This is a genomic window from Catellatospora sp. NPDC049133 (genome assembly GCF_040648455.1).
Classification (GTDB): domain Bacteria; phylum Actinomycetota; class Actinomycetes; order Mycobacteriales; family Micromonosporaceae; genus Catellatospora; species Catellatospora aurea.
The window spans coordinates 1-57,671 of record NZ_JBEZDT010000044.1 but is presented as its reverse complement, the minus strand read 5'-3'; the positions used below and the strand labels follow the sequence as shown (position 1 = coordinate 57,671).

48 protein-coding genes (1 of these 48 running past the window's edge) are annotated in these 57,671 nt (G+C 72.4%); 25 read left to right on the top strand and 23 right to left on the bottom strand.

Annotated features, from left to right (window positions below; all coding sequences use genetic code 11):
* The 3 genes from AB0B35_RS36000 to AB0B35_RS35990 all read right to left on the bottom strand — a co-directional run.
* A protein-coding gene (locus AB0B35_RS36000) for a glycoside hydrolase family 9 protein (RefSeq protein WP_361054613.1) crosses the window boundary here: on the bottom strand, positions 1-343 show its start. Its footprint begins 2,189 nt before the window's first position; 343 of the gene's 2,532 nt are visible here — the first part of the coding sequence; its start codon is at positions 341-343; its stop codon lies beyond the left edge, outside the window.
* Between the two features lie 310 nt (positions 344-653).
* Complete coding sequence (locus tag AB0B35_RS35995) at positions 654-1,058, bottom strand: secondary thiamine-phosphate synthase enzyme YjbQ (RefSeq protein WP_360537881.1); 405 nt, start codon at positions 1,056-1,058, stop codon at positions 654-656.
* Between the two features lie 203 nt (positions 1,059-1,261).
* Positions 1,262-1,798: a hypothetical protein gene (locus AB0B35_RS35990; protein ID WP_361054540.1), complete on the bottom strand. Its 537-nt coding sequence runs from the start codon at positions 1,796-1,798 to the stop codon at positions 1,262-1,264.
* A 202-nt stretch (positions 1,799-2,000) separates the two neighbouring features.
* Here AB0B35_RS35990 and aceE point away from each other — a divergent pair, with 202 nt between their 5' ends.
* Positions 2,001-4,736, top strand: coding sequence for a pyruvate dehydrogenase (acetyl-transferring), homodimeric type (gene aceE, locus AB0B35_RS35985; RefSeq protein ID WP_361054536.1), 2,736 nt, complete (start codon positions 2,001-2,003; stop codon positions 4,734-4,736).
* A gap of 165 nt (positions 4,737-4,901) precedes the next feature.
* Here aceE and AB0B35_RS35980 read toward each other — a convergent pair whose 3' ends face one another.
* The gene (locus tag AB0B35_RS35980) at positions 4,902-5,555 is read right to left on the bottom strand and encodes a ThuA domain-containing protein (protein ID WP_361054533.1); all 654 of its coding nucleotides are present in this window, start codon (positions 5,553-5,555) and stop codon (positions 4,902-4,904) included.
* Positions 5,548-6,852, bottom strand: a complete 1,305-nt coding sequence (locus tag AB0B35_RS35975; RefSeq protein ID WP_361054530.1) for an MFS transporter — start codon at positions 6,850-6,852, stop codon at positions 5,548-5,550. The genes AB0B35_RS35980 and AB0B35_RS35975 overlap by 8 nt, the downstream gene beginning before the upstream one ends.
* Before the next feature lie 84 nt (positions 6,853-6,936).
* On the opposite strand from AB0B35_RS35975, the gene AB0B35_RS35970 reads away from it, so the two are divergent.
* Positions 6,937-7,467: a MarR family transcriptional regulator gene (locus AB0B35_RS35970; protein ID WP_361054527.1), complete on the top strand. Its 531-nt coding sequence runs from the start codon at positions 6,937-6,939 to the stop codon at positions 7,465-7,467.
* Positions 7,468-7,476: 9 nt separating this feature from the next.
* Positions 7,477-9,273 (top strand): ABC transporter ATP-binding protein, encoded by a 1,797-nt coding sequence (locus AB0B35_RS35965; RefSeq protein ID WP_361054524.1) that lies wholly within the window; start codon positions 7,477-7,479, stop codon positions 9,271-9,273.
* A gap of 14 nt (positions 9,274-9,287) precedes the next feature.
* Here the strand turns inward: AB0B35_RS35965 and AB0B35_RS35960 are convergent, their stop codons facing one another.
* Positions 9,288-10,961, bottom strand: a complete 1,674-nt coding sequence (locus AB0B35_RS35960; protein WP_361054521.1) for a stealth family protein — start codon at positions 10,959-10,961, stop codon at positions 9,288-9,290.
* A 98-nt stretch (positions 10,962-11,059) separates the two neighbouring features.
* Between AB0B35_RS35960 and AB0B35_RS35955 the strand changes: the two genes are divergently transcribed.
* The gene (locus AB0B35_RS35955; protein WP_361054518.1) at positions 11,060-12,736 is read left to right on the top strand and encodes a glycosyltransferase family 39 protein; all 1,677 of its coding nucleotides are present in this window, start codon (positions 11,060-11,062) and stop codon (positions 12,734-12,736) included.
* A gap of 116 nt (positions 12,737-12,852) precedes the next feature.
* Positions 12,853-14,280 (top strand): glutamate--tRNA ligase, encoded by a 1,428-nt coding sequence (gene gltX / locus AB0B35_RS35950; RefSeq protein WP_361054515.1) that lies wholly within the window; start codon positions 12,853-12,855, stop codon positions 14,278-14,280.
* Between the two features lie 56 nt (positions 14,281-14,336).
* On the opposite strand, the gene AB0B35_RS35945 is transcribed toward gltX, so the two are convergent.
* On the bottom strand, positions 14,337-14,942 hold the full coding sequence (locus AB0B35_RS35945) for a copper resistance CopC family protein (RefSeq protein WP_361054513.1): 606 nt from the start codon (positions 14,940-14,942) through the stop codon (positions 14,337-14,339).
* A 230-nt stretch (positions 14,943-15,172) separates the two neighbouring features.
* Here AB0B35_RS35945 and AB0B35_RS35940 point away from each other — a divergent pair, with 230 nt between their 5' ends.
* From AB0B35_RS35940 to AB0B35_RS35905, 8 genes are all read left to right on the top strand, one after another.
* On the top strand, positions 15,173-15,835 hold the full coding sequence (locus tag AB0B35_RS35940) for a hypothetical protein (protein WP_361054510.1): 663 nt from the start codon (positions 15,173-15,175) through the stop codon (positions 15,833-15,835).
* A gap of 52 nt (positions 15,836-15,887) precedes the next feature.
* Entirely contained in the window at positions 15,888-16,700 is an 813-nt protein-coding gene (locus AB0B35_RS35935) for a hypothetical protein (protein WP_361054507.1), read from the top strand.
* A gap of 41 nt (positions 16,701-16,741) precedes the next feature.
* Positions 16,742-17,941, top strand: a complete 1,200-nt coding sequence (locus AB0B35_RS35930; protein ID WP_361054504.1) for a helix-turn-helix domain-containing protein — start codon at positions 16,742-16,744, stop codon at positions 17,939-17,941.
* Between the two features lie 118 nt (positions 17,942-18,059).
* A complete protein-coding gene (locus tag AB0B35_RS35925) occupies positions 18,060-19,025 on the top strand; it encodes an ACP S-malonyltransferase (RefSeq protein ID WP_361054501.1) in 966 nt (321 codons plus the stop codon).
* Positions 19,022-19,966 (top strand): beta-ketoacyl-ACP synthase III, encoded by a 945-nt coding sequence (locus tag AB0B35_RS35920; RefSeq protein ID WP_360537851.1) that lies wholly within the window; start codon positions 19,022-19,024, stop codon positions 19,964-19,966. The genes AB0B35_RS35925 and AB0B35_RS35920 overlap by 4 nt, the downstream gene beginning before the upstream one ends.
* Positions 19,967-20,024: 58 nt before the next feature.
* Positions 20,025-20,267, top strand: coding sequence for an acyl carrier protein (locus AB0B35_RS35915; RefSeq protein ID WP_120316303.1), 243 nt, complete (start codon positions 20,025-20,027; stop codon positions 20,265-20,267).
* Positions 20,268-20,283: 16 nt separating this feature from the next.
* The gene (gene fabF / locus AB0B35_RS35910; protein WP_360537849.1) at positions 20,284-21,510 is read left to right on the top strand and encodes a beta-ketoacyl-ACP synthase II; all 1,227 of its coding nucleotides are present in this window, start codon (positions 20,284-20,286) and stop codon (positions 21,508-21,510) included.
* A gap of 178 nt (positions 21,511-21,688) precedes the next feature.
* The gene (locus AB0B35_RS35905; RefSeq protein ID WP_361054498.1) at positions 21,689-23,092 is read left to right on the top strand and encodes a carboxyl transferase domain-containing protein; all 1,404 of its coding nucleotides are present in this window, start codon (positions 21,689-21,691) and stop codon (positions 23,090-23,092) included.
* A gap of 83 nt (positions 23,093-23,175) precedes the next feature.
* Here the strand turns inward: AB0B35_RS35905 and AB0B35_RS35900 are convergent, their stop codons facing one another.
* Positions 23,176-25,284, bottom strand: coding sequence for an acyltransferase family protein (locus tag AB0B35_RS35900; protein ID WP_361054495.1), 2,109 nt, complete (start codon positions 25,282-25,284; stop codon positions 23,176-23,178).
* Between the two features lie 430 nt (positions 25,285-25,714).
* Here AB0B35_RS35900 and AB0B35_RS35895 point away from each other — a divergent pair, with 430 nt between their 5' ends.
* The 5 genes from AB0B35_RS35895 (at position 25,715) to AB0B35_RS35875 (ending at position 30,979) form a co-directional block, all read left to right on the top strand.
* Entirely contained in the window at positions 25,715-25,942 is a 228-nt protein-coding gene (locus AB0B35_RS35895) for a hypothetical protein (protein ID WP_361054492.1), read from the top strand.
* Positions 25,932-28,337 (top strand): acyltransferase family protein, encoded by a 2,406-nt coding sequence (locus AB0B35_RS35890; protein WP_361054489.1) that lies wholly within the window; start codon positions 25,932-25,934, stop codon positions 28,335-28,337. The genes AB0B35_RS35895 and AB0B35_RS35890 overlap by 11 nt, the downstream gene beginning before the upstream one ends.
* Positions 28,338-28,519: 182 nt before the next feature.
* Complete coding sequence (locus AB0B35_RS35885) at positions 28,520-29,050, top strand: XdhC family protein (RefSeq protein ID WP_361054486.1); 531 nt, start codon at positions 28,520-28,522, stop codon at positions 29,048-29,050.
* 331 nt (positions 29,051-29,381) lie between these two features.
* Positions 29,382-29,720 carry a YciI family protein gene (locus AB0B35_RS35880; protein ID WP_360537837.1) on the top strand — a complete coding sequence of 113 codons (339 nt, stop codon included), beginning with the start codon at positions 29,382-29,384 and terminating at the stop codon, positions 29,718-29,720.
* A complete protein-coding gene (locus tag AB0B35_RS35875; protein WP_361054483.1) occupies positions 29,717-30,979 on the top strand; it encodes a sigma-70 family RNA polymerase sigma factor in 1,263 nt (420 codons plus the stop codon). Before AB0B35_RS35880 ends, AB0B35_RS35875 begins: the two co-directional genes overlap by 4 nt.
* Positions 30,980-31,058: 79 nt before the next feature.
* On the opposite strand, the gene AB0B35_RS35870 is transcribed toward AB0B35_RS35875, so the two are convergent.
* Positions 31,059-32,756, bottom strand: a complete 1,698-nt coding sequence (locus AB0B35_RS35870) for a glycoside hydrolase family 3 protein (protein ID WP_361054480.1) — start codon at positions 32,754-32,756, stop codon at positions 31,059-31,061.
* Positions 32,757-32,845: 89 nt separating this feature from the next.
* Positions 32,846-33,340, bottom strand: coding sequence for a DUF3145 domain-containing protein (locus AB0B35_RS35865; RefSeq protein ID WP_203687791.1), 495 nt, complete (start codon positions 33,338-33,340; stop codon positions 32,846-32,848).
* Positions 33,341-33,575: 235 nt separating this feature from the next.
* Here AB0B35_RS35865 and AB0B35_RS35860 point away from each other — a divergent pair, with 235 nt between their 5' ends.
* A complete protein-coding gene (locus AB0B35_RS35860; protein ID WP_361054476.1) occupies positions 33,576-33,902 on the top strand; it encodes a hypothetical protein in 327 nt (108 codons plus the stop codon).
* Between the two features lie 207 nt (positions 33,903-34,109).
* Here AB0B35_RS35860 and AB0B35_RS35855 read toward each other — a convergent pair whose 3' ends face one another.
* Positions 34,110-34,745: a carbonic anhydrase gene (locus AB0B35_RS35855; protein WP_361054473.1), complete on the bottom strand. Its 636-nt coding sequence runs from the start codon at positions 34,743-34,745 to the stop codon at positions 34,110-34,112.
* Between the two features lie 319 nt (positions 34,746-35,064).
* Between AB0B35_RS35855 and AB0B35_RS35850 the strand changes: the two genes are divergently transcribed.
* Positions 35,065-35,769: a DedA family protein gene (locus AB0B35_RS35850; RefSeq protein ID WP_361054470.1), complete on the top strand. Its 705-nt coding sequence runs from the start codon at positions 35,065-35,067 to the stop codon at positions 35,767-35,769.
* Positions 35,770-35,886: 117 nt separating this feature from the next.
* Complete coding sequence (locus AB0B35_RS35845) at positions 35,887-38,049, top strand: AAA family ATPase (protein WP_361054467.1); 2,163 nt, start codon at positions 35,887-35,889, stop codon at positions 38,047-38,049.
* Between the two features lie 56 nt (positions 38,050-38,105).
* On the opposite strand, the gene AB0B35_RS35840 is transcribed toward AB0B35_RS35845, so the two are convergent.
* On the bottom strand, positions 38,106-40,301 hold the full coding sequence (locus AB0B35_RS35840; RefSeq protein ID WP_361054464.1) for a carbohydrate-binding module family 20 domain-containing protein: 2,196 nt from the start codon (positions 40,299-40,301) through the stop codon (positions 38,106-38,108).
* Positions 40,302-40,680: 379 nt separating this feature from the next.
* Here AB0B35_RS35840 and AB0B35_RS35835 point away from each other — a divergent pair, with 379 nt between their 5' ends.
* Positions 40,681-42,075: a squalene monooxygenase gene (locus tag AB0B35_RS35835; protein ID WP_361054462.1), complete on the top strand. Its 1,395-nt coding sequence runs from the start codon at positions 40,681-40,683 to the stop codon at positions 42,073-42,075.
* Positions 42,076-42,280: 205 nt separating this feature from the next.
* On the opposite strand, the gene AB0B35_RS35830 is transcribed toward AB0B35_RS35835, so the two are convergent.
* The 10 genes from AB0B35_RS35830 to AB0B35_RS35785 all read right to left on the bottom strand — a co-directional run bounded on the left by AB0B35_RS35830 (position 42,281) and on the right by AB0B35_RS35785 (position 51,603).
* Positions 42,281-43,063 (bottom strand): oxidoreductase, encoded by a 783-nt coding sequence (locus AB0B35_RS35830; RefSeq protein WP_361054459.1) that lies wholly within the window; start codon positions 43,061-43,063, stop codon positions 42,281-42,283.
* Positions 43,064-43,133: 70 nt separating this feature from the next.
* A complete protein-coding gene (locus tag AB0B35_RS35825) occupies positions 43,134-43,640 on the bottom strand; it encodes a DinB family protein (RefSeq protein ID WP_361054456.1) in 507 nt (168 codons plus the stop codon).
* Between the two features lie 47 nt (positions 43,641-43,687).
* Entirely contained in the window at positions 43,688-44,377 is a 690-nt protein-coding gene (locus tag AB0B35_RS35820) for an HAD hydrolase-like protein (RefSeq protein WP_361054454.1), read from the bottom strand.
* Positions 44,378-44,462: 85 nt separating this feature from the next.
* The gene (locus AB0B35_RS35815; RefSeq protein WP_361054452.1) at positions 44,463-45,701 is read right to left on the bottom strand and encodes a hypothetical protein; all 1,239 of its coding nucleotides are present in this window, start codon (positions 45,699-45,701) and stop codon (positions 44,463-44,465) included.
* A gap of 67 nt (positions 45,702-45,768) precedes the next feature.
* Positions 45,769-46,296, bottom strand: coding sequence for a SigE family RNA polymerase sigma factor (locus AB0B35_RS35810; protein ID WP_361054450.1), 528 nt, complete (start codon positions 46,294-46,296; stop codon positions 45,769-45,771).
* 142 nt (positions 46,297-46,438) lie between these two features.
* On the bottom strand, positions 46,439-47,974 hold the full coding sequence (locus AB0B35_RS35805) for a long-chain fatty acid--CoA ligase (protein ID WP_361054448.1): 1,536 nt from the start codon (positions 47,972-47,974) through the stop codon (positions 46,439-46,441).
* Positions 47,971-48,402, bottom strand: a complete 432-nt coding sequence (locus tag AB0B35_RS35800) for a MaoC family dehydratase (RefSeq protein WP_361054445.1) — start codon at positions 48,400-48,402, stop codon at positions 47,971-47,973. The genes AB0B35_RS35805 and AB0B35_RS35800 overlap by 4 nt, the downstream gene beginning before the upstream one ends.
* Complete coding sequence (locus AB0B35_RS35795) at positions 48,399-49,571, bottom strand: acyl-CoA dehydrogenase family protein (RefSeq protein WP_361054443.1); 1,173 nt, start codon at positions 49,569-49,571, stop codon at positions 48,399-48,401. Before AB0B35_RS35795 ends, AB0B35_RS35800 begins: the two co-directional genes overlap by 4 nt.
* Positions 49,572-49,600: 29 nt before the next feature.
* The gene (gene fabG / locus AB0B35_RS35790) at positions 49,601-50,362 is read right to left on the bottom strand and encodes a 3-oxoacyl-ACP reductase FabG (RefSeq protein WP_360540740.1); all 762 of its coding nucleotides are present in this window, start codon (positions 50,360-50,362) and stop codon (positions 49,601-49,603) included.
* Positions 50,363-50,454: 92 nt separating this feature from the next.
* Positions 50,455-51,603: an acyl-CoA dehydrogenase family protein gene (locus AB0B35_RS35785; RefSeq protein WP_361054441.1), complete on the bottom strand. Its 1,149-nt coding sequence runs from the start codon at positions 51,601-51,603 to the stop codon at positions 50,455-50,457.
* Positions 51,604-51,690: 87 nt separating this feature from the next.
* Here AB0B35_RS35785 and AB0B35_RS35780 point away from each other — a divergent pair, with 87 nt between their 5' ends.
* From AB0B35_RS35780 to AB0B35_RS35770, 3 genes are all read left to right on the top strand, one after another.
* Positions 51,691-52,377 carry a TetR/AcrR family transcriptional regulator C-terminal domain-containing protein gene (locus AB0B35_RS35780; protein WP_361054438.1) on the top strand — a complete coding sequence of 229 codons (687 nt, stop codon included), beginning with the start codon at positions 51,691-51,693 and terminating at the stop codon, positions 52,375-52,377.
* 301 nt (positions 52,378-52,678) lie between these two features.
* A complete protein-coding gene (locus tag AB0B35_RS35775; protein WP_361054610.1) occupies positions 52,679-54,034 on the top strand; it encodes an aldehyde dehydrogenase family protein in 1,356 nt (451 codons plus the stop codon).
* Positions 54,031-55,113 (top strand): Zn-dependent alcohol dehydrogenase, encoded by a 1,083-nt coding sequence (locus tag AB0B35_RS35770; RefSeq protein ID WP_361054435.1) that lies wholly within the window; start codon positions 54,031-54,033, stop codon positions 55,111-55,113. The genes AB0B35_RS35775 and AB0B35_RS35770 overlap by 4 nt, the downstream gene beginning before the upstream one ends.
* Before the next feature lie 147 nt (positions 55,114-55,260).
* Here AB0B35_RS35770 and AB0B35_RS35765 read toward each other — a convergent pair.
* Positions 55,261-57,671 (bottom strand): LuxR C-terminal-related transcriptional regulator (locus AB0B35_RS35765; RefSeq protein ID WP_361054432.1); only part of this gene is annotated, 2,411 nt, incomplete at its 5' end.

Sequence of the window (57,671 nt, the reverse complement as noted above, 5' to 3'; positions counted from 1 at the left end):
CGGTCATCAGCGGATTCGCGGCCAGGAACTGCGTCCACGGGTCCACCGGGAGCTGGATGAGCGCCTTGCCGACCTTGTCCGGCGTCGCGCTCGCGGTGAAGCTGTAGTTGTAGGTCTCCCCCGCGACCAGCGGGATGTTGTCCTGCCCGATGATCACGTCCCACGGGTTCACGGTGCCGCCCGGGATGTCGGCGCACAGCTGCCCACTGCTGGAGTCGAGCGTGATGTTGCCGGTCCCCCACCAGGGGGCGTGGCCGGAGGTGAAGGTGCCGTTGACGATCTGCTCGGGGGCGTCTGCCGAGGCGGCGGCGGCGGTCAGGCTCGTCGACACGAGCCCGGCCACGGCGGCCAGCGCGATCAGCACGGGTCTACGCACTGGGGGTCCTTTCGATGGAGCGATCGGTGGTGCATCGAAAGCGGGCGTGAGCAGCCGGAATGCGCCAATGATCTGGGAGCGCTCCCATCTGCGCCCATGAATTATTGCCGCCACATTTCGGGGGTGTCAATCACCCACCCGGCCCCGCGCTTCGCAACGCGCCCGGCGGCCGCCCAAGATCGCTCGACTTGCCAGGCAGGTGGGCGAATCGGCGCTCAAGATACGCACAGGTGCCGGGCAAGTCGGATGACCTTGCGCGGGCGGTGGGCCGAAAGTTTCAGCCGGCGAGGAAGGAGAGGCGAACCTGGCGGGTGGGGTTGTCGCCGTTGGTGTCGACCAGGCAGATCGACTGCCAGGTGCCCAGGGCGATGCGGCCGTTCAGGACCGGCAGGCTGGCGTACGGGGCCACGAAGGCGGGCAGCACGTGGTCGCGCCCGTGGCCGGGTGAGCCGTGCCGGTGCTGCCAGCGGTTGTCGGCGGGCAGCACGTGCTCCAGCGCCGTGAGCAAGTCGTCGTCACTGCCCGCGCCGGTCTCGATGATCGCGATCCCGGCAGTCGCATGCGGCACGAACACGTGCAGCAGCCCATCGCCCAGCTCCCGCACGAAGGCCGCGGCCTCATCGGTGATGTCGACGACGGTCGCCCGGCTCCCGGTCCGCACCGTCAGCACTTCACTACGCACCCGCCCACCCTAATCGCCCCCGGCCCCGACTCGTCCCGGCCGGCCCGGCCCGGCCCGGCCGCGAGCGAAAGGAAGATCGGCGTTTCCGGTCAGGAAGTGAGGTCGGACCGCACTTCCTGACCGGAAACACCGATCTTGACGCCGCCACGCCGCGACAGCGCGGGGCCGCGGCCGGGAGGCAGCGGGGGCGGGGAGGCAGCGGGTCAGTCGCCGCCGCCACCGCCGTCGCCGCCACCGTCGCCGCCCGAGTCACCCGAGTCGCCGGAGTCGTCGCTGTCGTAGTCGTCATCGTCGTGGTCGTGGTCGCCGTGCGAGTGGCCGCCCCGCCGGCGGCGGCGCTTACGCGGGGCGAACAGCAGGATCAGGCCGAAGACGATCACCAGCGGGGCGGCGAAGCCGGCGACGCGCTCCAGGCCCGTGGGCGGGATGAAGGCGTAACCGTCCATGCCGGTGATCGCGACCGCCGGGACCGCCGACTTGTTCGCGTCGAGTGCGGCGGCGACGTCCCGGCCGACCACCCGGCCGCTGTCCCGCAGCGGCCCGTTGACCCAGCTGAGCTCGCAGTTGCCGTAGATGCCCGCGTACGGCGGGGCCAGCAGGTCCTGCTGGCAGACCAAAGCATCACCGTTGTTCCCTGCCGTCACCTTTTCCCCGCCCAGATCGGCCAGGAGGGGGAAGGTCGTGTTGACGGCGAGCAGGAATCCGTATGCGATGAGAAGGAGACCGAGGAGTCGTCGCATGGGCGGCAATCTAATCGGCGCACGCCACTGGAGCGCTCCCCCGGTCGTGAAGCCGACCGAAATGTTACTGGTCAGTATGCGTGTCGCGTGTCGCATCGCGTGCCGGTACGCGTGACGAATCCCCCACCGGAGGGGCAGGATGGGTCGAACAGACAAACTCTGTGTCTAGACCGATCATCACTACAACTACGAGGGAACGCCTGTGGCCACCGAACGCAAGCGCCCGGTGATCAGCGACGGCCTGCCGAGCCAGCTCCCGGACATCGATCCCGAGGAGACGGCCGAGTGGGTCGAGTCGCTCGACGGAGTGATCGACGAACGAGGCGCCAAGCGCGCCCGGTACGTCATGTTGCGCCTGCTGGAGCGGGCTCGTGAGCGGCAGGTCGGCGTCCCCCCGCTGACCACGACCGACTACATCAACACGATCCCCAGCGAGCGGGAGCCGTGGTTCCCCGGCGACGAGCACATCGAGCGCCGGCTGCGCGCGTACATCCGGTGGAACGCGGCCATGACCGTGCACCGGGCGCAGCGCCCCGGTGTCGGCGTCGGCGGGCACATCTCCACCTACGCGTCGTCCGCGTCGCTCTACGAGGTCGGCTTCAACCACTTCTTCCGGGGCAAGAACCACCCGGGTGGCGGCGACCACATCTTCTACCAGGGCCACGCCTCCCCCGGCATGTACGCGCGCGCGTACCTGGAGGGCCGCCTGAGCGAGCACCAGCTCGACGGGTTCCGCCAGGAGCTGTCGCACCCGGGCGGCGGCCTGCCGTCGTACCCGCACCCGCGCCTGATGCCGGACTTCTGGGAGTTCCCGACGGTGTCCATGGGCCTGGGCGGCCTGAACGCGATCTACCAGGCGCGGTTCAACCGCTACCTGCACCACCGCGGCATCAAGGACACCTCGGACCAGCGAGTATGGTCCTTCCTCGGCGACGGCGAGATGGACGAGCCGGAGACCCTGGGCGCGATCGGCCTGGCCGCGCGCGAGGAGCTGGACAACCTCACCTTCGTCATCAACTGCAACCTGCAGCGCCTCGACGGCCCGGTCCGCGGCAACGGCAAGGTCATGCAGGAGCTGGAGGCGTTCTTCCGGGGCGCCGGCTGGAACGTCATCAAGGTCGTCTGGGGCCGGGAGTGGGACCCGCTGCTCGCCCAGGACACCGACGGCGCGCTGGTCAACCTGATGAACGTGACGCCCGACGGTGACTACCAGACCTACAAGGCGGAGTCCGGGGCGTACGTGCGCGAGCACTTCTTCGGCCGCGACGCGCGGACCCGCAAGATGGTCGAGCACATGTCCGACGACGAGATCTGGGGTCTCAAGCGCGGCGGCCACGACTACCGCAAGCTCTACGCCGCCTACAAGGCCGCGACCGAGCACACCGGTCAGCCGACGGTCATCCTCGCCAAGACCATCAAGGGCTGGACGCTGGGCTCGCACTTCGAGGGCCGCAACGCCACGCACCAGATGAAGAAGCTGACGCTGGACGACCTGAAGAGCTTCCGCGACCGCCTCTTCCTCGACATCCCGGACTCGGCCCTGGAGGCCAACCCGTACGAGCCGCCGTACTTCCACCCGGGTGCCAAGAGCGACGAGATCGGCTACCTGATGGAGCGGCGTGCGGCGCTGGGCGGCTCGCTGCCCTCGCGCAACACCAAGCACACGCCGCTGCAGCTGCCCGAGACCAAGGTCTACGCGGACCTGAAGAAGGGCTCCGGCAAGCAGAAGATCGCCACCACGATGGCCTTCGTCCGGCTGTTCAAGGACCTGATGAAGGACAAGGTGATCGGCCACCGCTGGGTGCCGATCATCCCCGACGAGGCGCGCACCTTCGGCATGGACTCGCTGTTCCCGACGGCGAAGATCTACTCGCCGCACGGCCAGCAGTACACCTCGGTGGACCGGGAGCTGTTCCTGTCCTACAAGGAGTCCACCGCCGGGCAGATCCTGCACGAGGGCATCAACGAGGCCGGCTCGATCGCCTCGTTCACGGCCGCGGGCAGCGCGTACGCCACGCACGGCGAGCCGATGATCCCGGTCTACATCTTCTACTCGATGTTCGGGTGGCAGCGCACGGCCGACGGCCTGTGGGCGGCGGCGGACCAGATGACGCGCGGCTTCCTGCTCGGCGCGACCGCGGGCCGCACCACGCTCAACGGCGAGGGCCTGCAGCACGAGGACGGCCACTCGCACCTCATCGCGGCGACCAACCCGGCCGCGGTGGCGTACGACCCGGCGTTCGGCTTCGAGATCTCCTACATCGTCGAGGACGGTCTCAAGCGGATGTACGGCGAGTCGCCGGAGGACGTCTTCTACTACATGACCGTCTACAACGAGCCGTACGTGCACCCGGCGGAGCCCGCCGACGTGGATGTGGCGGGCCTGCTCAAGGGCCTGTACCGGTACGCTCCCGCGACGGTCGAGGGGCCGAAGGCGCAGATCATGGCCTCGGGTGTCGGCATGCAGTGGGCGCTGCGCGCCCAGCAGTTGCTGGCCGAGGACTGGGGCGTGGCCGCCGACGTGTGGTCGGCGACCAGCTGGACCGAGCTGCGCCGCGACGCGGTGGAGACGGAGCGGCACAACCTCCTGCACCCGGACCAGCCCGCCAAGGTGCCGTACGTGACCCGCGCGCTGCAGAACGCGCCCGGCCCGAAGGTGGCCGTGTCCGACTGGATGCGGGCCGTCCCCGACCTGATCTCGCGCTGGGTCCCGGGCGACTACACCTCGCTCGGCACCGACGGCTTCGGCATGTCGGACACCCGCTCGGCCCTGCGCCGCCACTTCAACGTCGACGCCGAGTCGGTCGTCGTGGCGGTCCTGGCCCAGCTCGCCCGCGCCGGTGAGGTCCCCGCGACCGCCCCGGCCGAGGCCGCCCGCAAGTACGCCATCGACGACGTCCTGGCGGCCCCCGCCGGCGAAACCGGCGGCGACAGCTGAGAGAAAGGAAGGGCACCTTCTGCAACGCTCCGCGTTGCAGAAGGTGCCCTTCCTTTCGGCCAAGGCCCCGCGACCTGGTGTCGCGGGGCCTTCGTGCTGTCTGGTCGGTCAGCCGCCGATCGGGTGGCCGTAGCGGCACATCAGCGGCAGGGCCAGGGCGGTGGTTCAGGGGCGGGCGGCCCAGAGCAGGCCGCGTTCGGTGAGGGTGCGGATCTCGGGGATGTCGAGGTCGGGCAGGTGATGGCCGATCGTGGAGACGAAGATGCGGCCCTGGCCCCACTGCCGGGTGTACACGGCGGGGTGGGTGACCGGCTCGCGCCAGGGTTCGCCGTCCTCGACGGGGAAGGTGATGGTGGCCAGGACGTCGTTGAGCGGGTCGGCCAGCATCCAGTAGCGCTCGGTGTGCAGGGCGACGGTGCTGATGCCGGTGACGATCGGGTGGTCGGCGCGCTCGGGCCGCACGGTGAGGGTGTGCGGGACGAAGTCGCCGGGGTGGCAGGTGAACCAGCCGCCGGTGAGCCACTGGTAGCGGCGTTCGGTGAACGCGGCGACGATGCCGCCGTGCCAGCCGGCGAGGCCGGTGCCGGCGCGGACGGCGTCGTCGAGATGGCGGGCCCGGTCGGGGCTGAGGTCACCGGTGGTCCAGCAGTTGACGATCAGGTCGGTACGGGCGAGCAGGGCCGTGTCGTCGTACACGGACAGATCGTCGGCGATCTCGACGGCGAAGCCCTGGTCCTTGAGGAAGGGCAGGAAGCTGTCGGTGGTGCCGACGGGGTCGTGGAAGTCGGCCCCACCGCGGACGATCAACGCGCTACGCATGGCGCACAGGGTAAACGGTTTCCTGCTGGCCGGCGAGCACGCCCCTTGGCGGGCTGTCGCAACGAGCGGCTCCCACGGGCTCGGCCGCGGCCGGGGACGGCATCGGGCCGGGCAGGCCGATCCGGCGCACCCCGGGGGCGAGCACGGTGCCGAGGCAGGCGGCGGCCACCACGACCGCCCCGGCGAACAGCGGGACCTGCGGCGACCAGGCCGCCGCGGCCAGCGGCGCGAGCGCGTAGCCGACCGGGGTGGCCGCGAGCGAGCACAGCCAGTCGTACGACGTCACCCGGGCCAGCGCCTGCGGCGGGATCTCGGCCTGCACGACCGTCTCCCATACCGGGTTGAGGAAGCCGAGGGCCGCCATGGCCAGGCCGTACGAGCCGATGACGGCCGGCGCCGGGGCGGCCACCGCCAGCAGTGCCAGCGGCAGCGCGTAGGTGGCCAGGCCCAGGTTCGCCACCAGCACCGGGCGGCGGGGGCGCACCCGGCTCGCGATCAGGGAACCGAGCAGCAACCCGACCGCACCGGCCTCCAGCACGAGCACCCACGTGGCGTCGCCGCCGAGCCGGTCGACGGCGATGGCCGGGCCCAGCGTGATCAGCACCGCGGCGACGCCGTTCCACGCGGCGTGGGCGATGAGGCTGGTCCAGTACCAGTCCCGGGAGCGGACCTCGGCCCAGCCCGCGGCCAGGTCGGCGAGCAGGGTGCGGCGCTCGACCGGCACCCGCCGCACCCGGATGACGGCCAGCAGCAGCGCGCTGGCCGCGAAGGACGCGCCGTCGAGCAGAAACGCCCAGCCCGCCCCGGCGAACAGGATCAGCGCCCCGGCCAGCGCGGGCCCGGCCAGCCGGGTGACGCCGGTGGCGACGGCCATCGCGGCGTTGGCCGCCTGCCGCTGGTCGCCGTCCACCACCCCGGCGACCAGCGGTGACGTGGTGGGTATGGCGAACGCGGAGGCGATTCCGCCGACCGCCGACGCGACGGCGAGGTGCGCCAGCTCCGGATCTCCGCCGATCAGCTCGCAGCCGACGAACACCTGCACGGCGCACCGGACAAGGTCGGCGGACAGCGCCACCAGGCGCGGGTCGTGGCGGTCGGCGAGCACGCCGCCCAGCGGCAGCAGCACCAGCCGGGGCACCATCGCGCAGGCCAGCACCAGTGCCAGGGCGCCGCTGGATCCGGTGGCGTGGTGCACGGCGATGGCGAGCGCGGCGGGGATGACGAAGTCGCCCAGCGAGGACAGGGTGCGGCCGACGAAGAGCAGCCGGAAGGCGCGTTGGCGCAGGGGGTGGGCCATGTTCGCCAAGATATTTCGGTACCGAACTTTTTGTCAACGAACAATTCGGTTCCGAAAGGTCGTGGCCGTCATAGGATCACCGGCATGGAGCCCCGCGACTCGGTGGACGCGCACGTCGCCCGCTGGCTGCCCGTGCTGCCCGACCTCGACCCCGACATCGAGGCCGCGGTGACGCGGATGAAGAAGCTGTCGCACCACCTGCGACGGGTACGCGAGCAGTCGCTCGTCGACTTCGACCTGCAGCGCCACGAGTTCGACACGCTGCACTCGCTGGCCGGGCGGGGTGGCCGCGCCGCACCGTCGGAGCTGGCCGGCGACCTGGCCATGGCCCCCGCGACGATCACCGGCCGCCTGGACGGGCTGGAGCAGCGCGGCTTCATCCGCCGCACCCCGTCGGCCGCCGACCGGCGGCGAGTCGACATCGAGCTGACCGAGTCCGGCCGCGCCGCCTGGCTCGGCGCGATGGACGTGCTCGGCCACGAGGAGTACCGGCTGCTCGGGGCGCTGAACGCGGCTGAGCGGCGTACGCTGGCCGACCTGCTGCGCCGGGTCATGCTCGCCGCCGAGCAGCCGGGAGACCGCAGCTCAGGACAGCCGTTGCACGGCGGCGGCTAGTGTCGGGGCATGCCCCCGGAAGACCCCGCCGCCATGCCCCAGGTGGGGCTGCGCACGCTCTGGCCGTACCTGCGCGCCCACCGCTCCTCGCTGCTCGTCGTCGCCGCCCTGTCCCTGGTCACCACCGCCGGCACGCTGCTGCAGCCGGTGCTGACCCGCAACGTGCTCGACGGGCTCGGCGCGCGTACGCCGATCGGCGCGAGCGTGCTCGCGCTCGTGGTCACGCTGGTCGGCGTCGCCGCGGTCGACGGCTTCCGGCACTTCCTGCTCCAGCGCACCGCGGAGGGCCTGGTCCTCACGTCGCGCCGCCGCCTGGCCGGGCACCTGCTGCGCCTGCCGATCGCCGAGTACGACCAGCGCCGCACCGGTGACCTGCTGTCCCGGGTCGGCGCGGACACCACGCTGCTGCGGGCCGTGGTCACCTCCGGCCTGTTCGACACCGTCAGCGGCGCGATCATGGTGGTCGGCGCGGCGACCGCGATGGTGCTGCTGGACCCGCTGCTGTTCGGCGTCACCCTGATCGGCCTGGTGATCGGCATGTCGGGCGGCATCTACTTCGCCCGCAAGGTGCGCGGCATGTCCCGCGACGCGCAGGCGCGCATCGGCGAGATGACCGCCGCCGTCGAACGCTCCATCACCGCCGCGCGCACCATCCGGGCCAGCCGGGCCGAGGCCCGGGAGACGGCGACCGTGGCGCACAGCGCCGAGCAGGCGTACCACGCGGGGGTGCGGATCGCCCGGTTGCAGGCGATCGTGCAGCCCGCCATGGTGACCACCATCCAGGGCTCGTTCCTGCTGGTGCTGGGCGTCGGCGGGGCGCGCGTCGCGTCCGGCGCGATCACCGTCGGCGACCTGGTCGCCTTCGTGCTGTTCGTGTTCTTCCTGGTGATGCCGCTCGGTCAGGCGCTCAACGCGTACACGCAACTGCAGGCCGGTCTCGGTGCGCTGCAGCGCATGGAGGAGGTGCTGGTCATCCCGCTCGAAGGCGCGGACGTGCCGGCGCAGTCCGGCCCGGCCCGGTCGGGCCGGGCGGAGGCCGCCGCCCCGGCGGTCGAGTTCGACCGGGTCGGCTTCGGCTACACCGACGCCGAGGGCAAGGTCGGCGAGCCGGTGCTGCGCGAGGTCAGCTTCCAGGCCCCGGTGGGTACGCGGACCGCGCTGGTCGGGCCGTCCGGGGCGGGCAAGTCGACGCTGCTGTCCCTGGTCGAGCGGTTCTACGAGGTGACCTCGGGCAGCCTGCGCGTCGACGGCGTGGACGTGCGCGAGCTGAGCCATGACACGCTGCGGTCCCGGCTCGGCTACGTCGAGCAGGAGTCGCCGGTGCTGGCCGGCACGCTGCGGGACAACCTGCGGCTGGCCACGCCGGACGCGACCGAGGAGCAGATGCGCGCCGTGCTCGCCGCGGTCAACCTCGAAGAACTGGTCGACCGGACCCCGCTCGGGCTGGACGCCCAGGTCGGCGAGGGCGGCGTGCTGCTGTCCGGCGGGGAGCGGCAGCGGCTGGCGATCGCCCGTACGCTGCTGGCCGCGCCACCGATCCTGCTGCTGGACGAGCCGACCAGCAACCTCGACGCGCGTAACGAGGCGGCGCTGCGCTCGGCGATCGACACCGTCGCGCAGGGCCGCACCCTGCTGATCGTCGCGCATCGGCTGTCCACCGTCGTGGACGCCGACCAGATCGTGGTGCTGGAGCACGGCCGCGTCGTGGCCACCGGCCGCCACGAGGAACTGCTCGACACCAGCCCGCTCTACCGCGAGCTCGCCGCCCACCAGTTCCTCGTCGACCCCGCCCCCGACCCCGCCTGAGCGCAGGGGCGGGGTCAGCCGGCCACCGGGGCGGCGACGGCGGGCTCGGCGGTGCGCTGGGTGAGGTCCATACGGCCGGACAGCTCCCAGGGCGCCTGGAACGGGAAGTACGCCTCCATGAAGTCGCGCACCATCTCGGTCTGCTCGTCCATCTCCCCGGCGGCCGAGTTGGTGTCGTTGAGGCAGAACACGTCGACGTTGCGCTGGCGGACGAGCCGGGCCAGCATGACCGGGGCGATCAGGCGGCCCAGGTCGATGTAGACGTGGCTGATCGAGCCGGGCACCGAGCGCCCGGTGCTGTGCGCCCAGTAGTGCGCCAGCGACGACGGAATGGACAGGTCGCCGCGGTCGCGGAACTGGTGCGAGGCGGTCGCGTGCGACTCCTCGCGCAGCTCGGTCTCGATCTCCTCCAGCACCGCGCGCAGCAGCGGGTACGGCACGTGGCGCATCTTCTGGTAGAGCTGGGTGCCGAAGCGTTCCTGGAGCAGCCGCCGGTTGTTCTTCGCGGCGACGTCGACGGGCGCGTCGGCGGGCGCGGGCGGGTTGACGTCGACCAGCGAGCTGGACGGGAAGAACTTGGCCACTCCGTTGGCGAAGAAGAACTGGGTGGGCAGCACGGGCCGGCCCAGGATCATGTCGTCGTTGAAGTACAGGAAGTGCTCCGACAGGCCGGCCACCTTGTGCAGCCGCGACTCGATGGCGTGCGAGTTGAAGGTCGGCAGCACCCCCACGTCGCCGAAGATCTCCTTGTGCGAGACCAGCGTGACGTGCGGCGACGTCGGGTCGAGCCAGGACGGCGTCTGGTCGTCGGTCACCAGGTAGATGTGGTTGACCCACGGCGCGAACGCGTGCAGCGAGCGCATCGAGTAGAGCAGCTCGTCGCGTGAGGTGAACCGGGAGTCGTTGGTCGCCAGCCCGGCGAACGAGTCGTCGGGGTCCTCGCCGAGGGCCAGCGCCTTGCGGCTGCGCCAGGCCGGGTCGTCGCCGTCCACCCAGGTGTAGACGACGTCGATGGGGAACTGCACGTCGTTGGGGCCGGGCTCGGCGTAGACGGCGCGGCTGCGGTAGCGGGGCTCGGCGTCGCGCGGCACGAACGCCGACAGGCGCGCGGCGGCGACGTACCGCGTCGGGTTGTCCACACTGACGACGGTGCCGACCTTGTGGTTGCGCGGCCCGACCTGGCGCGGGGCCTGCCAGCCCTGCTGCTTCACGGTCGACCAGAACTCGATCTCGCAGGCGTACGCGTCCTGGGTGAGCGGCATGTTCGCCGCGGCCCCGGCGGACCGGTAGACCTGCACCACCGCGCAGCGCTGCGGGCTGACCCGGCGGCCGGCCACGTCGAGGGTCCGGATGACGGTGTCCCCGGCGGCCCTGCCCCGCAGCAGGCGCAGCACCTGCGCGCGGTGCTCGGCCGCGACGGCGACGGCGCTGCGCCGCGGGTCGGTGTGCGGCAGGCAGAAGTAGTCGACGCCGTCGGCTTCCAGCAGCCCGATCACGGTCTGCAGATTGTCGTGCCACGCGTGGGCGGGCGACGAGCCGCCGGACGCGGTGACGGGGCCGGCGGGCCGGGTGCGGGACGGTCCACCGACGAGCAGCTTGGCGATGCGGACCCGTTGACGCAGCGGGAGCCGGTAGGCGGCGGCGCGCAGCGCGGGTCTCGGCAGGAGGCGTTTGACAATCTGCTTCACAACAACCCAACATAGGTCATAAGCCGCATAGGACTGTGTATTTGGTTAATAAGGACATTCATGTTGACTGCCGTTTTCAGCCGTCAGGGGGTCAACGCTTGACCCGCCCACAACCGCACGCTTTCGGCCCGGCCCCGTTCGGCGCCCGGCTCGCCCGCAGCCTTCCGATCACGATTCCGGCGCTGGTCACCCTGCTCGTGGTGCTGGTCGGACACGACCGGCGGGCCCTCTGGCGCGACGAGTACGCCACCTGGTGGGCCGCCTCGCTCACCACCGACCAGCTGGAACTCCTGCTGTCCAAGGTAGATGCGGTGTTCGCGCCGTTCTACCTGTTCACCCGGGCGTGGGTCGCCCTCTTCGGGGACGGCCTGACCAGCCTGCGGCTGCCCTCGGCACTGGCCATGGCCGCCGCGGCGGGCCTGATCGGCGCGCTCGGGCGGCGGCTGTTCTCCCCCGGCGCCGGCCTGGTCGCCGGGCTGCTGTTCGCCCTGCTGCCCGCGGTCTCCCGCTATGGCGAGGAGGCCCGGCCGTACGCGTTCGCGCTGGCGTTCGCCGTGGCGGGTGCGCTGGCCCTGCTGCGGGCGCTGGAGCAGCCGGAGCGGTGGCGGCGCTGGGTGCCGTACGCGCTGATCGTCGCCGCCATCGGCTGGTCGCACCTGGTGGCGCTGACGGTGCTGGCCGCGTACGCGGTGGCCGTGCTCGGCGCGGTGGGGCTGCACTCGGCCGCGCTGCGAAACTGGGTGCTCGCCACCGCCGCGGGCGGCCTGCCCGTGCTGCCGCTGCTGTGGCTGGGCAAGCGCCAGACCGGTCAGATCGGCTGGATCGGCGACCGCGGCGAGGAGTCGATCCGGGAGTTCATCACCAGCATCTTCGGCTCGCTCTGGGTCGGCCTGGCGGTGCTGGGGCTGGCGCTGCTCTCGGTGCGCCTGGCCGAGCCGCGCCGGCGGTTCCTGCTGGCCTGGGCGCTGCTGCCGCCTGCCGCCGTGCTGGCGCTCACCCCGGTGATCAACATGATGCTGTCGCGGTACCTGCTGTTCACCGTGCCCGCCTGGGTGCTGCTCGCCGCCTGCACGCTGCGCGAGGCGTCGGCCCGGGTGGCCGCGCTGACCCCGGCGGCCCGCGCGGCGGCGGCGCGGGCGGTGTCCCCGGTCCCGCCGACGACGGCGGCGCGCCGGGCCGTCGCGGGCCCGCGCAGCGCGAAGGCGATCCTCGGCGGCGAGGCGGCGGAGACCGGCGCGCGGCGCTCCACGGCCCGGCGAGCGCTGGCCGGGGACGGGCCCGCCTGGGCGGTGTCGCTGGGCGCGCTGGCGGTGCTGGCCCTGGTCGGCCTGCCGGGACAGGTCGAGGCCCGCACGCTGCCCGCCGGCAACCAGGCGGATCTGCGTACCGCCGCGGAGATCATGCGGCCGCGCCTGCTGCCGGGCGACGCCATCGCCTACGGCGGCGAGTCGCACGGCGGCCCGCGCACCTTCCGCCGCGGGATGACCTTCGAGCTGCGTGACCTCGACGGGCCCAAGGACGTCTTCGTATCCGTCCGGGGTCAGGACCGGGGCAGCTTCGAAGCCGTCGAGTGCGCCGACCCGGCCGAGTGCGCCAAGGGCGTCACCCGGATCTGGCTGGTGACCTCCGCGCCCGACCGCGACCTGTTCGCGGCCATGCCGGTGGCCCGTGCCGAGCTGCTGCGCGACGAGTTCACCACGGTGTTCGCCCAGCGCACCCAGGGTGTCGCGGTGGCCCTGCTGGTCCGCGAGCAGCCCCCGGCCTCGCAACCGTAGCGGCACGCCCGCCCGGAGGGCCCGTCCCCAGGTGGGGCGGGCCCTCCGCGTATCCGGGGACACCCCCGGCAAACCTGGTGGCGCGCCGGCCGGGGGCGCGCCGTACCCTGGAGGTCGTGACGGTACGTGTGCGCTTCGCTCCCTCCCCGACCGGTATGTTCCACGTCGGCGGCGCCCGCTCGGCGCTGCAGAACGCGGTCTTCGCCAAGCAGCAGGGCGGGGTGTTCGTCCTGCGCATCGAGGACACCGACGCCGCGCGCAACCGCCCCGAGTGGACCGAGGGCATCCTGTCCGCGCTGGAGTGGATCGGCATCGCCCGGGACACCTACGAGGGCCCGCTGTTCCAGTCCTCGTACCACGCGGAGCACACCAAGGCCGCCCAGCAGCTGTTCGACGCGGGCAAGGCCTACTACTGCGACTGCACCCGCGACGACGTGCAGGCCCGCACCGACAACAAATACTCCGGCTACGACGGCTTCTGCCGCGATCGGGGCCTGAGCGCGGGCGAGGGCCGGGCGCTGCGCTTCCGCACCCCCGACGAGGGCGTGACCAAGGTCGTCGACCTGATCCGCGGCGAGCCGACCTTCGAGAACAAGCTGATCGAGGACTTCGTCATCGCCCGCGGCGACGGCTCGCCGGTGTTCCTGCTGGCCAACGTCGTCGACGACATGACCATGGGGATCACCCACGTGATCCGCGCCGAGGAGCACCTGCCCAACACGCCCAAGCAGCAGCTGCTCTGGGAGGCGCTGGGCAAGACCCCGCCGGTGTGGGCGCACGTGCCGGTCGTGGTCAACGAGAAGCGGCAGAAGCTGTCCAAGCGCCGCGACAAGGTCGCCCTGGAGATGTACCGCGACGAGGGCTATCTCGCCGCCGCCATGCGCAACTACCTGATGCTGCTCGGCTGGGCGCCCAGCGGCGACCGGGAGATCGTGCCCTGGTCGGTGATCGAGGACGAGTTCCGCCTGGACGAGGTCAACCCGTCCCCCGCGTTCTTCGACGAGAAGAAGCTGCGCGCGTTCAACGGCGAGTACATCCGGGCGCTGTCGGTGCCGGCGTTCACCGAGGCGTGCGCGCCGTGGCTGACCGGGCCGTTCCCGACCGAGGAGGAGCGGGCCGAGCGGGGCTACGGCATCACGCCGCCGCCGTGGTCGCCGGAGGCGTACGACCCGGCCGTGTTCGCGCAGGTCGCCGAGCTGGTGCAGACCCGCATCACGGTGCTGTCCGAGGTGCCGTCCTACGTGGACTTCCTGTTCCTGGACTCACCGCTGCTGGACGAGGCGTCCTGGGCGAAGGCGTCCAAGGACGCGGGCATCCTGCCCGACGTCATCGCGGCGCTGCGCGACCTGTCGTCGTGGGACGCCGAGTCGCTGAAGAACACCCTGGTGACCGTCGGCGAGGCGCACGGGCTGAAGCTGGGCAAGGCGCAGGCCCCGGTCCGCGTCGCGGTCACCGGCCGCTCGGTGGGCCTGCCGCTGTTCGAGTCGCTGGAGGTGCTCGGCCGCGAGCGCACACTGCGCCGGCTGGAGGCCGCGGCGGCCTGATCCGCAGACGACGACGCCCCCGCCGTGCTTCGGCGGGGGCGTCCTGCGTTACCGGATCAGGCCTGTTCGCGGCGCTTCTTGACGAGGTTGATGACCCCGCCGACCAGCAGGCCGGCCACGGCCGCCCCGCCGACCCAGGGCCACCACGGGTCACCGGAGCCGGTGTCGGCGACCGGCGCGGTGCTCGCCGCGGCCGGGCTCGCCGACGGGCTGACCTGCGCCGACTCGGCGACCGGGGACGGGCTCGGGGCGGCGCTCTCGGCCACTGCCAGGCTGAACTTGTACGACCCCTTCACCAGGTGGCCGTCCTTGGACAGCACCTCGTACGCGACGGTGTAGGCCCCGCCCGCGGCGCCGGTGAACGGCACGGACACCGCCTTGCCGCTCACGGTCACGGGGCCCGCCGCCACACCGCCGTCCGGGCCGGTCACCGTGAGCTTCGTCCCATCGCTCTTGAGCGTGGCCAGGAAGGTCAGCTTCACCGCGGCGGGGGCGGCCGTCAATGTGGCGTCCTTCTTCGGCGAGGCCTCTACCAGGGCATTGTGCGCCCAGGCCGGAGTCGCGCCGAGCAGCAGCGCGCCGAGTCCCACCAGGACGGCGAGCACCGCCGCGCCACGCCGGGCCACCCGGCCCTGCCCGCTCCGCCGCCGACTGTCCCCCACGATCGCCTCCGCTTCGTTATGATCCACCGCAATCCGCAGTTGGTCGACGTTACCGGCCCTTTCGGTTCCCGACCAATCGCGCGCGTTACCCCACCAAGCCCGACAGTGCCGCGCCCGTGTCCGAAACGTGACTATCGGCGTAGCAACCTGACAGGTTTCTCGCGGGTCTAGAAGAGGTACCACCAGTCACACTGGCACCAGGTGACGCAGCGCGAAACGGGGCGGGGGCCATGCAGGGCATCAACGTGAGGGGCACCATCGTGAAGGTCGTGGCAGGACTGTTCGCCGCAGCCCTGTTGCTGCTCGGCGCGCCCGCGTTCGGCGCGCCGACGCCGTCGCCCAAGCCGAGCCCGTCGCCGACCGTGCGCACCATCACCATCTCCTCGGACATGCTGACCGCGCCCATCGTGCTGCGCTCCGACCAGCACCAGCGCCAGTTCGCGGCGATGGCGGGCGAGGTCGACTGGCTGGCCGGCGGCACGTCGCCGCTCAAGGCCCCGGCCGCCGACAAGCTCGGCCCGAAGTTCGTCGTGCTGGCCGCGGTCAACGGTGTGGACAAGCAGACCTACGACCTGTACCCGCTGGCCGCGGGCGGCCCTCGGGTCTTCCGCCCGGCCGCGCAGCCCGACAAGCGCAAGGTCACCGCGGCCTGGTTCCTGGGGCGCTTCACCATGGACGCCTCGCTGCGCGGTGCCGGGATCTCGCTGGGCACGGCCGCGCCGGCCGAGGGCGGCGGCACGGGCGGCGGTCTGGTCGAGTCGGCGACGGCCGAGCCGGACATCCGCGCCATGGTCGGCGACTGGCAGCGTTTCGTGGGACTCAACGGCGCGGTCGTGGTGGTCATCGCGCTCGGCGTGTTCGCCATCGCGTACGCGTTCCGGCGCACCATCTGACGTCGGTGCGCCCCGGCTTCCGGCCGGGGCGCAGGTGCCACATACTGGCCCGATGCGACTGCCCCGCACATCCCTGCGCACCCTCGCCGTGCTGGCCCTGGCGGCCTTCAGCCTCTCCGGCTGCATGAAGCTCGACATGAACATGACCGTGAACAGCGACGACACCGTCGACGGCACGATCATCATGGCGCTGGACAAGTCGGTGCTCCAGCTGAGCGGCAAGAGCCCGGAGCAGGCGTTCGACGACGCCGGCGACAGCCTCGCGGAGCTGCCGAAGGGCGCGAAGACCGAGGTGTACGACGACGGCAAGTACTACGGCAAGAAGATCATCTACGACGACCTGCCGCTGACCGAGTTCAACACCGGTGAGAAGGGCTCGCCCTCGATCACCCACGCCAACGGCAAGTACGTCTTCACCGCGGACCTCGACACCGGCGCCGACGGCCTCGGCCCGCAGGCCGAGATGGTCAAGCCGTTCCTGAGCAGCCTGCAGATCACCTTCGCGGTCACCTTCCCCGGAAAGGTGATCGAGCACGACGCCAAGGCGGTCGTCGACGGCAACACCGTGCGCTGGAACGTCGCCCTGGGCGGCAAGAACGAGCTGCGCGCCGTGGCCGAGGAGGGCAGCGCCTTCCCGTGGCTGGTCGTCGCCGTGGTCGGCGGCGCGCTCGGCCTCGCCGTGATCATCGGCATCGTGTTCCTGGCCGTCTGGCTGACCCGCCGCAAGGCGCCTACCGCCGCGCCCGACCCGTACGCCGCGACCCCGTTAGACCCGGCCACGGTGGCCCAGCCCGTCGGCGGGAACCCGGCCACCACGCCCTACGCCGCGCCGCAGCAGGGCGGCACGGACGGGCAGCCCCACTGAGCCGGGCCGGTGGAGCCCGCAGGCTCCCTAATATGGGGCACATGACCGACGGCGAACCGCTGGCCGCGACGCTGCGGCAGATCGAGCGGTCCGCCGGCGCCCTGGCCACCGCCAGCGTGTCACGCATGGACGAGTCGCTGCCGTGGTTCCGCGAGCTGCCGGCCGACCAGCGGTCGTGGGTCATGCTGGTGGCGCAGGCCGGTGTCCAGTCGCTGGTGCAGTGGCTGCGCACGGGCGCGGGCGCGCGGGGCGGGCCGCAGGCGGTCTCCGACGAGGTGTTCGACGTCGCGCCGCGGGCGCTGGCCCGCAGCATCAACCTGCAGCAGACCGTCGCCCTGATCAAGGTCACCATCGACGTCGTCGAGGAGCAGGTGCCGCACCTGGCCGCGCCCGGCGAGGAGCAGCAGCTGCGCGAGGCGGTGCTGCGCTACTCCCGCGAGGTCGCGTTCGCCGCCGCCCGGGTGTACGCCCGCGCGGCCGAGTCGCGCGGCGCGTGGGACGCCCGGCTGCAGGCGCTGCTGGTGGACGCGCTGCTGCGCGGCGACTCCGCGGACGTGCTGGCCAGCCGCGCGGCCGCGCTCGGCTGGACGGACGCGCCGCCGGTCGCCGTGGTGGTCGGCCGCTCCCCCGGTGGCGAGGCCGCGATCGTGCTGCACGGGGTGCACCGCGCGGCGCGGCGCGCCGACGTCGAGGTGCTCGGCGGCGTGCACGGCGACCGGCTGGTCGTGGTGGTGGGCGGGGCCGCCGACCCGGTGGCGGTGGCGGAACGGCTGCTGCCCGCGTTCGGCGAGGGCCCGGTGGTGGTGGGCCCGGCGGTGCCGTCGCTGGAAGCGGCCACGGAATCGGCCCGTTCGGCGATGGCCGGGTACCGGGCCGCGCCCGCGTGGCCCGCCGCGCCCCGGCCGGTGGCCGCCGACGACCTGCTGCCCGAACGTGCCCTGGCCGGAGACGGGGAGGCCCGGCGCATCCTGCGCCATTCGGCGTACGGCGCGCTCGCGCGGACCAGCGGGGAGCTGCTGGAGACACTGGACGCGTTCCTCACGCACGGCGGGGCGCTGGAGGCGACCGCGCGGGCGCTCTTCGTTCACCCGAACACGGTGCGTTACCGCCTGCGCCGAGTGGCCGAGGTCACAGGCTTCGGGCCACTGACTCCGCGTGACGCGTTCACCCTCAAGATCGCGCTGGCGCTGGGCCGGCTCGAGCCCGGTACGCAGGGCGAACAGCTCACCAAGCCGACATGAACAGGACAAAATTCCGCCACCGTACGCCGATCTTTGTGGGGTACCCACAACATCGGTAGGAGGATTTAGTCATCCCCGGCAACGGCGCGCCGGTCCGTGATCCCTCAGGGTTGAATACGTGCTCGCCGTACTCTCCCCGGGCCAGGGTGCCCAGAAACCAGGATTCCTCACGCCGTGGCTCGACCTCGACGGCGCCGCTGATCGTCTGCGCTGGTGGTCGGACCTCGCCGGAGTCGACCTGGTGCACCTGGGCACCGCGGCGGACGCCGAGGAGATCAAGGACACCGCGAAGACCCAGCCGCTGCTGATCGCCGCCGCCCTGCTGGCCGCCGGCGAACTGCCGCTGGAGGACGTCTCGCTCGTGGCCGGACACAGCGTCGGCGAGCTGGGCGCGGCGGCCCTGGCCGGCATGCTCACCCCGGACGCGGCGATCACGCTGGCCGGCGTACGCGGCCGGGAGATGGCCGCCGCCTGCGCGCTGGAGCCCACCGGCATGGCCGCCGTGCTCGGCGGCGACGAGGCCGAACTGCTGGCCGCGCTGGAGGCCGCGGGGCTCTACGCCGCGAACCGCAACGGCGCCGGTCAGATCGTCATCGCGGGCGCGCTCGACGCGCTCGACAAGTTCGCCGCCGCGCCGCCGGCCCGTACGCGGGTCATCAAGCTGGCTGTCGCGGGCGCGTTCCACACCCCGTACATGGCCCCGGCCGAAGCGGCCCTGGCCGCCGTGGCGAGCAGCGTGGCCACCGCCGACGCCGCCCGCCCGCAGCTGTCCAACGCCGACGGCGCGGCCGTCACCGACGGCCAGGAGATGCTCGGCCGCCTGGTCCGCCAGGTGACCGCGCCGGTCCGCTGGGACCTGTGCATGCGCACCCTGGCCGAGCGCGGCGTCACCGCCGTGATCGAGCTGCCGCCCGCGGGCACCCTCGCCGGGCTGGTCAAGCGCGAGCTGAAGCCCGGCACGCCGGAGATCGTCACGCTGAACACGCCGGACGACCTGGCCGCCGCGAAGGACCTCATCTCGCGCCACAGCGCGCCGGGGTCGCACGAGTCAACCCCGCAAGCCCGCATCGGAGAGCAATCATGAGCGTAAGCGGCAGCAAGATCCTCGCTTTCGGGCACTACCAGCCGTCGCGCGTCGTGACCAACGACGATCTGGCGCAGATGGTCGACACCAACGACGAGTGGATCCAGTCCCGCGTCGGCATCAAGGAGCGGCGCATCGCCGACACCGAGACCGTCGCCGACATGGCCGGGTTCGCCGCCGAGAAGGCGCTGGCCGCGTCCGGCCTGACCGCCGCGGACATCGACCTGGTGATCGTGGCGACCTGCTCCTCGATCGACCGCAGCCCGAACGTGGCCTGCCGGGTCGCCGACAAGCTCGGCATCGCCGGGGCGGCCGCGTTCGACCTGAACACCGCGTGCTCGGGCTTCTCGTACGCGCTGGCCAACGCCGATCACTCGATCCGCGCCGGGGCAGCCAAGCACGCTCTGGTGATCGGCGCGGAGAAGCTGTCGCAGATCACCGACTGGTCCGACCGGAGCACCTGCGTGATCTTCGCTGACGGCGCGGGCGCGGCGGTCGTGTCGGCCACCGCCGAGGGCGAGGAGCCCGGCGTCGGCCCCGTGGTCTGGGGCAGCGAGCCGAGCGACGCTATCGCCATCGAGGGCTGGCAGCCGTACATCGTGCAGGAGGGCCAGAAGGTCTTCCGCTGGGCCACCGGCACCGCGCCCCAGGTCGCGCTCGCGGCCTGCGAGAAGGCCGGCGTGGCCCCCGGCGACCTGGGCGGTTTCGTGCCCCACCAGGCCAACCTGCGCATCATCGAGCCGCTGGCCCGCAAGATCGGCGTGGACCCGGCGGTGCTGTCCCGCGACATCGTGGAGTCCGGCAACACGTCGGCCGCGAGCATCCCGCTGGCGCTGTCCAAGATGATCGAGCGCGGCGAGGTGAAGTCCGGCTCGCCGGTGCTCCTCGTCGGCTTCGGCGGCGGCCTGACCTACGCCGGTCAGGTAGTCCGCTGCCCCTGAGCTCCACCCCTGGCTTACACCCACATCAGTTCCACCAACCGAAGGGAAACCAAGTTCCATGGCTACGCGCGAAGAGGTCGTCACCGGCCTGGCCGAGATCCTCGAAGAGGTCGCCGGCGTGAACCCCGACGACGTCTCCGAGGAGAAGTCGTTCACCGAGGACCTCGACGTCGACTCGCTCTCCATGGTCGAGGTCGTCGTGGCCGCCGAGGAGAAGTTCGGCGCGAAGATCCCGGACGACGAGGTCCAGAACCTGAAGACCGTCGGCGACGCTGTCTCCTTCATCGTCGCCAACTCCTGAAGTTGCGAGATTTGACGTGACCAAGCCTGACGTTGTCGTCACCGGTCTCGGCGCCACCACCCCGCTCGGCGGGGACGTGGCGTCGACCTGGGACGCGATGCTGGCGGGCCGCTCCGGGGTCAGCAAACTGACCCAGGAGTGGGCCGATCAGCTGACGGTGAAGATCGCTGCCCAGCTGGCGGTGGAGCCGAGCGAGGTCATCGACCGCGTCCGGCTGCGCAAGCTGGACCGCTCCGAGGCCGTGGCGCTCATCGCCGCCGCCGAGGCGTGGGCCGACTCCGGCCTGGCCGACGCCGGCCTCGACAAAGAGCGGCTCGGCGTGGTCGTCGGCTCCGGCATCGGCGGCGCACAGACCCTGCTGGCCCAGGACGACATCCTGGAGGCGTCCGGCGCGCGGCGGGTCAGCCCGCACACGGTGCCGATGCTGATGCCGAACGGTCCGGCCGCCTTCGTCGGCCTGGAGTACGGCGCGCAGGCCGGCGTGCACGCGCCGACCAGCGCGTGCGCCACCGGTGCCGAGGGCGTCGCGTGGGGTCTGGACATGATCCGGTCCGGTCGTGCCGACGTGGTCATCGCGGGCGGCACCGAGGCGGTCATCCATCCCCTGCCGATCGCCGGTTTCGCCTCGATGCGCGCCATGTCGACGCGCAACGACGAGCCGGAGAAGGCCTCCCGGCCGTGGGACAAGGGCCGTGACGGCTTCGTCCTCGGTGAGGGCGCGGGCATCGTCATCCTGGAGCGGGCCGACCACGCCGCGGCGCGCGGCGCGCGGATCTACGCGCGTCTCGCCGGTGCGGGCATGACCTCCGACGGGTACGACATCGTGCAGCCGCATCCCGAGGGCACGGGCGCCGCCCGGGCCATCGCGATGGCGCTGCGCGACGCCGGCGTGGCCAAGGCCGACGTCGCGCACGTCAACGCCCACGCCACGTCGACCCCGGTCGGCGACATGGCCGAGATCGCGGCGCTGCGGGCGGCGCTGGGTGACCACCCGGTGCTGACCGCGACCAAGTCGATGACCGGGCACCTGCTCGGCGCGGCGGGCGCGCTGGAGTCGATCGCGACGATCCTGGCGATCCGCGACAGTGTCGTGCCGCCGACGATCAACCTCGACGACCCCGACGACGCCCTGACCATGGACGTGGCGGCGCACAAGGCCCGCCCGCTGCAGATCGCAGCCGCGCTGAACAACTCGTTCGGCTTCGGTGGGCACAACGTCGCCCTCCTGTTCACGCGGCCGTAGGCCGGGTGACCGGCAGCTCGGGACGCGGCCGTAGGCCGGGTGACCGGCAGCTCGGGACGCGGCCGTAGGCCGGGCGGCCGAGCAGTCGGTTCGGTCCCGGCTCGTGCCAGGCGACGCCCAGGTGCCTCAGTGCGCCTGGGCGTCGTCGCGTAGACCGCCTGCCACAAGGGAGATCCGCATGACCACGACCTCGGCGGCCGGCATCGTCGACCATCGCGACCCGCTGGTGCGGCTGCGGGCCCTGTTCGACGAGGGCACGGTACGTACGCTGACCGCCGCGGAGGGCTCCGGCGTGCTCGGCGCCCGGGGCGACATCGACGGCATGCCCGCGGTCGCCTTCGCCACCGACGCCACCCGCATGGGCGGAGCGCTGGGTGCTGAGGGCTGCGAGCACATCGTGGACGTCATCGACACCGCGGTCCGCGAGCGCATCCCCGTCGTCGGGCTGTGGCACTCCGGCGGGGCCCGGCTGGCCGAGGGCGTCGTCGCGCTGGACGGGGTCGGGCAGGTCTTCGCGGCGATGGTGCGGGCCTCGGGCCGCGTGCCGCAGATCTCGGTGGTGCTCGGCCCGGCGGCCGGTGGCGCGGCGTACGGGCCGGCGCTGACCGACATCGTGATCATGAGCAATGCCGGCCGGATCTTCGTGACCGGCCCGGAGGTCGTCCGCTCCGTCACCGGCGAGCAGGTCGACATGGAGAGCCTGGGCGGCCCCGACGCGCACGGCCGCCGCTCCGGCGTCGTCCACCTCACCTGCAAGGACGACGCGTCCGCCGTCGCCGAGGCACGGCGGCTGGCCCGGCTGCTCGGCCGGCCGGGCCGTCTGTCCCCCGCCGACGTCGCCGACGACCGCGATCTCGGCGCGTGGCTGCCTGAGCAGGCCAACCGGGCGTACGACGTCCGGCCCCTGGTCAAGGCCCTGCTCGACGAGCCCGGTGTGGAACTGCACGCCAAGTGGGCCCCGAACGTGGTGACCGCCCTCGGCCGTTTCGCCGGCCGCACCGTCGGCGTCGTCGCGAACAACCCGCTGCGCCTGGGCGGCTGCCTCGACTCCGCCGGAGCGGAGAAGGCGGCCCGATTCGTGCGCATGTGCGACGCGCTCGGCGTGCCGCTGATCGTCGTCGTGGACGTGCCCGGCTACCTGCCCGGCCTCGGCCAGGAATGGGACGGCGTGGTACGCCGCGGCGCGAAGCTGCTGCACGCCTTCGCGGAGGCCGTCGTGCCCCGGGTGACCCTGGTGACCCGCAAGGCGTACGGCGGCGCGTACATCGCGATGAACTCTCGCTCGCTCGGCGCGAGCGCGGTGTTCGCGTGGCCGAACGCCGAGGTCGCCGTCATGGGCGCGGGCGCGGCCGTGAACATCCTGCACCGCCGCAGGCTCGCCGCCGCCCCGCCCGAGGAGCGCGAGGCGCTGCGCGTACGCCTGGTCGAGGAGCAGACCCAGGCCGCGGGCGGCGTCAACCGCGCCCTGGAGATCGGCGTCGTCGACGACGTCATCAAACCCGCCGAGTCCCGCAAACGCATCGCCGAGGCCCTTGCCGCCGCCCCCGCCGCCCGCGGCGCCCACGGCAACATCCCGCTCTGACATGAACGCAGCTCACGGCGGTTGAAGAGTTAGGAAGGGCACCTTCTACAACGCGGAGCGTTGTGAAGGTGCCCTTCCTTTGCTCAGACGGTGGGGAGGCGGTCGGCTAGGACGGTGGCGAGGAGGGCTGCGAAGGTGGCGGTCAGGTGGCTGTTGTCCTTGTAGACGAGGACGTTGCCGATGACGACGGGGCACTTGGCGGCGGTGCACATCCACGGGAGCGGGTCGATGACGGTGACGCCGTCCAGGGTCGCGGCCTCGGCGACCAGGGCGCGGCGGCGGCCGTCGCCGATCGCGGCCTGGGTGGGGCGGTGGCAGGCCTCCAGCTTGGTCAGGTGGCTCGACACGCATTCGGGGGCGTCGCCCGCGGGCCAGGCCGTGTCGCTGATCAGCACCTGCTTCATGCCGGGCTGGGCGAGCCTCCCGAACGTCTTGCGCCACGCCGACGCCCAGCCGGTCGCCTGGTCGGGGCCGACGTCGAGGGCGTCGCCGTTGCCGTTGGACGACATCACCACCATCGCCGGGTTCAGCGAGCGGATGTACTCCACGGCAGCGTCGCGCCAGCGCACGCATTCCTCGTACGGCCGCTTCAGGTTGCTCATGTAGATCAGGGTGCTGGCGGCGGAGCAGGCCGACTTGGTGACCACGGCCAGCCGCCAGCCGCGCTGCTTGGCGATCGCGTCCAGGGGCGGGAACCAGTGCCCGGCGTGCGAGTCGCCGAACAGCACGAGCGTGGTCTTGCCGCTCGTGTCGCCGTACATGCAGGGTTTGCGCACCTCGGACTCGCTGAACGCCGGATCGCACCCGTCGAGGTAGAGCTCGGGCACGTCGACCTTGGCCTTGTCCACGGCCGGGGTGAGGTTGGCGGGCACCGTGCTCGACGCCGCGCCCGCGGCCACCAGGTTGATCAGCTCACGTTCCGCGCCGGTGGCGTTGGCCAGCGCGGACGCGACGTCGAGCGCCTGCCCGGAGCCGGAGGTGGGCGGCGGCACGTACACCGGGGCGGCGACCGCGACCGCGGCCAGCGAGGTGGACAGGGCCAGGCCGAGCGCGATGCCGTGCCAGGGGCGGCGGCGCAGCCGGGGCGCGGAGCGCACCGGGTCCTCGACCTTGACCAGGGTCGTGGCGGCCAGCAGGTACGACAGCCCGGCCAGCACCACGAGCCGGCCGGTGGTCAGCTCCCCGAACACGTACGGCCCGACGACCAGCACCGGCCAGTGCCACAGGTACCAGCCGTACGACAGCCGCCCGGTCAGCTGCACCGGGGCCAGCCCCAGCACCCGGGAGTCGGGACGCGCGCAGCCCGCCCCGAGCACGAGAGCCGTCGCCAGCACGGGCAGCGCGGCGGCGTACCCGGGGAAGGCGGTCTGCTCGGTGAAGGTGAACGCGGCCAGCAGGATGCCGGACAGGCCGACCCAGCGCCCGGCGATCGCCAGCCGCCCCGGCAGCCGCTCCCAGTGCACGGCCGTCGCCGCGACCAGGCCACCGACGGCCAGTTCCCAGGCCCGTGTCTGCATACCGAAGTAGGCCCACGGCGCGGACACGCCGGTCTGCCACACCGACAGCCCGAACGAGACCACCGTGATCGTCGCGAACAGCGTCAGCACCGCCCGCTGCCGCCGGTGCGGGCGGCGGCGGGTCAGCAGCACGGCCCCGATCAGCAGCAGCGGCCATACGAAGTAGAACTGTTCCTCGACGGCCAGGCTCCAGAAGTGCTGCAGCGGCGACGGCGCCTGCGCCGAACCGAGGTAGTCGGTGCCCTGCACCGCGAGCCGGTAGTTCATGCCGTAGAAGGTGGTCGCCAGCGCGTCGCCGGCGATGGCCGCGAAACGCACCGGTGGCAGCCACAGCCAGGCGACGCCGACGGTCGCCGCGGTGACGAAGGTCGCCGCGGGCAGCAGCCGGATCGCCCGCCGGGCGTAGAACGAGCCGATCGAGATCGTGCCCGTCTTGTCGACCTCGCGCAGCAGGTGGCCGGTGATGAGGAAGCCCGAGATGACGAAGAAGACGTCGACGCCGACGTAACCGCCGCTGAGCACGTCCACCCCGGCGTGGAACAGCACGACGACGGTGACGGCGAGCGCGCGCAGGCCCTCCACGTCGGGCCGGAAGCCGCTGCGGGGCTGCTTGCGGGCTGCCCTGGGCGGCGGGGCGGCGGGCGGGGCGGGCACGGGGGTGTGCGAGACGCTCATGCGGATTCCTGTTCGCGGTGCCAGCGCGGCGGCTGGGGTCGGCGGGCTCACGAGTGCATCGGGCCGCGGGCCGTACGGGAAACGTGTGCCGCGGCATCCCGCCGAAGATCCGCTCTTACCGGGTAGGCCGACAGGGCAGCCGGTTCCGGCCACGCGGAGGCGGCTGCCGGACGTTCATCCGCGGGGTACGCGGACCGGGCCCGGCGCAACTTTGACACTCCGCCGACCGGGCCATACGCGGGCGGCACCTCACGCGCTCATTCACCGATCGGCGGACTAATCCGGGCGGCTGGTCCTGCCGGATCCGCGTTGCCGCAGGCCCGGAAGCCGAGTTGGGGCCCGTAGTTCGGTCCACTCCCGATCGTCACCATCCGATCCGGAGGGACACAGCTTCGCGCCGGCCCCCGGCGCGATCACAGGGGAGCCTTCGATGGCCTTCGGTTCAAGCCAGCACATCCTGCCCGTGACGGGAGTGAGCATGCTGCTCGCGCCCGGCGTGGTCCTCAAAATCATCTCGGCGGCGCTGACCGCCGTGCTCGTCGGCATCGTGCTGCTGCGTTTGTCCGGCCGGCACGAGCGGTTCGCGGGCCGGATCCCGCGCCCGCGCGGCCGGCACCGGGCCCGCCCGGACGGCGGGTGGCGCACCGATGCGCGCTGACAACCGCTGGGCGCGGCTGGTCGCCGCGCTGGTCTGCGTCGCCGTCATCGTGGCGTACGTCGAGTTCGTCGGGACGGACTCCGCCGAGCGTGTGCTGTCGCTGGTGGTGCTGCTGTACTCGCTGGGCATCCTGCTGGCCGGGCTGCTGCGCCGGCACCGGGACCTGCCGCTGCCCTCCGGCCGCATCATCGCGGTGGTGCCGGCGTACAACGAGGACCCGGAGATGCTGCACGACACCGTGCGCAGCCTGCTCAACGGAACGGTGGTGCCCGACGTCATCCACGTCGTCGACGACGGCTCGGCGTCCGAGCTGCCGCCGTTCCAGCACGCCCGGGTGATCTGGCACAAGCGCGAGAACGGCGGCAAGCACCACGCGCAGGCCACGGCACTGCTGGCCGAGCTGGCGGACTTCGACTTCGTGGTGACCGTGGACAGCGACTCCGTGGTCGACCGGCACGCCGTGGAGCGCTGCCTGCGCCGCTTCGCCGACCCGAAGATCCAGGGCGTGACCGGCGTGGTGTACGCCATGAACCGGGCCGAGAACCTGATCACGAAGGTCACCGACCTGCACTACCTGCACAGCTGCCTGGTGATCCGGGACGGGCTGTCGGCCACCGGCGACATCTTCACCGCCTCCGGCGCGCTGGCGGTGTGGCGCTCCGCGGTGGTCATGGACAACCTCACCGAGTACCTGCGCCGCGGCGTCGCCGACGACCGGCACCTCACCCACTTCGCGCAGCGGCGCGGCACCACCGCGGCGGTCGCCGACGCGATCGTGCACACCGCCGTGCCCGACAACGCGCCCGACCTGTTCCGGCAGCGCATCCGCTGGGCGCGGGACTACTACCGGGTCACCGCGCTGGACATCCGCTACCTGACCGGCTGGTCGTTCTGGCTGCGCACGTTCGACTTCGCACTGATGTGCCTGGCCCCGATCTTCATCCTGGGCGCGCTGATGGTGTTCCCGTTCGCGCAGTGGCGGGTGCCGTGGGTCGGCGTCGGCCTGTGGGTGGCCTTCCTGTACGCGCAGACCACGGTGTACCTGTTCGACCGGCGCGGCGTGCCGCTCGCCGAACGGCTCAGCACGTGGCTGCTGCTCACCCCGGCGCTGTACGTCTTCCAGCTCGTCGTGGTCGGCCCGGCCGTGCTCGCCGGGCTGGCGAACCTGCGCCACAAGTCCTGGCAGACCCGCAACGAGGCGAAGGAGGCGGCCAAGCCGAAGACCGCCGAACCGGCTCCGCAGCCGCGCCAGGGCCGGTCGTTCTTCCTCGACCTGCTGCGGGCGCTGGCGATGGCCCGGGTCATCGCGTTCCACGCCACCGGCTTCGTCTGGCTCGGCTTCGCGCTGCCCTCGATGGGCGTCATGTTCGCGCTGGCCGGTTCGCTGATGGCGCGGTCCATGATGAAGGCCAAGGACCGGCCCGAGATCGCGGTGTGGAGCCGGTTCCGCCGGGTCATGCCCGCGGTGTGGGCGGCGGGGCTGATCCTCGTACCGCTGATGTGGGTGATGGGCTGGGACGGCACGGACGCGCGACCGTTCAACGAGACCGCGGTGCTGGCCTGGGTCTTCCCGCTGTCGGACCCGCCGGGCAACGACTGGGCCGTGCCGATCACGGGTGTGCTCTGGTACATCCGCACCTACCTGTGGCTGACCCTGCTGGCCCCGCTGCTGTGGGCCTGCTACCGCCGCCGCCCGCTGCTGACCGCGCTGGCCCCGCTGGCGCTGCTGGCCGTGTCGCCGCTCATCGGGTTCAGCTCGTGGCTGGCCGACGTCACCCAGATGCTCGGCATCTACGCGCCGTGCTGGGTGCTCGGCTACTGGCACGCCACCGGGCGGCTCCAGCGGGCCAACCGCAAGCTGGTCCTGGCGCTGTCGGTGGTCATGGTCGGCGGGGCGCTCGGCTGGCTGCACTTCTTCCCGCCGGCGGGCGGCCTGCTCCAGGCCAGCCCGGTCGGGCAGGTGCTGTGGTGCGCCGCGTTCGTGGTGCCGCTGCTGCACTGGGACCCGGAGCTGACCTGGCTGTCGGCCCGCCGCAGGTTCCGCCGGGTGGTCGAATGGATCAGCAGCCGCTCGCTGACCATGTTCCTGTGGCACCAACTCGCGGTGCTGACGACCATCTTCATCCTGGGCAAGGCCCGCATCTGGGCGCTGGACAACGAGCCCCTGCTCATCGCGATCAAGCTCGCCCTGTCGTGCGTCTTCGTCGCGGGCGCGTGCTGGCTGCTCGGCTGGGTCGAGGACCTGCCCCGCCGCCGTCGCCGCGCCCACGCCCGCGTCGGCCGCCACCATCCCGAGGTCGTCGCCGTCATCGCCCCGCCGCCCGAACCCGACCAGACCATGGTCATGTCCACCATCACCGCCCGCACCATCCGCGCCACCGCCCCCGTCCCCTGACCCGGGGGGGCAAAGGAAGGGCACCTTCTTAACGCTCTGCGTTGCAGAAGGTGCCCTTCCCCACGCGGCACGCGGCTGACCTGCGGCTTCCCGGTCGCATCGCGTCAGCGCGATCGCCGCCGCAGGGGCCTCGCTCATCGCTGTCGTCCTGCGAAGCCACGGCACGGTACTAGGCTGGGCGAATGGCACATCGGCACACGGATCCGGCCTGCGCGGCGGCCCACGGCGACCTGCCCGCGTCTCACGGCGCGCGCACCCTGGTCGCCGTATTCGCGTCCCCGGTCGCCGAGCACCTGCTGCACTTCGGCCATGACCTCGGCTACCGCACGGTGCTCGTCGAGCCCGACCTCCACCTGATCGAGGCCGTGTCGCGGCCCGGACACCTGCACCTGGCCAGCACCGTCGACCCGTCATTCGCCGACGGCGACGCGGACGTGGTGGTCACCGACCACGACCGGACGGAACTCGGCGAGATCCTGGACGCGGCGTTGCAGACGCGGGCCCGCTGGATCGGCGTGATGGGCAGCCCGCGACACACCGCCCCGCACGTGGCGGCGCTGCGTGAACGCGGGATGGACGAGAGCGCGGTCGCGCGGGTGCACCGGCCGATCGGGCTGAACATCGGGTCGCGTACGCCTGCCGAGATCGCTGTGGCGACGCTGGCCGGCCTCATCGCCGACCGCAACGGCCGCCCCGGCGGCTTCGCCTTCTGACTCGCCCTGGTGGCTCAGCCGGGGCTGGACGGCGTGCGCGCGTGGACATGTCTGTCTGCGCTTACATCTTTTTTGATGTGCTCACATCAAAAAAGATGTGAGCCGGAACGCGACGTCGTGTTCTCGGCCCGCGGGCCGGAGGGCGGCCGCCACCGCGCCGCCGGAGTTCTCGCCGATTCCCAGCTCACACGGCATGCCGCGTTAACAAGGGCACCTTCTTATACGCGGAGCGATAAGAAGGTGCCCTTCCTTCTTAAAAATCTTGGCGGGGAGTGTCCGGAACGCGGTCGGCCGTTCGTCACCAGGGTGAACTCGAACAAGGAGAGCTGAGATGAAGTATCTGATGTTCGTCTGCACCGACACCGAGCCGGACACCGATCCCACGCCGGAGCCCGACGTCGACGTCTGGGTGAACCAGCACGACGCCAGCGGGCAGCGCCTGATGGGCATGGGGCTCGCGCCGAAGTCGACGGCGACGACAGTGCGGGTGCGCAACGGGCAGACCCTGGTCTCCGACGGACCGTTCGCCGAGACCAAGGAACTGATCGTCGGCTTCGACCTGCTGGAGTGCGCCGACCTGGACGAGGCGATCGAAGTCGCGAAGGCCCACCCGATGGCCCGCGGGGGCCGCATCGAGATCCGGCCGCAGGCCGACTGGGACCGGTCTTGACCGACGCACGGGCCGCGGCGGCGCAAGCCGCCGCGGCCGCGGCCACCGAGGCCTACCAGCGCATCGTGGCGGCACTGATCCGCATCACCGGCGACTGGACGCTGGCCGAGGACTGCGCCCAGGAGGCGCTGGCGCTCGCCCTCGACCGCTGGCCGGCCGACGGCGTGCCGGACAACCCGGGCGGCTGGCTGATGACGGTGGCCCGCAACCGTGCCCTCGACGTGCTGCGGCGCGGCACCGTCGAACGCCGCAAGCTGCGTGAACTGGCCGTGCTGGCGCTGACCGCGGCCACCGGCGAACCGGAGCGGGAGGAGATCGTGGACGACCGGCTGCGGCTGATCTTCACCTGCTGCCATCCCGCGCTGCCGCTCGAAGGCCGGGTGGCGCTGACCCTGCGCACCATCTGCGCCGTGCCGACCCCGGACATCGCACGCGCGTTCCTGGTCAGCGAATCCACCATGACCCGGCGGCTGACCAGAGCAAAGACCAAGATCTCAGAAGCCCGCATCCCGTATCGCGTACCGACCGCGCTCGACGAGCGCCTGCCCGGCGTGCTGGCCGTGCTCTACCTGCTGTTCACCCACGGCTACAACCCCGACGGGGAGCCCGCCTTCGCCGACGAGGCGATCCGGCTGGCCCGCCTGCTCGCCCGGCTCATGCCCGCCCAGGCGGAGGCCCACGCCCTGCTCGCGCTGTTCCTGCTGCAGCACTCGCGGCGGCACGCGCGCCGCGACGCGGCCGGCGACCTGGTCCCGCTCGACCGGCAGGACCGGTCCCGCTGGGACCGCGCCGCGATCGACGAAGCCGTCGGCATCCTGTCCGGCCTCGACGAACCCGGGCACGGCGGACCAGGACCCCACGAACCCGGGCCCTACGCGCTGCAGGCCCGGATCGCGGCCTGCCACGCCACGGCGGCGTCGGTCCCGGACACGGACTGGCGGCGCATCGCCGACTGCTACGACCGGCTCGCCGAGCTGCAGCCCGGACCCGTGGTCGAGCTGAACCGGGCGGTCGCGCACGGCTACGTCCACGGGCCGGCGGCAGGGCTGGACCTGCTGGCCCGGGCCCGCGCGGGCGGGGCGCTCGACGGCTACCCGCTGGCGATCGCCGCGGAGGCCGACCTCACCGCGCGAGCCGGCGACCGGACGCGCGCCGCGGACCTGTTCCGAGCCGCCGCCGCGCACGCCCACGGCGCCGTCGAGCGGCGCGCCCTTCTCGACCGCGCCGACGAACTCCAGGAGGATCCCGGCTCGGGCTGACCCGACAGGGCGCACGCAGCCACCCGACAGCGAGACGCCCGCTGCTGCCACGGGGGCACGCAGCGGGCGTCTCGGCAGATCAGGCGCAGGTCGTCCGGGGCAGGCCGGTCACCTCGATCGGTGAGCGGCCGGTCGGCTTCGCCTTGCCGGTGAGCACCGCGGCCAGCCCGTCCATGGACAGGTCGCTGGACGAGTACGTCGCCACCAGCACCTTCGAGGTCGACTTGGCGAGCAGCGTCGGCACGTCCATGTGGACGGTGACCGCCGCGCCCGCGGCCAGGTCGTCGGCGGTGTCGCCGTACCCGACGAGGTGCACGACGCTGCCGCCGGACTCGACCACGGTGGCCCCGGACTTCTTCAGCGCCTCGATCAGGCGGTTGCGGGCCTTGTCGCGGCCCGGGGAGGTGGTCACCCGCACCGGGCCGGTCACCAGCGGCTTGCCGCAGCTGCCGCGCAGCACCGTGACCGCGGCCGCGGCCAGCGGGGCCACGTCCTGCTGGTGGGTGCCCACGGTGGACAGGGCCGGCGCCGCGGCCTGGCCGAAGCCGAGTTTGAGGTGCAGGATCCGGCCGACGGCTTCGACGAGCCGGGCCCGCGGCAGGGTGCCCGCCTTCACCGCGTCGACGATGCCCTGGTGCGCCTGGCCGACGTGCGGCGGCATCAGAATCAGGTCGTTGCCGGCCAGCAGCGCCTTCACGGCGGCCTCGCCCGGCGGCACCTTCATCGCCGGAGCCATGTTCATGCCGTCGGTCACCACGACGCCCTGGAAGCCCAGCTCCTTGCGGAGCAGATCGGTCAGCACCTTCTTGGAGAACGTCGCCGCCACGCCCGGGTCGACCGCCTGCACGTCCAGGTGGCCCGACATGATGATCGGCGCCCCGGCCTTGATGCCCGCCTTGAAGGTGGCCAGGTCGTCGGTGTCCAGCAACTGCCGGGACTGCTTCACGACGGGCAGTTCGGTGTGGCTGTCCGCGCTGGTGTGGCCGTGCCCGGGGAAGTGCTTGAGCGTCGCGGCCACGCCGCCCGCCCGCATGCCCTTGACCGCGGCGACGACCTGATCACCGGCCGCCCGCGGGTCCGACCCGTACGACCGGGAGCCGATCACGGAGCTTCCCGCCGGGCCGAGCACGTCGGCGACCGGGGCGAAGTTCACGTTCACGCCCACCGCGGCCAGCTCCAGGCCCGCCGCGCGCCAGGCCACCTCGGTCAGGCCTGGGTCGGCGGCCGCCCCGAACGTCATCGCGCTGGGCAGCACCGTCATCCCGGTGGTGAGCCGGGTGACCACGCCGAACTCCTGGTCCATGCCGATCAGCAGCGGCACGTCGGCGGGCAGCCGGGCGGCGGCCGCCTGCAGGCCTCCGGTCAGCGCCCGCACCTGCTCCGGCGACTGCACGTTGTTGACCGGCTGGTTGGCGGCGGTCGGGTCGTTGCCGCCGAACCCGATCAGGATCATGCCGCCGAGCCGGTACTTCTCGACCATCTGCGCGGGGCTGTCCACACCCGCGAGGGCCTTGTTGCCCGCCGCGGTGCCCGCGGAGACGTCGGTGGCCGAGCGCCCGTAGGCGAACGGCATCAGCACCTGGCCGGCGAGGTCCGCGTCGGACATCTTCTTGATGATCCCCGCGACCTTGGCGGAGACGTCGGCCGGGTCCTGCATCGGCAGAGTTCCCCCGTTGTCGGGCGCCGTGCCGCACGCGCTTGCCACGACCGCCACGGCGCACAGGCCGGACACGACGGCACCGAGCCGGCGGAACCACTTCTGCGTTGACGAGGTCACGCGGGTATCCCACCAGCAGTACGGGGCGGGGTCAACCGTTACACGCGACCACATCCTCCTTACGGCCGAGCCCGCCACCCACGCCTGGACTAACCCGCCCTGGTCAGCAGCGTCACCGGCGCCCCCTCGGCGGCGTAGCGATAAGGCTCGAGTTCGGCGTCCCAGGGCGTGCCCATCGCCATGTCGAGGGCGTGCGCCAGCGCCTCCGGGCTGCGGCTGCCCGCGATGAGGGACCGCAGCCGGTCCTCGCCGAGCTGGATGTCGCCGGCCGCGCCCATCGCGGCCCGGAACAGGCCCCGGCCGGGCACGTGCATGAACCGCTCGCCGTCGACGCCGGCGCTCGGCTCCTCGGTGATCTCGAACCGCAGCATCGGCCACTGACGCAGCTCAGCCGCGATCTCCGCGGCGGTGCCGGGGCGGCCGGACCAGCCGCACTCGGCGCGGCGGGCGCTGGGTTCGAGCGGCTGCACGGTCCAGTGCAGGTTGACCGCGCCGCTTTTCAGGGCGCGCGAAATCGCCCACTCGACGTGAGGACACACGGCAAGCGGGCTCGAGTGGACGTGTACGACGCCACGCGTGGGCACGGTGACCTCCCGAGACGGACAGGCGCGTCTTCCCCTACGGCCTGGCGACTCCGGCGATCTCACCCATGATGACGGCTGGGGCGGATGTGGCGCCAGAGAATCGCCAAACTCGCCGGATGAATTGTCCGACCGGCCCGCGGGGACGTGTCCGTCACACCGGAAGGCGACGCCGGTCAGGGTCTGCCCAGGGGTCGTGTAGAGTTCTTAAGTCAACCAGACTTTCAAGGAGTACGTCGTGGCGAGCAACACCTCCAAGACCGCGCGCGCGTCTGTCCGGGCCGGTGAGGCCAAGGGTGGCGCGCTGAGCGTGCTCGGTGAGTTCAAGTACATCATTCCGCTGAACAACGGCAAGCACGCCTACGTGCGGAACCTCACCAACGGCAAGACCGTGCACCTGAGCACCTCTTCGGACGCCTTCGTCGAGGAGATCCGCGTGCTCGCGGGCGCCGGCCACGCCGCCAAGATCCGCGCTGAGCTGGTCGCTCTCAACAGCTCCCACCCGGGCCACGGCTGGGACGCCACCGAGAAGCGCCTGGCCGAGGCCGGCATCTTCGAGGGCTGAGCCCTCTCTGTCTCACCTTGAGGCCCCGTCCGCTCCGCGGCCGGGGCCTCAACCACGCCCACGTCCGGCCCGCCACGCCCGGCCCGCGCGGCGACTTTTAAGGACTTGCGGCCTCAGAGAGTCTCTGGGGCCGCAAGTCCTTAAAAGTTGTGCCAGGTGGTGGGGCCGCCGCCCGCGACGGCACGCCGGGTGGCGTGGTGGGTCGGGTCAGAGCAGTTCGACGACGCCGGTGTCGAGGTCGTAGACGGCGCCGACGATCTGGGCGCGGCCGGCGGCGGTCGCGGTGGCGAGCCGCTCGGCGAGGCTCAACTGCTCGACGGTGCGGCTGACGTGCCGGCGCAGCGCCTTCTGGTTCACCTGCGGGTCGTTGAGGCCGACCTCGGTGACCGCGGGCGCGATCTGGTCCACCAGGTAACCCATGAACCCGTCGGGCCGGCTCCCGGTGCGCAGCGCGTCGACGGTCGCGGCCACGGCGCCGCAGCGCTCGTGCCCGAGCACCATCACCAGCGAGGCGTGCAGTTCGGCGACGGCGAACTCGACCGAGCCCACCACCGAGCGGTCCAGCACGTGCGCGCCGGAGCGGACCACGCACATGTCGCCGAAGTTCTGGTCGAACACGGCTTCGAGCGGCACCCGCGAGTCGATGCAGCCGAGCACCACCGCGTACGGCTCCTGGGTTCCGGACAGTGCGGCCGCCTCGCCGACGTGGTGGCCGTATCGGGGACGTCCGGCCGCGAAGCGGCGGTTGCCGGTCATCAGGTCGGCCAGCGCCTCTGCCGGCCCTCGGCGTTCGCCCGGCATCGTCGTATCACGATCCGACGGCGCGGTCCTCGACTGCGTCATGCCTCAAGGGTCGCCGGTGCGGACCCGTCGCGGGAAGGTTACTCAGAAGTAGTGCGACCCTTCTCACGGCCGATCCTGCAATTGCCTTGAAACTGCGCGAAAACGGCGCCGGGTTCCCGCAGTTTCCCCGAAACTGCGGGCCGCCCGACCACGCACCCGGCCCCGCCCCGAGGCGGGAGTCCCGCGGGGTGAGGCCGTGATCCGACACCCCGGGGTGGCCACTTAGGGAGTTCAGCCGGGTGCGACGGGGTCCCCGGTCGGGTATCTTTCGAGCGTCCCGTGAGGTCACTGCGGGCGATGACGCTAGAAGGGGTGGCCGGTGGAGTTCGTCGGAGCATGGCTGGAGACGCTGCCGGCGGTCGCCATCTACCTCATCGTCGGCCTGGTCATCGGGACCGAGAGCATGGGCATCCCGCTGCCCGGCGAGATCGTGCTGGTCAGCGCCTCCCTGCTCGCGGCCACCACGGATCACATCTCCCCGTGGGGCGTGGCCGCCGGCGCCGCGATCGGCGCGATCGTCGGCGACTCCATCGGGTACGCGATCGGCAAGCGCGGCGGCCGCCCGCTGCTGGAGCGCCTGGGCCGCCGCTTCCCGAAGCACCTGGGTCCGGAGCAGATCGTGCGGGCCGAGGCGATGTTCGGGCGCTGGGGCACCTGGGCGGTGTTCTTCGGCCGCTTCATCGCGCTGCTGCGCATCCTGGCGGGCCCGATGGCGGGGGCGTTGAAGGTGCCGTACCGCAAGTTCCTGCTGGCCAACGCGGGTGGCGGGCTGGTCTGGGCGTTCGGGACCACGTTCGCGATCTACGCGCTGGGCGCGGTGGCGGAGGCGTGGCTCAAGCGCTTCTCGTGGGCGGCGCTGATCCTGGCCGTGCTCTTCGGGCTGGGCACCACCTGGTGGTTCAAGCACCGGGCCAAGAAGTCCCTGGTCGAAGCCGCCGCGGACGAGACGGTAGAGCTGCTGGGCGACCACGAGATCGACCACCCGACCGACACGGGGTCCGCCGCGAAGGAGCGGGTCGGCTGACTTCCAGCCTATCCGGTGGGGCCGCGCGTCACATCGGCCCGGTGATCGATCTTCCGGTCGGAGGCAGCCCGTACCCTATCGGGGCACCATCGCCGCCATACCCGGCCCAGGAGACGCATGTCTGACAACACCCTGCACGACGAGATCGCCATCGAGCAGCAGCACGTGGACCGTGTCTACGCGCGGCTGGCCCGACTGCGCGCCGACGCCGCGAAGGCCGAGGCCGACGGCTATCAACTCGCACGGGTCGGCACGTACGGGTCCCTGGTCGAGCGCGACGCGATGGTGTTCCACGCGGCGCGGCGGCGGCACGCGTTCGACGCCGAGCACGAGGGCCTGGTCTTCGGCCGCCTGGACATGCACCCCAGCCGCGTCGAGCCGGACGAGGCCGCGGCCGACCCCGAGGCGGCGGGCTGGGACGAACGCCCCCGCTACATCGGCCGGCTCGGCGTGCGTACCGAGGAAGCGGAGCCCCTGCTCATCGACTGGCGTGCGCCGGCCGCGGCGGCCTTCTACCGCGCGACCGCGGCGCAGCCGCTGGGCGTGATCCGCCGCCGGATGATCTCGTCGTTCGGCGAGAAGGTGACCGGCCTGGAGGACGACCTGCTCGACCCGTCGGCCGCGCCCGAGGGCATGCGGGTGGTCGGCGACGGCGCGCTGCTGGCGGCGCTGAGCCGGGCCAAGGGCACCGGCATGCGCGACATCGTGGCGACCATCCAGCACGAGCAGGACCTGGCGATCCGCTCCCCCGCGTCCGGGGTGACCGTCGTCGAGGGCGGCCCCGGCACCGGCAAGACCGCGGTGGCCCTGCACCGCGCCGCGTACCTGCTGTACTCCGACCGGGCCCGGTTCGCCGGCGGCGGCGTGCTGATCGTCGGCCCGTCCCCGGTGTTCGTCGAGTACATCGAGACCGTGCTGCCCTCACTGGGCGAGGACACCGCGACGCTGAAGTCGCTCGGGCAGCTCGTGCCCGGGTTCAGCGCCACCCGCGAGGAGACCGCCGCGGTCCGCGCGATCAAGGGTTCGACGCGGATGCGGCGGGTGCTGCGCCGTGCCGCCGAGGACGCCCCGCCCGGCTGCCCCGACGGCCTGCGGCTGCGCTATCGCGGCGAGTGGCTGGAGCTGAGCTGGCGGCAGGGCGAGGACATCCGGCGGCGGATCGGGCGCGGCAACCGGCGCAACGAGATCCGCGCGAAGGCGTTCGGCGCGGTGCTGGACCTGCTCTGGGAGCAGATGAAGGCCAAGCAGCCGCAGCTGGAGCAGGCCCGCTTCGACGAGGAGCTGACCGAGCACGAGGGCTTCCGCGACTTCCTCAAGGCGTGGTGGCCGCTGGTGCGCCCGGAGCAGGTGCTGGGCTGGCTGGCCGACCCGCAGCGGTTGCGCCGCTACGCCGAGAGCACGCTGTCGAACGAGGAGCAGCGGACCCTGGTGCGGGCGCTGGCCCCGCTGCGTGAGCAGGGCCCCAGCATCGACGACGTGCCGCTGCTCGACGAGCTGCGGGAGCTGATCGGCGAGAAGCCCAAGCCGCGGGTACGCCGGCGCGAGGCGTACACGGTGGGCGGGGTCCGCGAGGTGGCGACGGCGTACGAGCGCTCGCGCGCCGCGCAGGCCGCCGCGCCCCGGGAGAACGACTACCGCGACTACGCGCACGTCGTGGTCGACGAGGCGCAGGACGTCACGCCGATGCAGTGGCGCATGATCGGCCGGCGCGGCCACGCGGCGAGCTGGACCGTGGTCGGCGACCCCGCGCAGTCGGCGTGGATCGGCAGCGCGGGTGAGGTGGCCCGGGCCCGGGACGAGGCGCTGGGCGGCCGCAAGCGCCACCCGCACCAGCTCACCACCAACTACCGCAACTCGACGGAGATCTTCGAGGTCGCCGCCGAGGTCATCCGCAGGGTGTCCCCGGACCTGCCGCTGCCCAAGGCCGTACGCACCACCGGCATCGACCCCGTGCACCGGATCGTCGACCGTTCCGTCCTGGACGACGCGGTCCGCGACGCGGTCGCGGCGCTGCTCACCGAGGTCGAGGGCACCGTCGGCGTGATCGCCCCCGACGCCCGCATCCGGGACCGCATCACCGCCCGCCTGTCCGAGTGGGACACCGAACGCCTGCGCGTGGTCACCGCCCTGGCCGCCAAGGGCATGGAGTACGACGCCGTCGTCCTGGTCGAACCCGGCCTCGTCGACGCCGGCACCGACGCCGGCCGCCGCACCCTCTACGTGGCCCTCTCCCGTGCCACCCAACGCCTCACCACCCTCGCCACCCGCCCCTGGCGCTGAAAGGAAGGGCACCTTCACAACGCTCCGCGTTGTGGAAGGTGCCCTTCCTTTGTCTGTCAGCGCCAGGTGTCGGCGTAGGTGGCGGTGCAGGGGGTGGCGGGGGTGGTGCGGGAGCGGTTGGGGTCGCTTTCCCAGGTGACGGTGCCGGAGGCGTCCTTCTTGATGTACTTGTAGGCGAAGGTCGTGCTGGTCGGCAGGGTGATGGTGGCGGCCCAGACCGGGTACGTGCCGCTGGACAGGGCCACCGCGTTGGCGGTGTTCCAGTTGCCGAGGGCGGGGATCGAGCCGACGACGTACACGTTCTGGCCCCAGACCGTGGTCGCGTTCACGGAGAAGGCGGCCGCGATGGAGGCGCAGGCCGAGCTGCTGGGTGACAGGCTCGGCGAGGCCGAGGGGGGCGCCGTCGGGGAGGCGCTCGGTGACGGGGTCGTGCCGCCGGGCACGTTCCAGGTCTCGGACCAGATGACAGCGCAGGCCCCGGTCGGCACGGTGCGGGCCCGGTTGGCGATGCTCTCCCAGGTGACGTTGCCCGAGGCGTCCTTCTTGATGTACTTGTACTCGAAGGCCGTGCCCGCGGGCAGGTTCACGGAGGCCCGCCAGACCGGGTACGCCGTGCCGGACATCGGGACCGCGTTGGCGGTGTTCCAGGAGCCGAGCTGGGCGATGCTGCCGGCGATGAAGACGTTCTGGCCGGTGGTCGTGGTGGTGTTGGACTCGAAGGTGACCGCCACGGTCGGGCAGGCGGTGCCGCTGGGTGTCGGCGAGGGCGTGCCCGACGGCGACGTGCCGACCAGCGCGCCGGTGTAGATCGCCAGCGCGCTGTTGGCGGCGATCGTGACCGTGGCCTGGCCGGAGCCGTTCACGGTGACGGTGCCGCCGGTGCAGGTCCCGGCGGTGAAGTCGCCGGTGGCGACGTTGCAATAGACGCCTGCGGGCAGCCCGGTGCTGAAGGTGGTGGTCCAGGCCGCGCCGTCGCGGTTGAACGCGGCGAACCCGACGCTGCCCCGGCCGAACGCGATCCGCGACGACGACGGCGAGGTCCAGTTGGCGACCCCGGTGCCGTTGACGGCGTTGTGGAAACCGACGAGGTTGGCGACCACGGTCTTGCGGTGCTCGCACTCCCAACCCGAACCGCAGGTCACCTGGTTGGTGACGCCGTTGCCGGCGGCGGGCGGCCCGGCCTCGTTGTTGCTGAAGGTGAAGCTGCTCATCAGCTGGGGCGTGCCGTACGGATACGCCAGGCTGAACGCCGCCGCGAGCGCGTGGGTCTGCCCGTTCTTGTACGTCAACCGGGCGCGCCCGTTGCGCTGCGTGTCGTGGTTGTCGATGAAGTTGACCGCGTCGCCACTGGCCAGCGCCATCTGCGAAGCGAGGTTGTTCAGATTCGACAGGTTCGCGTCGCGGAACGCGTTGCCGACGACGTCGCCGTAGCGGAACTCGGTGACGTCACCGATCCCGGCGTACTCCCCCGGCGGGAACGCGCTGTCCTCGATCACCTCGTGGAAGACGTACGGGGAGCCGGTGACGCCGCCGAGGATCGCCTGCAGGTCGGCGACCGGCATGTGCTTGGCCGCGTCGACCCGGAACCCGTCCACGCCCAGCGACACCAGGTCGTTGAGGTACGCGGTGAGCTTGCCGCGCACGTAGGAGGTCTCGGTGGCCAGGTCGGACAGGTCGACCAGCTCGCAGTTCTGCACCTCCCACCGGTCGCCCCAGGCCACGATGTCGTCGTTGCCGTTGCGCCCGCAGTGGTGGAAGTCCTGGTTCTGGTAGATGCCCGGGTAGTTGTAGTGCGAGTAGGTGGAGCCGTTCGAGCCGGCGCCCGTGGACGCGCCGCCGGCCATGTGGTTGACCACCGCGTCGACGTAGATCTTCACGCCTGCGTTGTGGCAGGTGGTGACCATGTTCGCGAAGGCGGCGCGGTCGCCGCGGCGGCTGACGAGCTGGTAGCTGACCGGCTGGTAATCCTGCCACCACGGGTAGGACTGGCCGCTGAGCACGACGTGCTCCTGCGGCGGGGACACCTGGACCGCGCCGAAGCCCTTCGGGCCGAGCACGGTGGTGCACTCGTTGGCGATCGAGGCCCAGGGCCACTGGAACAGGTGCACGATGACGTCGCGGTTGCCCGGGTTGGCGTCCGCTTTCGTCGGGACGAGGTCGGGGGTGGGTCGCAGGAGCGCGACCGCGGTGAGCGCGGCTGCCAGCAGCACTGAGGCGAGGGCTGCGGCGAGGGGGCGGTTGCGGGTGGACACGAGTCTCCTCCTGGGTCGGGGAGGGTCGGGGATGGAAACTCTTGCGCAAGTTTCAAGGATGTTAGCCCCGCGTTGACGTGACGTGAAGAGCGTCGATGCGCCGGATTTACCGTACAAATCAGAGCTGAGGACGGTTCCGTTTGCGCTGTCGATCATCGACGGCACCTATCGGAGCACGCCGCGGCCATCGATCACGGACCCAGAGCTGCAAAATCTTTCAAAGATTCTTCCAGTCGTACACCGTCGGAGTCCCGACAGGACCCACGCAGAGCACGTGAGCGGGCACACAGTGTCATCTACCGGACCGCATATTCGTTTTCATGATTGCGTCACTCCTTCTTACGGTGTGTGCACACCTCACACCGAGACGGAGAAAACCTTGTCTGCCAAGGAAAAGTCCGGGCACGCGATCGTGCTCGGCGCCAGCATCGGCGGCCTGCTCGCCGCCCGCGTGCTGAGCGAGTCGTACGCGAAGGTCACCATCTTCGACCGCGACGCGCTGCCCACCGACGGCGTCACCGGGCGTAAGGGGGTGCCGCAGGGCGACCACACGCACGGCCTGCTCGCCCGCGGCCGCCAGGTCCTGGAGGAGCTGTTCCCCGGCTTCGCCGCCGACATGACCGCCGACGGCGCGGTCCCCGTCGACGTCCAGGGCGACGTCATCTGGATCAACGACGGCCGGCGCCTGGCCGCCGCGCACACCGGCCTGGCCGGGCTCGGCGTCACCCGCGTCGGCCTGGAGGCGTACGTGCGCCGCCGGGTCACCGCGCTGCCCGGCGTGCAGCTGCTCGCCCGCCACGAGGCCGTCGGCCTGATCGCGAGCGAGGACCGCACCCGCGTCGTCGGCGCGCGCATCCTGCCCGTCGGCGGCGACACCGAACTGCGGCTGGAGGCCGACCTGGTGGTCGACGCCACCGGCCGCGGCAACCGGGGCCCGACCTGGCTGGCGGAGCTGGGCTACGACAAGCCCGCCGAGGAGCACGTGGACGCCAAGACGGTCTACATCTCGCGCGCCTACCGGCGTACGCCGGGACAGCTCGGCTTCACCGCCGCCGTGATCAGCCCGTCGCCCGAGTTGCCGATCGGCGGCGTGGTGGTGCCGGTCGAGGGCGACCGCTGGATGCTGACGCTGATCGGCGTCGGCGAGGGCGGCGCGCTCCCGTCCGACCCGGACGCGTACGCCGAGTTCGCCCGCCGGTTCGCCAGTGACGAGCTGCACCAGCTGCTCAGCACGTGCGAGCCGGTCGGCCCGGCGGTGCGGCTGCGGCTGCCGGTCAGCGTGCGCCGCCGCTACGAGCACCTGACCCGGCTGCCCGAGGGCCTGGTCTCCTTCGCCGACGCGGTGTGCAGCTTCAACCCGGCGTACGGCCAGGGCATGACGGTCGCCGCCGCCGAGGCGATGGTGCTGCGCGACTGCCTGCGCAGGGGCGGTGCAGGCCTGCCGAAGCGCTTCTACGCGGCCGCGTCGAAGGTCATCGACGTGCCGTGGGACATCGCGGTCGGCGCGGACCTGGGCTACCCCGAGGTCGAGGGCGTCCGCACCCGCAAGGGCCGGTTCCTCAACGCGTACGTCGCCCGCCTGCACCGGGCGGCCGCCCGGCACCCCGAGGTCGGCCTGGCGTTCCTGGCCGTGGCGAACCTGATGTCCCCGCCGCAGCGGCTGTTCTCCCCCGGCGTGCTGGCCCGCGTGCTGTGGTCCGGCCGGGCGGGCAAGCCCCGCACCGCGCCGGGCGTGCCGGTCGCCCAGGTCACGCTGGCGGAAACAGCCGGCTGACCTTCGTCGGCCCGCCGGCGGCGGTCGATCCGGGGTGCGACCGAATCGACCGAGCCGCCGGCGGGTGACGGCCGTCCGCGACACTCGTTCCGGGAGGCGCCCGCCTCACACCACGAGTGCCCGCGCGGCGCACGCGGGTTCCCCGAAAGGCCGTGTGCCAAACCTCCGCAGCGAGAGATTGGCGGCCGAGGTCGCCCGATCGGGTTCACAGCGTGGTGATGAGCCCGCCGTCGATGACGAAGTCCGCGCCGGTGACGTTGCCCGCCCGCGCGCCCGCCAGCAGCACCACCAGGTCGGCGACCTCCTCGGCCTCGGTGAACCGGCCGGTCACCGCCTGCGCGGCGACCTGCTTGGCCACCTCCTCCGCCGACACTCCGCTCGCCGCACCGAACGACTTGGCGACACCTTCCTCACCCACCCACAGCGGCGTGCGGACCGGACCCGGGCTGACCGTGTTGACCCGGATGCCCTTCGGGCCGACCTCCTTGGACAGTGCCTTGGAGAAGTTCGTCAGCGCCGCCTTCGACGCGGTGTAGTCGATGATCGCGGGATCGGGCAGGAAGGCGTTGATCGAGCTCACCGTCACGATGGTGCCCGCGCCCCGGGCCAGCAGGTGCGGCAGCGCCGCCCGGGTGGTCCGGATCGCGGACAGCAGGTTGACGGTCAGCGACCACATCCAGTCCTCGTCGGTGACCGAGACGAACCCGCCCAGCCGGGGCTTCACCCCGCCCACGTTGTTCACCAGGACGTCCAGCCCGCCGTACGCGGCGACCGCCTCGTCGATCAGGCGCTGCGGCCCGGCCGGGTCGGTCAGGTCGACGGCGACGGCACGCACCGGACCGTCGATCCCGGCCAGCTCCCCGGAGGTGTCCCGGGCCGCGGCGACCACGCTCGCGCCCTCCGCGACCAGCGACTTCACCACGGCCAGGCCGATGCCCTTGCTGGCCCCGGTGACCACCGCGACCTTGCCGCCCAGGTCAAGATCCATGACGCCTCCCCCGACGCGCTCCGGTTCAGGCTACGCGCGCGCAGGGCCGGCCATCCCGGGAACGGGCAGCTCAGTCGCCCTTGGTGCCGTCGACGAGCTCACGCACCACGTCCAGGTGGCCGTTGTGCCGGGCGATCTCCTCGACCAGGTGGAACAGGATCCAGCGCAGCGTCGCGGGACGTCCGGCCCGGCGCAGGTCGCGCTTGGCCAGGGTGTCCAGGTCGAGCGAGTCGACCAGCTCGCGGTAGCGGTCGCTCTGCGCCTCGTACTCGGCGAGCAGCTGCTCGATCGGCACGTCGAGGGCGTAGCTGAACTCCCGGTCCGGGTCCTCCGCCGTCCACGGCCCGGCGTCCTCCTCGCCCAGCAGCACCACCTGAAACCACGAGTACTCCACCCAGCGCACGTGGCTGACCAGGCCCTTGACCGTCATCAGCGGCGAATCCGGCAGCGGCGCCTTGCGCGCGTCCTCGTCGGTGATGCCCTCGCACTTGGCGCGCACGGTCGCGCGGGCGTAGTCGAGGAAGGTGGTCAGGGTGGCTCGTTCGTCCCAGGTGGCGGGCACGTCGGTTCGCGTCATGCCTGCGATCATGCGGGTCGGCCGGTGCCCTGTCGAACCGATAAGGCTCAGGCCAGGACGGCCCGCAGCACCGCGCCCGTGTCGGCCAGCGACGGCAGCACCGTGTCCGCGCCCGCCTCGGCCAGCTCGTCGGCGGTGCACGAGCCGGTCGCCACGCCGATGGCGAGCGCGCCGTTGGCCCGCGCCGCCTCGATGTCGTGCGGTGTGTCGCCGATGACCACGACCTGCCGCGCGGGCAGCACCACGGTGTACTTGGCCTGCGCGCGCTCGTGGGCCAGCCGCACCAGCACCGAGCGCACCCCGTCGTCGCAGCCGTAGCCGCCGACCTCCAGGTCGATCGGGCCGAGCAGGCCGAACGCGGACAGCTTCTCGTACGCGGCCTCGCGGATGTTGCCGGTGACGACGGACTGCACCACGCCCGTCTCACCGGCCAGGGCGGCCAGCGCCTGCGCTGCGCCGGCCAGTGCCGCACCGCGGGCCAGCAACCGCGGTCGGTGCGCCCGGGTGTGCGCGGCCAGGTGCGTGAAGAACTCGGCCACGATCTCCGGATGCGCCTCGCGGCCGTGCCACTCCAACGCCGTCGTGAAGATCCAGTGGTCGGTACGGCCGCCGAACTCCGGCAGCCGCGGCGGCTCGCTGCCCACCACTGCCTGGTACGCGGCGACGAACACGTCCCGCCCGACCTTGCCGCCGTCGATGAGCGTGCGGTCGATGTCCCAGAGCACCAGGCGTCGCATCCCCCGACCCGACCACAGCCTCGGCGCGGCTGTCAAGCGGGCCGGGCGCTCCCACCAGGGACGACGCCCGGCCCGATCACGCCGTTCAGTGGCAGGTCCAGCGCAGTCTCCGATACACCAGCTCGCGGTTCTCGCCCTCGCTCACCTGGAGCCCGAACAGGGCGCGGGCATCCGGGCCGACCACGCTCACCATCAGCGGGGCGGTCCCCGTGACGTCGGACGGACGTGGCGTGTGACCTGGCAGGCCCGTCAGCCGAATCGCCACGTCACCGCGGACCAGGGTCGTCGTGTCGTCCGCCGCTCGAAGCACCGCCCAACCCTGAGGATTGACAACGCCCTCCCCCCGATCGGGCACGGCCAGCCACTCGACCTCGCCGCTGCCGAGCCGCCAGCGGGCCGGATAGGGGCGGATGTCCTCGCCCTCCCCGGTGATCAGCACGCCCGAGGCCCAGCCGTCGGCGATCTGGAAGACCCGCGACGACTTCACCTTGACGCCGTCGATGGCGTCAGGCAGCGCGAGCCGCTGCGGCGAGCCGCCGGGCGGCCAGACGTACGCCCAGCCGGGGCCGAACCGTCGGAACGGCGTCTGCTCGAACCGGCCCTCGAACAACTGTGTGACGACGGTGCCGTCGTCGGAGATCGCCGCTGGGTCACCCGCGGTCATGCCGTCGGGCACGGGCAACGGGACCGGTTTCGCGGTGGCGTCCCGCCAGGTCATCAGCAGGTTGCCCTGGATCTGGCCGACGATGACGCCCGCGGAGTTGATGCCGAGGCCGACCGCACCCGGGCCGAGCGGCCGTGTCGTGGTGCCGTCACGGCGCACCACCCAGGACTTCAGCTCCGCCTGCCCGGCGCGCAGCAGCACGGTCCCCGTCGAGCTGACCGCATTGATCCGGACGGCCCCCTTCGGCCATTCGCTGACCACCCTGGGGCTGCCGTCCTCCCAGACGACCAGGAAATCGCGGCCCTTGCCGTCGGTGGCACGCGTCGCCTGAAAGCGGCCGCTGGGATCACCGCCGAACTCGTGGTACGTGTCCGCGCGCAGGCCTTCCGGCATCGGTAGTTCGGAGGCGGCGCAAGCGGTCAGGGCGACCGCCGGCGGCGACGGGGTCGGCGAGGGTGGCGCGGCCGGGCCGGGCTCCGGGCGGGTGGGCAGGACCAGGGCACCCGTGATCGACAACGCGACCGCGGCGGCGATCCCGCCCACGCCCGCGAGGCGGCGGGTGTTGCGCCGCCGACGACCCAGCACCAGTGCCCGCTCGGTGACGTCGTAGATCCGCGCGCGATCCCCGATGTCCGCGAGCAGCTCGTTCAGGTCGCTCATGCCTTCTCCTCGCTTCGCTCGTCGGCGGCACGGGTGCCAGGCGATGTGATTCGCTCGCTGCGCTCGCTCATGCCCAGGCCTCCTTCGGCTCCCTGACCAGCACGTGCAGTTCCGGGGCCTGCTCGCGCAGCTTCTTGAGGGCGTACGACGTCTGGCTCTTGATCGTGCCCACGGAGACGCCGAGCGCCGCCGCGGCGTCGGCCTCGGACAGGTCCTCGACGAAGCGCAGCACGATCACCGCCCGCTGCTTGCGGGTGAGCTTGGCCAGCGCCTGCTCCAGCAGGACGCGGCGCACCGTCTCGGCGGCCATGTCCCGGCCGCTGCCGCCCTCCGGCGGCTCCGCCGTGGGCCACTCCGCGCGCAGGTGGCGGCTGCGCCGCCAGGCCGACACGTGCTCGTGGTAGAGCACCTTGCGCAGGTACGCGTCCGGCGCGCCGCCCGCCGACACCTTCGACCACCGCGACGCGATCTTGACCAGTGCGTTCTGCAGCAGGTCCTCGGCCGAATGATGGTCGCCGGTCAGCAGATACGCGATGCGCGACAACCTGCCGAGCCGCGCGTGCACGAACTCGCGGAACCCGTCGTCGTCCGTCACACGTCACCTCCCCGTTCGTCTTCCCGACCTTCCGCCCCACCTACACGGCGGCACACGGTGCACAGGTTGGAAAACCGGCAGGGGAAGTTAACAAGGGCACCTTCTACAACGCGGAGCGTTGTGAAGGTGCCCTTCCTTGCCTTCAGTCGGTGAGCATGCGGCGGAGTTCGCGTTTGAGGATCTTGTGGCTGGGGCCCATGGGGAGGTCGGGGAGGAAGCGGACCTGGCGGGGGTACTTGTGCTTGCCGAGCTGGTCGCGGGACCAGGTGATGAGGTCGTCCTCGGTGACCGGGTCGGTGTCGGGGCGCAGGACGACGACGGCGCAGATCTCCTCGCCGTGGGTGTCGTCGGGCACGCCGATGACGGAGACGAGTTCGACGGCGGGGTGGCGGGCCAGGGCCTCTTCGACCTCGCGGGGGTACACGTTGAAGCCGCCGCGGATGACGATGTCCTTCTTGCGGTCCACGATGGAGACGAAGCCTTCGGCGTCCTTGGTGCCCAGGTCGCCGGTGCGGAACCAGCCGTCGACCAGCGCCTGCTCGGTGGCAACCGGGTTGCCGAGGTAGCCGGCGAACACGTTGTGGCCGCGGATCACGATCTCGCCGAGTTCGTTCGGGCCGAGCAGCTCGACGCGCTCGTCGAGTTCGGCGCGGGCGATCTCGACCTCGACGCCCCAGAGGGCGTGGCCGACGGTGCCGGCGCGTACGCCGAAGTGCGGCTGGTTGGTGGTGGCGCTGGGCGAGGTCTCGGACAGGCCGTAGCCCTCGAAGACCGTGGTCCGGAACGCGGCGTTGAACCGCTCCAGCACCGCGACCGGCAGGGACGCCCCGCCGGAGATGCAGATCCGCAGCGCGGGCAGCTCCGAGCGGCCCGCCGCGGCCTCCAGCAGCCCGATGTACATGGTGGGCACACCGTGGAAGACGTCCACCTTCTCCCGCAGCATCAGGTCGATCGCCGCCTCGCCGGTGAACCTGGCCAGCAGCACGAGGGTCGCGCCGATGCGGAACGCGCCGTTCATGCCGACGGTCTGCCCGAACGTGTGGAACAGCGGCAGGCAGCCGAGCACGATGTCGGACTGCTTGGCGTCGTTGGCGTCGAACGTGTTGACGGTCGCGTTCATCACCAGGTTGAGGTGGGTCAGCACCGCGCCCTTGGGTTTGCCGGTGGTCCCGCTGGTGTAGAAGATGACGGCCGGGTCGTCCGGGTAGCGGGTCTCGTACGAGCGCAGTGCCGGGACCCGGGAGCTGACCTGCTCCAGCCGCTCGGGGCCGCCCTCGTCGGGGCGCGGGCCGACGCTGACGACCGGGACGCCCGCCTCAGCCGCGGCGGGCGCGCCGAGCGCGAGCATGCCGCTGTGGCAGACGACGAGCTTCGCCCCGCTGTCGCGCAGCACGTACGCCGCCTCGGCCGGGGTGAGCAGCAGGTGCACCGGGACGACGACACCGCCCGCGGCGAGGATGCCGTAGTAGGCGCGCGGAAAGTCGGTCACGTTCGGGCAGACCAGCGCGACGGCGTCACCGGGCTGGACGCCGAGTTCGCGCAGCCCCGCGGCGTACGCCAGGGCCTGCCGCCACAGGTCGGCGTAGGTCTCCCGGCCGAACGCGTCGACCACGGCGGTCTTTGCGGGGTGGCGGCGCGCGGCCTCGGCCAGGACGGCGGCCAGGGAAAGCGTGCTCACTGCTCCTCCTCGAAGTAGATGCGGCTGACGGTCTCGGCCACGCAGCAGGGCTTGTCCTCGCCGTCGGCACGGACGGTGAGCTGCGCGACCAGTTGCACGCCGCCGTCGACGGGCTCGACCTCGGCGATGCGGGCGGTGAGGCGCACCTGCGCCCCGACCGGGATCGGGGCCGGGAAGCGGACCCGGTTCACCCCGTAGTTGACGCCGAGGCGCACGTTGTCGAACCGGTACACGTCGCGGACCAGCAGCGGCAGCATCGACAGGGTCAGCCAGCCGGGCGTGGCCGCCCCGATGCCGACGCAGTCCATACCACCGGTGGCCGCGGTGTACGCGTCCACCCGCGACCGGTCGACGCGCTGCCACGGCCCGGGACCGATGCACTGGCCGACCGCAGCGGCCAGTTCCTGGGCGGACGCGAACACCCTCATGCCAGATGCCCGCCGATCTTCGTGTACCCGCGCAGCAGGTCCCGCGAGATGATCAGGCGCTGCATCTCGTCGGTGCCCTCGTAGATGCGCAGCAGCCGCACCTGCCGGTACCAGCGCTCGATGGGCAGCTCACGGGTGTAGCCCATGCCGCCGTGGATCTGCATGACCCGGTCCACCAGCCGATTGATCATTCCGGCGCCGTAGAGCTTCGCCATCGACGACGAGTGCCGCGGGTCCCCACCCTGGTCCACCGTCCACGCGGCGCGCAGCACCAGCCAGCGGGCGGCCTCCAGCTCGGTCTCCGCGTCGGCGATCATCCACTGGATGGCCTGGTTCTCGCCGATCGGCCTGCCGAAGGTGATCCGGGTGTTGGCGTAGTCGACGGCCATCTGCAGGGCGCGCTCGCCGATGCCGAGCGCGTGCGACGGGATGATGTAACGGCCCTTGCCGATCCACTTCATGCCCAGCTCGAAGCCCTGCCCGAGCTCCCCGAGGATGTTGCGGGACGGCACCCGTACGTCGTCGAACACCAGCGACGCCGGGCCGCCGGGACCCATCGTGGCGATGAACTCCGACGTCCACCCCATCGCCCGGTCCACCAGGAACGCGGTGGTGCCGCCGCCGCGTACCCCCTTGTCCTTGTCGGTGACCGCGACCACGATGGCGAAGTCGGCGTCGTTGCCGTTGGTGATGAAGGTCTTCTCGCCGTTGAGGATCCAGTCGTCACCGTCGCGACGGGCCGACAGCTTGATGTTCGCGGCGTCGGAGCCCGCGCCGGGCTCGGTGATGGCGAAGCAGGAGATCCGCTCGCCCTCGATGGTGGGTTTGAGGTACTCGTCCTGCTGGGCGGCGTTGGCGTGGAACAGGATGTTGTCGGCCTCGCCGCCGAACCGGAACGGCACCAGGGTGTGCCCGACCTCGGTCCAGATCAGCGACTGCATGATCGCGGGCAGGTCCATGCCGCCGTGCTCGGCCGGCGTCGCCAGCCCCCAGAACCCGAACTTCCTGGCCTTGAGCTGGAGTTCGCGCAGCTCGGCGCGTTCGATGCCCGGCTGCCCGGCGCGCTCGCGGCGCAGCAGCTCGTGTTCGAGGGGGACGACCTCCTTGCGGATGAACGCCCGGGCGGTGTCCCGGATCGCCCGCTGCTCGTCGTCGAGCGAGAAGTCCACTGTGCTTCCTTCCGGTTCAGGTGCTTCGCTTAGCGCGCGCCGCCGTTGACGTAGAGGGTCTGCCCGGTGACGAACGACGCGTCGTCGCTGGCCAGGAACGCGACCACGGACGCGATCTCCTCCGGCTGGGCCACCCGGCGCAGCGGCGTGTGCTCGCTGGCCCACTTCTGGTGCGCTTCGGCCGACGACCCGACCCGCTCCGCGGTGGCCGCGGTCATCGCGGTGGCCACATACCCCGGCGCGACCGCGTTGACGCAGATGTTGAACGGCCCCAGCTCGATCGACAGCGTCGCCGTCAGCCCCTGCACGCCCGCCTTCGCCGCCGCGTAGTTGACCTGCCCCCGGTTGCCCAGCGCCGACCGGCTGCTCAGATTCACGATCTTGCCGTACTTGCCCGCCACCATGTGCTTCTGCGCCGCCTGGCAGCAATAGAACATGCTGGTCAAGTTGGTGTTCAGCACCGCGTGCCAGTCCGCCGCACTCATCTTGTACAGCAGGTCGTCCCGCGTGATCCCCGCATTGTTGATCAGCACGTCCAGCCGCCCGAAGTCGGCCACCACCTGCTCGGTCATCGCGTGCACGGCCGCCTCGTCGGTCACGTCGCACCCGTATCCGGCGGCCGTCCCACCCTCCGCCGAGATCTCCTTCGCCAGCGCCGCGCTCTTCTCGACACTGAGGTCGACGACCGCCACGGTCGCCCCCTCCGCCGCCAGGCGCTTCGCGGTAGCCGCCCCGATTCCCTGCGCGCCACCGGTCACGATCGCGACCCGCCCCGCAAACCTGCTGCCCATCGCTACCTCCTTGAAAGGAAGGGCACCTTCACATCGCCATACGTGGAGGAAGGTGCCCTTGTTAACGCCTCAACCTGTTTGAGCTGGGGATTTCAGAACGCGTTCACGCCGGTGAGGGCGCGGCCGATCAACAACTGCTGGATCTGGCTGGTGCCCTCGTAGAGGGTGGTGACGCGGGCGTCGCGCAGGTACTTGCCGACCGGGTACTCGTCGACGTAGCCGTACCCGCCGAACACCTGCAGTGCCTTGTTCGCCGCGCGCACCGCCGCCTCGCTGGCGAACAGCTTCGCCATCGACGCCTCGGTCGCGTACGGCAACCCGCGGTCGACCAGGTCGGCGACCCGCCACACCAGCAGCCGGGCCGCCGCGGTGTCCACCGCGACATCCGAGATCAACTGCTGGACCAGCTGGTACGCCGCGATCGGCTTGCCGAACTGGGTGCGGGTCTTCGCATAGTCGACGGCCGCGTCGAGGCACCCCTGCGCGATGCCCACACAGCCCGCCGCGACCGACATCCGCCCCTTGTCCAGCGTGGACATGGCGAGGTGAAACCCGCGCCCCTGCTCGCCGAGCAGCGCGTCCGCCGGCACCCGCACCGCGTCGAACACCAGCTCCGCCGTCGGCTGCCCGCGCAGCCCGAGCTTGCCGTGGATCTCCCGCCGGGTCAGCCCCGGCGTGTCCGTCGGCACCAGGAACGCGCTGATGCCCCGCGGCCCGTCCCCGCCCGTACGGGCGAAGACCAGCGCGACATCGGCCCAGGTCCCGTTGGTGATGAAGATCTTCGAGCCGGTGAGGACCCAGTCCCCGCCGTCGCGCACCGCCCGCGTGGTCAGCGAGGCCGCGTCGGACCCGGTTCCCGGCTCGGTCAGCGCGAAGCACCCCAGCAGATCGCCACCGCACAGGCCGGGCAGCCAATACGAACGCTGCGAGTCCGTGCCGTGCCGAGCGATGCTCTTCGCGACCAGCCCCAGCGACACCGACACCAAGCCGCGCACCGACGAGTCGCCCCGGCCCAGCTCCTCCAGGACCAGGCAGTACGCCAGGTGGTCACCCCCGCTGCCGCCGTGCTCCTCGGCGACGGTCAGGCCGAGGAAGCCCAGCTCGCCGAGCTGCTTGACCACGGTGCGCTCGACGCTCTCGCGCCGGTCCCACTCCGCCGCGTGCGGCACGACCTCGCGATCGACGAACTCGGCGGCGAGGCGGCGGACCGCGGCGTGTTCCGGCGACAGTGTCATGTCCACCCGATTAAACTAGCGGTGAAAGTTTTATCTCGTCCAGACCCCGCTGTGGCAGAGTTTCGGTCAGCACCGAGCGAGGGAGAACCGACCATGCCCCGGCCCAGCCAGGCCCTGTTGAGCCGGCAGCGCATCGTGGAGACCGCGTCCGCGATGATCGACGCCGACGGGCTGGCCGCGTTCTCCACCCGGCGGCTCGCCGCCGAGCTGGGCGTACGCGGGCCGTCGCTGTACAACCACTTCCCCACCAAGGACGCGATCCTGGACGCGGTCGCCGACGCGGTGATCGCGGGCGTGGACGTGTCGTTCTTCACCACGAACGACTGGCGCGACGCGCTGCGGCTGTGGGGGCACTCCTACCGCGACGCGCTGACCGCGCACCCGAACATCGTCCCGTACCTGGCCCAGGGCCCGGGACGGCGGCCGGCCGCGCTGCACATGGCCGACGCCGTGTACGGGGGGCTGGTCAAGGCGGGCTGGCCGCCCGCCCGCGCCACGCACATCGGCGCGGTGATGCGCTACCTGGTCGCGGGCTCGTCACTCGGCTCGTTCGCGCGCGGCTTCGTCGAGGACCCCGAGCTGTACGCCGCCCACTACCCGCACCTGTCCCAGGCCCACCGCCTCGCCGAGCACCAGCACAGCGTGGACGAGGGCGCGTTCGCGCTCGGCCTCGACGCGCTGGTCGACGGGCTGGCCCGGGAGTACGAGGCCACGGTCGGCCCGCTGCCGCCTCTGGAGCCGCGGCCCGACTCGTACTACAGTCGAAACTTGCAGCGCTAGTTTTGCGGCCCGGCCCCGTGCCGACCGCTCGCTACGCGGCCACCGGAACGCGGCCGCCTCGCACCTGAGGTGGCGCACGATCCGTGCGGACCGACCGGCCCCGCCGGGCGGCCCACGACGACGCCGTCACCCGCCCCGCGCGGCCGGTGTCCGGTGCCGTGCCGCGGGCGACGCCGCCCTGATGGGAAGGGACAGCATGGACCTGGCAGCCGCGGCGACGCATCCGGGGCGTACCACCCCGATCGCGGACCGTACCCAGCTCTACATCGACGGCAGGTGGACCGCCCCACACGGCACCGGCATGATCGCCGTCGAGGACCCGACCACCGAGCAGGTGATCGCCCACGTGCCCGCCGGTGACGCCGTCGACGTGGACCGCGCCGTCGCCGCCGGGAAGGCCGCGTTCGGCCCCTGGTCGGCGCTGGCCCCGGCGGAACGCGCCGCGCACCTGGACCGGCTGCACACGGCGTTGTCGGCCCGCGCGGGCGACATCGCCACCACCGTGGCCCGCGAGCTGGGCACCCCCATGAAGATCGCGACGAAGGTCCAGGCCGGACTGCCGCTGACCGTGCTGCGCAGCTACGTCGACATGGCGGGGCAGCCGGAGAGCACGCACACCGTCGGCAACTCGCTGATCGTCGGCGAGCCCGTCGGCGTCGTCGGCGCGATCACGCCGTGGAACTACCCGCTGCACCAGATCATGGCGAAGGTGGCCGGGGCGCTCGCCGCGGGCTGCACGGTGGTGCTCAAGCCCGCCGACCTGACGCCGCTGGTGGCGTACCTGCTGTTCGACGCGGTCGACGAGGCCGGGCTGCCGCCGGGCGTGGCCAACCTGGTCACCGGCCCGGGCTCGGTGGTCGGCTCGGCCATCGCGGCACACCCCGACGTGGACCTGGTGTCGTTCACCGGCTCCACGGCCGTCGGCGCGCGCATCTCGCACCTGGCCGCCGACCGCATCGCGCGGGTCGCGCTGGAGCTGGGCGGCAAGTCCGCCAACGTGATCCTGGACGACGCCGACCTGCGCCGCGCGGTGAAGACCGGCGTCGCCAACGCTTTCCTCAACTCCGGACAGACCTGCACCGCCTGGACCCGCATGCTCGTGCACCGCTCCCGGTACGACGAGGCGCTGGCCATCGCCGCCGAGGCCGCCGCCGGGCAGACCCTCGGCGACCCGTTCGACGAGGGCACCCGGCTGGGCCCGCTGGCCTCGGCCGCGCAGCGCGAGACGGTACGCGGCTACATCGAGCAGGGCCTGGCCGCCGGTGCCCGCCTGATCGCGGGCGGCCTCGACGCGCCCGTGCCGGACCGGGGCCACTTCGTCGCGGCGACCGTGCTGGCCGACGTGGACCCCGACAGCGTCGTGGCCCAGGAGGAGATCTTCGGGCCGGTGCTGGTGGTGATCCCGTTCGACTCCGACGACGAGGCCGTCGCCATCGCCAACAACTCCCGGTACGGCCTGGCCGGCGCGGTCTGGTCCGGTGACGAGGAGCGGGCGCTGGCCGTCGCGCGGCGGATGCGCACCGGCGCGGTCGACGTCAACGGCGGCGCGTTCAACCCGCTGGCCCCGTTCGGCGGGTTCAAGCAGTCCGGCATCGGCCGCGAACTCGGCCGGCACGGGCTGGAGGAGTTCCTGGAGACGAAGGCGATCCAGCGATGAGCCCCGTGCGCGCGCTGCTGTGGCGCGGACCCGGCGCGGCGCTGGAGATCGAGCCGATCCTGCTGCCCCCGCCCGGCCCGAAGGAGGTGCGGGTGCACATCCGCGCCGCCGGGGTGTGCCACTCCGATCTGTCGATGGTCAACGGGACCCTCGCGCCGCCGTACCCCCTGGTGCTGGGTCATGAGGCGGCAGGCGTGGTGACCGCCGCCGGGCCGGAGGCGAGCGTCGCGGTCGGCGCCCACGTGGTCCTGAACTGGGCCCCGCCGTGCCGCAGGTGCTGGTTCTGCGGCAACGGGCAGCCCTGGCTGTGCGAGACCGCCGGTGCGCCGACCGCCGCCCGAGGGGCGACCGCCGACGGCGAGCCGCTGCACGTCACGCTGGGTCTCGGCGCGCTCGCCGAGGAGGTCGTCGTCGGCGACCACGCCGTCATCCCGGTGCCGGCCGAGCTGCCGTTCGCCACCGCGGCGCTGCTCGGCTGCGCGGTGCTGACCGGCGTCGGCGCGGTGCACCGGACCGCTTCCGTCCAGCCGGGCGAGTCGGCGGTCGTGATCGGACTCGGCGGGGTCGGCCTGTCGACCGTGATGGCCGCCCACGCCGCCGGAGCCGACCCGCTGATCGCCGTGGACGTCTCCGACGCCAAGCGCGAGCTGGCCGTGTCCGCCGGGGCGACCCATTTCCTGGTATCGGGTGACGACCTGAGCGCCCAGGTGCGAGGGCTCACCGAACGCCGCGGGGCCGACCACTCCTTCGAGTGCGTGGGCCGCTCGGCGACCATCCGGGCCGCATGGCGGGCCACCCGGCGCGGCGGCCAGGTGACCGTGGTCGGCATGGGCGCGAAGGACGACATGGTCAGCCTCGCCGCGCTCGACATCTTCCACTCCGCCCGCACCCTGCGCTCCTCGGTGTACGGCAACTCCGATCCCGACCGCGACGTGCCCGCCCTGGCCCACCAGGTACTGGACGGCAGCCTCGACCCGGCCGCCCTCATCACCGACCGGATCACCCTCGACGAGTCCCCCGAGGCCTTCGCCCGCATGTCCCGCGGCGAGGGCGCCCGCACGGTCATCCTCTTCCCCTGACCCGCCCCGCCCCGCGAGGCCGCACGCCCACCGCGTGCGGCCTCGCGACGTCCCAAGATCCGCCGACTTGCCTGGCACCTGCGCGAATGGACGGCCAAGATACGCACACCTGCCAGGCAAGTCGGACGATCTTGACCGGCCGGGCGGTCAGGTCAGGGCTTTGGCGAGTTCTATGCGGGAGCGGATGTTGAGGCGGGCGAAGATGTTGCGCATGTGGTGGTCGACGGTGCGGGGGGACAGGAAGAGCTGAGCGGCGACCTCGCGGTTGGTCGCGCCGTCGCAGACCAGGCGGGCGATCTGGAGCTGCTGGGCGGTCAGGACGTCGGCGGCGCGTACGGCGGGGGCGTCGACGGCCTCGCCGGCCGCGCGCAGTTCGGCGCGGGCCTGGTCGGCCCAGGCGGGGGCGTCGAGCTGGGTGAAGGTCTCCAGGGCGCGGTGCAGGTGCTCGCGGGCGTCGCGGGGACGGCGGGCGCGGCGCAGCTCCTGGCCGTACAGCAGCTCGGTGCGGGCCTGTTCGAAGTCGGCCTCCCCGGCCAGGTGCAGGGCGAGCGCCTGCTGGAAGTGCTCCTCGGCCTCGGCGCTGCCGCGCGGGGCGAGCAGCGCGTGGCAGCGCGCCGACAGCGCCCGGCGCACCGGGTCGCCGGTCGACGACGCCCACAGGTCGAACCCGGCCAGCGCGGCGACGGCCTGCTCCCGGTCGTCGGCCCGGACCGCCGCCTCGACCAGCCACGGGGTGGCCATGGCCTGCACCACGATGTGGCCGCGGCCGGTGACGGGGCAGGCGATCGCCGCGATGCGGGCGACCGTGTCGGCGGGGCGGCCGGCCATCAGGTCGAGCACGGCCAGCGCCCACTGGCTCAGCGCCTTGGGGCGGTTGACCTGCCCGGTGCCGGGCGCGACCTCGATGTCGCGGATGTGCCGCAGGGCCTGCTCCCGATCGCCGCGGATGGCGCACAGCACGGCCAGCATCGCCTGGTGGTCCCCGGCGTAGTTGCCCTGCCCGCAGGCCCGTGCGGCGCGCAGCCCCTGCAGGCTGGTGGCCGCGGCGGCGTCGTAGCGGCCAAGCCAGTACTCGGCGTACGCGGTCATCTCCAGGGCCAGCGGCAGCGCGGACACGTCGCCGCTGTCCCGGGCGACCTCGACCGCGCGGGCGGCCAGCCGGTGCGCGCCGACATCGTCGGCCAGCAGCAGCGCGGCGGCGCTGGCGCAGGTCAGCGGGGCCGCGCTGTCCAGGGTCTCGCCGAGTTCGACGACGCGCCGCAGCGGGCGGATCGCGCGGTGGTGCCGGCCGCCGAAGGTGTACGCGAACCCGGCGATGTGCTCGAAGACGACCTCCAGCTCCGGCGGGTCGTCGGGGCGGCGCAGCGCCGCGGCCCTGCTGGCCACCTCGGCGTAGCGCGGGTAGTCGCCGGAGAAGCAGACGGCCTCCCCGGCCCGCATCAGCGCCAGCACGGCCAGTTCGCGTTCGGACCCGGCGAGCCGGTCGGCGATGGTCAGCAGCGACTCGGCGGCGTTCGCGGTGGCCCCGGCACGCAGCTCGATCTCCCCGGACAGCACCTCGCTCTCGGCGGACACCACCCGGTCCCGGGCCGCCGGGCGGGCCCGGCGCAGCAGGCTGCGGGCCCGCCCGGCGCTGCCGGACTGCCAGGCGTACCGGGCGGCGGTGACGAGCCGGTGGGCCGCTCCCCCAGGCTCGGTGGTGAGCTGCGCGGCGTGCTCCAGGGCGGTGGAGGCGCGTGAGTAGCCGCCGCCGGTGGCCGCCTCCTCCAGCTCCTCGGCCAGCTCGGCATCGGGGCCGTGGGCGGCGGCGGCCAGGTGCACGGCGCGGCGCAGCCGTTCGGTGTCGGCGTCGAGGATCTGCGCCAGGTGCAGGTGCGCGGCGCGGCGCTGGGCCAGGGGCGCTTCCTCGTACGCCAGCGCGCGGGCGATGGGCTGCGGGAACACGATGCCGCCCCGGCTGACCCGGACCAGCCCGCCGCGTTCGGCGGGGGTGAGCGCGGCGATGTCCACCCCGGAGCTGTGCGCGGCCCGCATCAGGCCCGCGGCGTCGGTCTCCTCGTCGGCCGCGGCGAGCAGCAGCAGCCAGCGGGTGTCCGGCGCGAGCCGGTCCAGCCGGGCCCGGTACGTGCGCAGCAGCGCGCTGTCCACGGGCAGCCGGGTCGGCAGCGGGGCCTCCCCGGCGAGCTGGCTGTCGCTGAGCGAGGCGGCGAGATCGGTGAGCGCGCGCGGGTTGCCGCCGCCGAGCGCCGCCAGCGCGGCCAGCACCTCATCGCCGACGGTGGCACGGAGCGCGAGGCCGCCGAGGTCTGCGGTGTCGGGGCCGGCGGGCATCCACAACGGACGCTGCTCGCCGGCCCGGCCGGACTCGTGCAGCAGGTCGGCGAGCATCGCGCGGCTCGACGCCGGGTCGAGTGGACGGAGCGCGACTCGCGGCACGCCGTTGAGGGGCAGGTCGCCGGTGGCGGTCAGCAGCAGCGTGACGCGGTGCGCGCCCACCCGGCGGGCGGTGAAGGCGATGGCGTCCAGCGACGGCCGGTCCAGCGCGTCGGCGTCGTCGA

Coding starts and splice junctions, on each gene's coding strand:
- AB0B35_RS35930 (WP_361054504.1), top strand. CDS start 16,742: ATGACCGACGGCGAACCGCTGGCCGCGACGCTGCGGCAGATCGAGCGG.
- AB0B35_RS35780 (WP_361054438.1), top strand. CDS start 51,691: ATGCCCCGGCCCAGCCAGGCCCTGTTGAGCCGGCAGCGCATCGTGGAG.
- fabG (WP_360540740.1), bottom strand. CDS start 50,362: ATGGGCAGCAGGTTTGCGGGGCGGGTCGCGATCGTGACCGGTGGCGCG.
- AB0B35_RS35800 (WP_361054445.1), bottom strand. CDS start 48,402: ATGAGGGTGTTCGCGTCCGCCCAGGAACTGGCCGCTGCGGTCGGCCAG.
- AB0B35_RS35890 (WP_361054489.1), top strand. CDS start 25,932: ATGCGCGCTGACAACCGCTGGGCGCGGCTGGTCGCCGCGCTGGTCTGC.
- AB0B35_RS35970 (WP_361054527.1), top strand. CDS start 6,937: ATGGAGCCCCGCGACTCGGTGGACGCGCACGTCGCCCGCTGGCTGCCC.
- AB0B35_RS35980 (WP_361054533.1), bottom strand. CDS start 5,555: ATGCGTAGCGCGTTGATCGTCCGCGGTGGGGCCGACTTCCACGACCCC.
- AB0B35_RS35940 (WP_361054510.1), top strand. CDS start 15,173: ATGCAGGGCATCAACGTGAGGGGCACCATCGTGAAGGTCGTGGCAGGA.
- AB0B35_RS35915 (WP_120316303.1), top strand. CDS start 20,025: ATGGCTACGCGCGAAGAGGTCGTCACCGGCCTGGCCGAGATCCTCGAA.
- AB0B35_RS35935 (WP_361054507.1), top strand. CDS start 15,888: ATGCGACTGCCCCGCACATCCCTGCGCACCCTCGCCGTGCTGGCCCTG.
- AB0B35_RS35830 (WP_361054459.1), bottom strand. CDS start 43,063: ATGGATCTTGACCTGGGCGGCAAGGTCGCGGTGGTCACCGGGGCCAGC.
- AB0B35_RS35990 (WP_361054540.1), bottom strand. CDS start 1,798: ATGCGACGACTCCTCGGTCTCCTTCTCATCGCATACGGATTCCTGCTC.
- AB0B35_RS35880 (WP_360537837.1), top strand. CDS start 29,382: ATGAAGTATCTGATGTTCGTCTGCACCGACACCGAGCCGGACACCGAT.
- AB0B35_RS35770 (WP_361054435.1), top strand. CDS start 54,031: ATGAGCCCCGTGCGCGCGCTGCTGTGGCGCGGACCCGGCGCGGCGCTG.
- AB0B35_RS35965 (WP_361054524.1), top strand. CDS start 7,477: ATGCCCCCGGAAGACCCCGCCGCCATGCCCCAGGTGGGGCTGCGCACG.
- AB0B35_RS35920 (WP_360537851.1), top strand. CDS start 19,022: ATGAGCGTAAGCGGCAGCAAGATCCTCGCTTTCGGGCACTACCAGCCG.
- AB0B35_RS35885 (WP_361054486.1), top strand. CDS start 28,520: ATGGCACATCGGCACACGGATCCGGCCTGCGCGGCGGCCCACGGCGAC.
- AB0B35_RS35820 (WP_361054454.1), bottom strand. CDS start 44,377: ATGCGACGCCTGGTGCTCTGGGACATCGACCGCACGCTCATCGACGGC.
- AB0B35_RS35825 (WP_361054456.1), bottom strand. CDS start 43,640: ATGACGCGAACCGACGTGCCCGCCACCTGGGACGAACGAGCCACCCTG.
- AB0B35_RS35815 (WP_361054452.1), bottom strand. CDS start 45,701: ATGAGCGACCTGAACGAGCTGCTCGCGGACATCGGGGATCGCGCGCGG.
- AB0B35_RS35775 (WP_361054610.1), top strand. CDS start 52,679: ATGATCGCCGTCGAGGACCCGACCACCGAGCAGGTGATCGCCCACGTG.
- AB0B35_RS35855 (WP_361054473.1), bottom strand. CDS start 34,745: ATGACGCAGTCGAGGACCGCGCCGTCGGATCGTGATACGACGATGCCG.
- AB0B35_RS35895 (WP_361054492.1), top strand. CDS start 25,715: ATGGCCTTCGGTTCAAGCCAGCACATCCTGCCCGTGACGGGAGTGAGC.
- AB0B35_RS35845 (WP_361054467.1), top strand. CDS start 35,887: ATGTCTGACAACACCCTGCACGACGAGATCGCCATCGAGCAGCAGCAC.
- AB0B35_RS35900 (WP_361054495.1), bottom strand. CDS start 25,284: ATGAGCGTCTCGCACACCCCCGTGCCCGCCCCGCCCGCCGCCCCGCCG.
- AB0B35_RS35905 (WP_361054498.1), top strand. CDS start 21,689: ATGACCACGACCTCGGCGGCCGGCATCGTCGACCATCGCGACCCGCTG.
- AB0B35_RS35975 (WP_361054530.1), bottom strand. CDS start 6,852: ATGGCCCACCCCCTGCGCCAACGCGCCTTCCGGCTGCTCTTCGTCGGC.